General features: G+C 67.2%; 59 protein-coding genes (2 of these 59 cut by a window edge). 38 read left to right on the top strand and 21 right to left on the bottom strand.

Translation table 11 applies throughout. The features are described 5' to 3' along the window. The 14 genes from NHN26_RS05200 to NHN26_RS05135 all read left to right on the top strand — a co-directional run. Positions 1–48 carry the end of a 4Fe4S-binding leucine-rich repeat protein gene (locus NHN26_RS05200; RefSeq protein WP_253088444.1) on the top strand. Its footprint begins 726 nt before the window's first position, so 48 of the gene's 774 nt are visible here — the last part of the coding sequence; its start codon lies beyond the left edge, outside the window; its stop codon occupies positions 46–48. Further along, positions 35–313, top strand: coding sequence for a nitrogen fixation protein NifZ (locus tag NHN26_RS05195; RefSeq protein ID WP_253088443.1), 279 nt, complete (start codon positions 35–37; stop codon positions 311–313). The genes NHN26_RS05200 and NHN26_RS05195 overlap by 14 nt, the downstream gene beginning before the upstream one ends. Then, entirely contained in the window at positions 310–519 is a 210-nt protein-coding gene (gene nifT / locus NHN26_RS05190; RefSeq protein ID WP_253088442.1) for a putative nitrogen fixation protein NifT, read from the top strand. Before NHN26_RS05195 ends, nifT begins: the two co-directional genes overlap by 4 nt. A gap of 5 nt (positions 520–524) precedes the next feature. Beyond that, positions 525–1358 (top strand): SIR2 family NAD-dependent protein deacylase, encoded by an 834-nt coding sequence (locus NHN26_RS05185; RefSeq protein ID WP_253088441.1) that lies wholly within the window; start codon positions 525–527, stop codon positions 1356–1358. A gap of 330 nt (positions 1359–1688) precedes the next feature. Further along, the gene (nifH, locus tag NHN26_RS05180) at positions 1689–2573 is read left to right on the top strand and encodes a nitrogenase iron protein (protein ID WP_253088440.1); all 885 of its coding nucleotides are present in this window, start codon (positions 1689–1691) and stop codon (positions 2571–2573) included. Positions 2574–2639: 66 nt separating this feature from the next. After that, positions 2640–4109, top strand: a complete 1470-nt coding sequence (gene nifD / locus NHN26_RS05175; RefSeq protein WP_253088439.1) for a nitrogenase molybdenum-iron protein alpha chain — start codon at positions 2640–2642, stop codon at positions 4107–4109. Between the two features lie 94 nt (positions 4110–4203). Beyond that, positions 4204–5742 carry a nitrogenase molybdenum-iron protein subunit beta gene (gene nifK / locus NHN26_RS05170; protein WP_253088438.1) on the top strand — a complete coding sequence of 513 codons (1539 nt, stop codon included), beginning with the start codon at positions 4204–4206 and terminating at the stop codon, positions 5740–5742. A 280-nt stretch (positions 5743–6022) separates the two neighbouring features. Then, a complete protein-coding gene (gene nifE / locus NHN26_RS05165; RefSeq protein ID WP_253088437.1) occupies positions 6023–7501 on the top strand; it encodes a nitrogenase iron-molybdenum cofactor biosynthesis protein NifE in 1479 nt (492 codons plus the stop codon). Position 7502: 1 nt separating this feature from the next. Beyond that, positions 7503–8897: a nitrogenase iron-molybdenum cofactor biosynthesis protein NifN gene (gene nifN / locus NHN26_RS05160; RefSeq protein WP_253088436.1), complete on the top strand. Its 1395-nt coding sequence runs from the start codon at positions 7503–7505 to the stop codon at positions 8895–8897. Positions 8898–8910: 13 nt separating this feature from the next. Further along, entirely contained in the window at positions 8911–9351 is a 441-nt protein-coding gene (nifX, locus tag NHN26_RS05155; RefSeq protein WP_253088435.1) for a nitrogen fixation protein NifX, read from the top strand. Continuing rightward, complete coding sequence (locus NHN26_RS05150) at positions 9348–9821, top strand: NifX-associated nitrogen fixation protein (RefSeq protein ID WP_253088434.1); 474 nt, start codon at positions 9348–9350, stop codon at positions 9819–9821. Before nifX ends, NHN26_RS05150 begins: the two co-directional genes overlap by 4 nt. Before the next feature lie 137 nt (positions 9822–9958). Continuing rightward, the gene (locus tag NHN26_RS05145; RefSeq protein WP_253088433.1) at positions 9959–10168 is read left to right on the top strand and encodes a CCE_0567 family metalloprotein; all 210 of its coding nucleotides are present in this window, start codon (positions 9959–9961) and stop codon (positions 10166–10168) included. 3 nt (positions 10169–10171) lie between these two features. Further along, entirely contained in the window at positions 10172–10477 is a 306-nt protein-coding gene (gene fdxB / locus NHN26_RS05140) for a ferredoxin III, nif-specific (protein ID WP_253088432.1), read from the top strand. Between the two features lie 286 nt (positions 10478–10763). Next, a complete protein-coding gene (locus NHN26_RS05135; protein WP_253088431.1) occupies positions 10764–11135 on the top strand; it encodes a 2Fe-2S iron-sulfur cluster-binding protein in 372 nt (123 codons plus the stop codon). On the opposite strand, the gene NHN26_RS05130 is transcribed toward NHN26_RS05135, so the two are convergent. Genes NHN26_RS05130 through NHN26_RS05110 form a run of 5 tightly spaced genes read right to left on the bottom strand, consistent with a single transcriptional unit; the run spans position 11132 to position 14510 of the window. Next, positions 11132–12229, bottom strand: a complete 1098-nt coding sequence (locus NHN26_RS05130; RefSeq protein ID WP_253088430.1) for an FAD:protein FMN transferase — start codon at positions 12227–12229, stop codon at positions 11132–11134. The genes NHN26_RS05135 and NHN26_RS05130 overlap by 4 nt on opposite strands. Beyond that, positions 12226–12702: a SoxR reducing system RseC family protein gene (locus NHN26_RS05125; protein ID WP_253088429.1), complete on the bottom strand. Its 477-nt coding sequence runs from the start codon at positions 12700–12702 to the stop codon at positions 12226–12228. The genes NHN26_RS05130 and NHN26_RS05125 overlap by 4 nt, the downstream gene beginning before the upstream one ends. A 10-nt stretch (positions 12703–12712) precedes the next feature. Continuing rightward, entirely contained in the window at positions 12713–12910 is a 198-nt protein-coding gene (locus NHN26_RS05120) for a 4Fe-4S binding protein (RefSeq protein WP_253088428.1), read from the bottom strand. A gap of 51 nt (positions 12911–12961) precedes the next feature. Continuing rightward, positions 12962–13249, bottom strand: coding sequence for a 2Fe-2S iron-sulfur cluster-binding protein (locus NHN26_RS05115; protein WP_253088427.1), 288 nt, complete (start codon positions 13247–13249; stop codon positions 12962–12964). A 16-nt stretch (positions 13250–13265) separates the two neighbouring features. Further along, positions 13266–14510 carry an FprA family A-type flavoprotein gene (locus NHN26_RS05110; protein WP_253088426.1) on the bottom strand — a complete coding sequence of 415 codons (1245 nt, stop codon included), beginning with the start codon at positions 14508–14510 and terminating at the stop codon, positions 13266–13268. 482 nt (positions 14511–14992) lie between these two features. On the opposite strand from NHN26_RS05110, the gene rsxA reads away from it, so the two are divergent. The 13 genes from rsxA (at position 14993) to rpoN (ending at position 25880) form a co-directional block, all read left to right on the top strand. Next, complete coding sequence (gene rsxA, locus NHN26_RS05105) at positions 14993–15574, top strand: electron transport complex subunit RsxA (protein ID WP_253088425.1); 582 nt, start codon at positions 14993–14995, stop codon at positions 15572–15574. 19 nt (positions 15575–15593) lie between these two features. Next, a complete protein-coding gene (locus NHN26_RS05100; protein ID WP_253088424.1) occupies positions 15594–16169 on the top strand; it encodes an RnfABCDGE type electron transport complex subunit B in 576 nt (191 codons plus the stop codon). Next, positions 16166–17719 carry an electron transport complex subunit RsxC gene (gene rsxC, locus NHN26_RS05095; protein WP_253088423.1) on the top strand — a complete coding sequence of 518 codons (1554 nt, stop codon included), beginning with the start codon at positions 16166–16168 and terminating at the stop codon, positions 17717–17719. Before NHN26_RS05100 ends, rsxC begins: the two co-directional genes overlap by 4 nt. Further along, the gene (locus NHN26_RS05090; protein ID WP_253088422.1) at positions 17716–18789 is read left to right on the top strand and encodes an RnfABCDGE type electron transport complex subunit D; all 1074 of its coding nucleotides are present in this window, start codon (positions 17716–17718) and stop codon (positions 18787–18789) included. The genes rsxC and NHN26_RS05090 overlap by 4 nt, the downstream gene beginning before the upstream one ends. Next, positions 18786–19460, top strand: a complete 675-nt coding sequence (gene rsxG, locus NHN26_RS05085; protein WP_253088421.1) for an electron transport complex subunit RsxG — start codon at positions 18786–18788, stop codon at positions 19458–19460. Before NHN26_RS05090 ends, rsxG begins: the two co-directional genes overlap by 4 nt. Continuing rightward, the gene (locus NHN26_RS05080) at positions 19460–20191 is read left to right on the top strand and encodes an electron transport complex subunit E (RefSeq protein ID WP_253088420.1); all 732 of its coding nucleotides are present in this window, start codon (positions 19460–19462) and stop codon (positions 20189–20191) included. Before rsxG ends, NHN26_RS05080 begins: the two co-directional genes overlap by 1 nt. Next, positions 20188–20442, top strand: coding sequence for an RnfH family protein (locus tag NHN26_RS05075; RefSeq protein WP_253088419.1), 255 nt, complete (start codon positions 20188–20190; stop codon positions 20440–20442). The genes NHN26_RS05080 and NHN26_RS05075 overlap by 4 nt, the downstream gene beginning before the upstream one ends. Before the next feature lie 40 nt (positions 20443–20482). Next, positions 20483–21490 carry an FAD-dependent oxidoreductase gene (locus NHN26_RS05070; protein ID WP_253088418.1) on the top strand — a complete coding sequence of 336 codons (1008 nt, stop codon included), beginning with the start codon at positions 20483–20485 and terminating at the stop codon, positions 21488–21490. Positions 21491–21744: 254 nt separating this feature from the next. After that, positions 21745–22065 carry a HesB/IscA family protein gene (locus tag NHN26_RS05065; RefSeq protein WP_253088417.1) on the top strand — a complete coding sequence of 107 codons (321 nt, stop codon included), beginning with the start codon at positions 21745–21747 and terminating at the stop codon, positions 22063–22065. Between the two features lie 12 nt (positions 22066–22077). Next, positions 22078–22773 carry an iron-sulfur cluster assembly scaffold protein gene (locus NHN26_RS05060; protein ID WP_253088416.1) on the top strand — a complete coding sequence of 232 codons (696 nt, stop codon included), beginning with the start codon at positions 22078–22080 and terminating at the stop codon, positions 22771–22773. A gap of 10 nt (positions 22774–22783) precedes the next feature. Next, on the top strand, positions 22784–23986 hold the full coding sequence (gene nifV / locus NHN26_RS05055; RefSeq protein ID WP_253088415.1) for a homocitrate synthase: 1203 nt from the start codon (positions 22784–22786) through the stop codon (positions 23984–23986). Continuing rightward, positions 23983–24315 (top strand): nitrogenase-stabilizing/protective protein NifW, encoded by a 333-nt coding sequence (nifW, locus tag NHN26_RS05050; protein WP_253088414.1) that lies wholly within the window; start codon positions 23983–23985, stop codon positions 24313–24315. The genes nifV and nifW overlap by 4 nt, the downstream gene beginning before the upstream one ends. 269 nt (positions 24316–24584) lie before the next feature. Beyond that, positions 24585–25880, top strand: a complete 1296-nt coding sequence (gene rpoN, locus NHN26_RS05045; protein ID WP_253088413.1) for an RNA polymerase factor sigma-54 — start codon at positions 24585–24587, stop codon at positions 25878–25880. On the opposite strand, the gene pqqE is transcribed toward rpoN, so the two are convergent. The 7 genes from pqqE to NHN26_RS05010 all read right to left on the bottom strand — a co-directional run bounded on the left by pqqE (position 25877) and on the right by NHN26_RS05010 (position 31457). Further along, positions 25877–26959 (bottom strand): pyrroloquinoline quinone biosynthesis protein PqqE, encoded by a 1083-nt coding sequence (gene pqqE, locus NHN26_RS05040; protein ID WP_253088412.1) that lies wholly within the window; start codon positions 26957–26959, stop codon positions 25877–25879. The genes rpoN and pqqE overlap by 4 nt on opposite strands. Then, positions 26956–27231, bottom strand: coding sequence for a pyrroloquinoline quinone biosynthesis peptide chaperone PqqD (gene pqqD, locus NHN26_RS05035; RefSeq protein ID WP_253088411.1), 276 nt, complete (start codon positions 27229–27231; stop codon positions 26956–26958). Before pqqD ends, pqqE begins: the two co-directional genes overlap by 4 nt. Continuing rightward, a complete protein-coding gene (gene pqqC / locus NHN26_RS05030) occupies positions 27228–27977 on the bottom strand; it encodes a pyrroloquinoline-quinone synthase PqqC (protein WP_253088410.1) in 750 nt (249 codons plus the stop codon). Before pqqC ends, pqqD begins: the two co-directional genes overlap by 4 nt. After that, on the bottom strand, positions 27974–28870 hold the full coding sequence (gene pqqB / locus NHN26_RS05025) for a pyrroloquinoline quinone biosynthesis protein PqqB (RefSeq protein WP_253088409.1): 897 nt from the start codon (positions 28868–28870) through the stop codon (positions 27974–27976). The genes pqqC and pqqB overlap by 4 nt, the downstream gene beginning before the upstream one ends. Positions 28871–28892: 22 nt before the next feature. Continuing rightward, entirely contained in the window at positions 28893–28991 is a 99-nt protein-coding gene (gene pqqA / locus NHN26_RS05020) for a pyrroloquinoline quinone precursor peptide PqqA (protein ID WP_132694328.1), read from the bottom strand. Positions 28992–29102: 111 nt separating this feature from the next. Then, positions 29103–29795, bottom strand: coding sequence for a response regulator transcription factor (locus NHN26_RS05015; RefSeq protein WP_253088408.1), 693 nt, complete (start codon positions 29793–29795; stop codon positions 29103–29105). A gap of 9 nt (positions 29796–29804) precedes the next feature. Beyond that, positions 29805–31457 (bottom strand): sensor histidine kinase, encoded by a 1653-nt coding sequence (locus tag NHN26_RS05010; protein WP_253088407.1) that lies wholly within the window; start codon positions 31455–31457, stop codon positions 29805–29807. A 586-nt stretch (positions 31458–32043) separates the two neighbouring features. Between NHN26_RS05010 and NHN26_RS05005 the strand changes: the two genes are divergently transcribed. From NHN26_RS05005 to NHN26_RS04975, 7 genes are all read left to right on the top strand, one after another. After that, the gene (locus tag NHN26_RS05005) at positions 32044–33636 is read left to right on the top strand and encodes an ABC transporter substrate-binding protein (RefSeq protein WP_290442811.1); all 1593 of its coding nucleotides are present in this window, start codon (positions 32044–32046) and stop codon (positions 33634–33636) included. A gap of 66 nt (positions 33637–33702) precedes the next feature. Further along, complete coding sequence (locus NHN26_RS05000) at positions 33703–34800, top strand: M24 family metallopeptidase (protein WP_253088406.1); 1098 nt, start codon at positions 33703–33705, stop codon at positions 34798–34800. Then, positions 34797–35807 carry an ABC transporter permease subunit gene (locus tag NHN26_RS04995; RefSeq protein ID WP_253088405.1) on the top strand — a complete coding sequence of 337 codons (1011 nt, stop codon included), beginning with the start codon at positions 34797–34799 and terminating at the stop codon, positions 35805–35807. Before NHN26_RS05000 ends, NHN26_RS04995 begins: the two co-directional genes overlap by 4 nt. Next, the gene (locus tag NHN26_RS04990) at positions 35804–36706 is read left to right on the top strand and encodes an ABC transporter permease subunit (RefSeq protein ID WP_253088404.1); all 903 of its coding nucleotides are present in this window, start codon (positions 35804–35806) and stop codon (positions 36704–36706) included. Before NHN26_RS04995 ends, NHN26_RS04990 begins: the two co-directional genes overlap by 4 nt. Before the next feature lie 4 nt (positions 36707–36710). Beyond that, a complete protein-coding gene (locus NHN26_RS04985; protein ID WP_253088403.1) occupies positions 36711–37676 on the top strand; it encodes an ABC transporter ATP-binding protein in 966 nt (321 codons plus the stop codon). After that, on the top strand, positions 37673–38632 hold the full coding sequence (locus NHN26_RS04980; RefSeq protein ID WP_253088402.1) for an ABC transporter ATP-binding protein: 960 nt from the start codon (positions 37673–37675) through the stop codon (positions 38630–38632). The genes NHN26_RS04985 and NHN26_RS04980 overlap by 4 nt, the downstream gene beginning before the upstream one ends. A 77-nt stretch (positions 38633–38709) precedes the next feature. Further along, positions 38710–40518 (top strand): SUMF1/EgtB/PvdO family nonheme iron enzyme, encoded by a 1809-nt coding sequence (locus NHN26_RS04975; protein ID WP_253088401.1) that lies wholly within the window; start codon positions 38710–38712, stop codon positions 40516–40518. Between the two features lie 4 nt (positions 40519–40522). Here the strand turns inward: NHN26_RS04975 and NHN26_RS04970 are convergent, their stop codons facing one another. The 9 genes from NHN26_RS04970 to NHN26_RS04930 all read right to left on the bottom strand — a co-directional run bounded on the left by NHN26_RS04970 (position 40523) and on the right by NHN26_RS04930 (position 50970). Beyond that, positions 40523–41725 carry an OpgC family protein gene (locus tag NHN26_RS04970; RefSeq protein WP_253088400.1) on the bottom strand — a complete coding sequence of 401 codons (1203 nt, stop codon included), beginning with the start codon at positions 41723–41725 and terminating at the stop codon, positions 40523–40525. Further along, on the bottom strand, positions 41712–43484 hold the full coding sequence (gene mdoH, locus NHN26_RS04965; RefSeq protein WP_253088399.1) for a glucans biosynthesis glucosyltransferase MdoH: 1773 nt from the start codon (positions 43482–43484) through the stop codon (positions 41712–41714). The genes NHN26_RS04970 and mdoH overlap by 14 nt, the downstream gene beginning before the upstream one ends. 10 nt (positions 43485–43494) lie before the next feature. Then, positions 43495–43668 (bottom strand): hypothetical protein, encoded by a 174-nt coding sequence (locus tag NHN26_RS04960; protein ID WP_253088398.1) that lies wholly within the window; start codon positions 43666–43668, stop codon positions 43495–43497. Beyond that, positions 43665–45233 carry an OpgD/OpgG family glucan biosynthesis protein gene (locus NHN26_RS04955; protein ID WP_253088397.1) on the bottom strand — a complete coding sequence of 523 codons (1569 nt, stop codon included), beginning with the start codon at positions 45231–45233 and terminating at the stop codon, positions 43665–43667. Before NHN26_RS04955 ends, NHN26_RS04960 begins: the two co-directional genes overlap by 4 nt. A 384-nt stretch (positions 45234–45617) precedes the next feature. Next, complete coding sequence (locus NHN26_RS04950) at positions 45618–46985, bottom strand: FAD-binding oxidoreductase (protein ID WP_253088396.1); 1368 nt, start codon at positions 46983–46985, stop codon at positions 45618–45620. A 62-nt stretch (positions 46986–47047) separates the two neighbouring features. After that, positions 47048–48640 (bottom strand): ATP-dependent DNA ligase, encoded by a 1593-nt coding sequence (locus NHN26_RS04945; protein WP_253088395.1) that lies wholly within the window; start codon positions 48638–48640, stop codon positions 47048–47050. Beyond that, on the bottom strand, positions 48637–49644 hold the full coding sequence (locus NHN26_RS04940; protein WP_435594175.1) for a ligase-associated DNA damage response exonuclease: 1008 nt from the start codon (positions 49642–49644) through the stop codon (positions 48637–48639). The genes NHN26_RS04945 and NHN26_RS04940 overlap by 4 nt, the downstream gene beginning before the upstream one ends. Before the next feature lie 40 nt (positions 49645–49684). Beyond that, on the bottom strand, positions 49685–50665 hold the full coding sequence (locus NHN26_RS04935) for an alpha/beta fold hydrolase (protein ID WP_253088393.1): 981 nt from the start codon (positions 50663–50665) through the stop codon (positions 49685–49687). Positions 50666–50682: 17 nt separating this feature from the next. Then, positions 50683–50970, bottom strand: coding sequence for an SCP2 sterol-binding domain-containing protein (locus NHN26_RS04930; RefSeq protein WP_253088392.1), 288 nt, complete (start codon positions 50968–50970; stop codon positions 50683–50685). 68 nt (positions 50971–51038) lie between these two features. Between NHN26_RS04930 and NHN26_RS04925 the strand changes: the two genes are divergently transcribed. The 4 genes in view from NHN26_RS04925 to fdxA are tightly spaced (at most 51 nt apart) and all read left to right on the top strand, a layout consistent with a single transcriptional unit that may run on beyond the window. Beyond that, positions 51039–51599, top strand: coding sequence for a tetratricopeptide repeat protein (locus NHN26_RS04925; RefSeq protein ID WP_253088391.1), 561 nt, complete (start codon positions 51039–51041; stop codon positions 51597–51599). 21 nt (positions 51600–51620) lie between these two features. Beyond that, a complete protein-coding gene (locus NHN26_RS04920) occupies positions 51621–54407 on the top strand; it encodes a helicase-related protein (protein ID WP_253088390.1) in 2787 nt (928 codons plus the stop codon). A gap of 4 nt (positions 54408–54411) precedes the next feature. Further along, entirely contained in the window at positions 54412–54792 is a 381-nt protein-coding gene (locus NHN26_RS04915) for an RNA-binding S4 domain-containing protein (protein ID WP_253088389.1), read from the top strand. 51 nt (positions 54793–54843) lie between these two features. Further along, positions 54844–55158: the 5' portion of a ferredoxin FdxA gene (gene fdxA, locus NHN26_RS04910; RefSeq protein WP_153749133.1), read on the top strand. Its footprint extends 24 nt past the window's final position; the window shows 315 of its 339 coding nt (coding positions 1–315); it begins with the start codon at positions 54844–54846; the stop codon falls past the right edge of the window.

Raw genomic sequence — 55158 nt, 5'->3', positions numbered from 1 at the left:
CGCCTGAGAGAACTTGCCGCAGAAAGGGACAGCGATGTCGACCGATGACCGAGAGATCGAGATCTACGGCCCACCCGCCTTCGGGCCCGGCGAGAAGGTGCGCTGCCTGAAACATATCCGCAATGACGGCACCGTGCCCGGCCGCGAGATCGGCGAGCGCGTCGTGTCCAAGGGAGAGGTCGGCTATGTGCGCGACATCGGCACCTTTCTCAACCAGTTCTACATCTACGCCGTCGAATTCGTGGACAGCCGCTCGATCGTGGGCATGCGGGTGCACGAGCTGACCAGCCTCGACAAGGAGAGTGCGCCATGAAGATCACCGTTCGCGAAACCCCCAAGGGCATGGAGGTCTATGTCGCCAAGAAGGACCTCGAAGAATTGATCGTCGAGTCCGAAACCCCGGCGATCTGGGGCGGCTGGGCAAAGCTCTCGAATGGCTGGATCTTCGAGATGCCGGCCTTCGACGAGGCGCCGAAGCTGCCGATCACGGTGGACGCGCGCCGGTTGGCGGTGGAGTAGGGGAGATGGGTGCTGAAACCCGCCTTGCGCAGCTTCTCGACGAGGTCGCCGCGGGCACGCGCGTGCCTTATCTCGGCGCGGGCGTTGCGGCGATGTCGGGGGGGGCGCAACCGGCCTCTCCCGCCGCGCTGTGTGCCGCGATCGAGGCAAGGGTCCGCGCCCCGAAACGCGCCGCGGGCAATCTGTGGTCGGTCGCCCAGTTCGTCGAGAGCCGCCGTCTGCGCAAGACGCTGGAGAGCATCGTGCAGGAGGCGTTTTCCGACCGCCCGGCGCCCGGGCCGCTGCATCGCTGGCTGGCGCGGGTGCGCCCACCGATGATCGTGGATGCCTGGTATGACGGCCAGATCCTGGATGCCGCGATGGCGGAGGGGATGGGCAACTGGGGCTGGGTGCAGGGGATCAGCCGCAACGGCGAATGGCGCGAAGTCTGGACCCGGGCCTATGACGCGACCGGGGCGTTTCTGGGCGATGCGCCAGATCCAGCGTGGCAGACGCTGATCTACAAGCCCCACGGGGTGATCCGGCCCGGCCATTCCTTTTTGCTTTCGGACAGCGATTATGTCGAGGTGCTGACCGAGATCGACATCCAGTCGCCGATCCCTGAGGAAGTGCAGGCGCGGCGCACCGGTCGGCCCTTCCTGTTCCTGGGCTGCCGTTTCGACGACCAGATGCTGCGCCTATTCGCCCGCCAGATTGCGAAACGCTCGGGCCGGGGTCATGTGGCCCTGATCGAGGGCGAGTTGACGCGGATGGAGGCGAAGTTCTTCGAGGAACTGGGAATCGAGCGGCTGGACCTGCCGCTTTCCGCGGTGGCCGAGGCGATCGCCACTCCTGCCTGAGCGCCAGCCAGAATGAGCGCCCTTGCATTGCGGCCCCCGTTCGGGGGCCGTTTTCCGTCTCGCGCGAACGATATCGTTGGCCTTCTCCCGGACGGCAACGGTGCAGAACGCTGCACCGATCCCGCCCATGGCCGACGCCGAGATGTGATTGTCGTGCCTTTGTCGGGTTTTACACAGCGCGGCAGTTCGGGGAAGGCGCCTCCAAGGCGTTGTTTTGCAAGCAAACGGAATTTCAAGCGGGCTTGGCACGCTTGCTGCTTCCGAAGGAGCGAGAGCGGCCGCGACGCCTTCTCGCGACACCGGACACAGATAGCTGCAAAGGAAAACCCCATGAGCGCGCTGAGACAGATCGCCTTCTACGGCAAGGGTGGCATCGGAAAATCCACCACCTCCCAGAACACCCTGGCCGCCCTGGTCGAGATGGGCCAGAGAATCCTCATCGTTGGCTGCGACCCCAAGGCCGACTCCACCCGCCTGATCCTGAACACCAAGATGCAGGACACGGTGATCCACATGGCCGCCGAAATGGGTTCGGTCGAGGACCTCGAACTCGAGGACGTGATGAAGGTCGGCTACAAGGGCATCAAGTGCACCGAGGCCGGTGGCCCCGAACCGGGCGTTGGCTGCGCCGGCCGCGGCGTGATCACCGCGATCAACTTTCTCGAGGAGAACGGTGCCTATGACGACGTGGACTATGTGTCCTACGACGTGCTGGGCGACGTGGTCTGCGGCGGCTTCGCCATGCCGATCCGCGAGAACAAGGCGCAGGAAATCTACATCGTGATGTCGGGCGAGATGATGGCGCTTTACGCCGCCAACAACATCGCCAAGGGCATCCTGAAATACGCCAACTCGGGCGGCGTGCGCCTGGGCGGCTTGATCTGCAACGAGCGCCAGACCGACCGCGAGCTGGAACTTGCCGAGGCGCTGGCCGAACGGCTGGGCTGCAAGATGATCCACTTCGTGCCGCGCGACAATATCGTGCAGCATGCCGAACTGCGCCGCGAGACGGTGATCCAGTATGCGCCCGACAGCAAGCAGGCCGAAGAGTACCGCCAGCTGGCGCGCAAGATCCACGAGAACTCGGGCAAGGGCGTGATCCCGACCCCGATCACCATGGAAGAGCTGGAGCAGATGCTGCTCGATTTCGGCATCATGCAGTCCGAGGAAGACCGCCTGGCTGCGATCGCCGAGACCGAAGCGAAGTCGGCGTAAGTCGGCGCCAAGTTCCCCTGGGCCGGCGCTCTGCCGCCGGCCTGCCCTCAACAAGGAGTCTCCGAGATGGCAAAAGATCTGGAAGACGGCGCGGACCACACGAAACTCATCGAAGAGGTTCTCGCTGCCTACCCGAAAAAGGCTCAGAAAAGACGAGCCAAGCACCTGTCCACGGCCGGTCCGGTCGAAGAAGGTGAAACCGAGATCGTGTCGAAATGCGACACGGTGAAGTCGAACGTGAAATCCGTGCCCGGCGTCATGACGATCCGCGGCTGCGCCTATGCCGGGTCGAAAGGCGTGGTCTGGGGACCGATCAAGGACATGGTCCATATCAGCCACGGCCCCGTCGGCTGCGGTCACTATTCCTGGTCCCAGCGTCGGAACTACTACACCGGCACCACCGGCGTGGACAGCTTCGTGACCTTCCAGTTCACGACCGACTTCCAGGAAAAGGATATCGTCTTCGGCGGCGACAAGAAGCTGGAGAAGACGATCGACGAGATCAACGAGCTGTTTCCCCTGTCCAAGGGCATCACGGTGCAGTCGGAATGCCCGATCGGCCTGATCGGCGACGACATCGAGGCGGTGGCGAAGAAGAAGAAGAAAGACATCGCCAAGACCATCGTGCCGGTGCGCTGCGAGGGTTTCCGCGGTGTGTCGCAGAGCCTAGGCCACCATATCGCCAATGATGCGGTCCGCGACTGGGTGCTGACTGGCGAAGGCACTGCGATCGAGGCGACCGACTACGACGTCAACATCATCGGCGATTACAATATCGGCGGCGATGCCTGGTCGAGCCGTATCCTGCTGGAAGAGATCGGCCTGAACGTGGTCGGCTCGTGGTCGGGCGATGCGACGCTGGCCGAGATCGAGAACGCCCCCAAGGCCAAGCTGAACCTCATCCACTGCTACCGGTCGATGAACTACATCTGCCGTTACATGGAAGAGACCCACGGCGTGCCGTGGATGGAATACAACTTCTTCGGACCCAGCCAGATCGCCGCAAGCCTGCGTGCCATCGCCGCCAAGTTCGATCAGACCATCCAGGACAAGGCCGAAGAGGTCATCGCCAGATACCAGCCCCTGGTCGATCAGGTTCTGGCGAAATACAAGCCCCGCCTCGAAGGCAAGAAGGTGATGCTTTATGTCGGCGGCCTGCGCCCGCGTCACGTCGTGACCGCCTATCACGATCTGGGCATGGAGATCGTCGGCACGGGCTACGAGTTCGCCCATGGCGACGACTACAAGCGCACCGGCGAGTACATCAAGGAAGGCACGCTGATCTACGATGACGTCACGGGCTACGAGCTCGAGAAGTTCATCGAGACGATCCGCCCCGATCTGGTGGGGTCCGGCATCAAGGAAAAGTACCCGACGCAGAAGATGGGCATCCCTTTCCGCCAGATGCACAGCTGGGACTATTCCGGCCCCTATCACGGCTATGACGGTTTCGCGATCTTTGCCCGCGACATGGACCTCGCGATCAACAACCCGGTCTGGGGCCTGTTCGACGCGCCCTGGAAGAAATCGGCCTGACGGCTCCGGGCGGGGGCCTGTGGCCCCTGCCTCTCCATCAACCCTTTCGGCTGGCGTCCCGGAATGCGGACGGGCCTGAAAAAGGACCAAAGAGATGCCCCAATCGGTAGACAAGGTGCTTGACCACAACAAGCTGTTCTATGAACCCGAATACAAGCAGATGCTCGAGAACAAGCGGGCCAAGTACGAGAACGCCACGCCCGCACCGCAGGTAACGGAGATCCTGGACTGGACCAAGTCCTGGGACTACCGCGAGAAGAACCTTGCCCGCGAGGCGCTGGTCATCAACCCGGCCAAGGCCTGTCAGCCGCTGGGCGCGGTCTTCGCTGCCGCGGGCTTCGAGGGCACGATGAGCTTCGTGCATGGCTCGCAGGGCTGCGTGGCCTATTACCGCTCGCACCTGTCGCGCCATTTCAAGGAGCCGGCCTCGGCGGTTTCCTCCTCGATGACCGAGGACGCGGCGGTCTTCGGCGGCCTGGTGAACCTGGTGGACGGCCTGGCCAATACCTATGCGCTCTACGAGCCGAAGATGATCGCGGTCTCGACCACCTGCATGGCCGAGGTGATCGGCGACGACCTCAACTCCTTCATCCTGCAAGCGAAGGACAAGGAGAGCGTGCCGCAGGACTTCGACGTGCCCTTCGCCCATACGCCCGCTTTCGTCGGCAGCCATGTTGACGGTTATGACAACATGATGAAGGGCATCCTGGGCCACTTCTGGAAGGACGCGAAGCGCAAGGAAAACGCCTCGGTCAACATCATTCCGGGCTTCGACGGCTACGCGGTCGGCAATATCCGCGAACTGAACCGGATGCTGGACGCGATGGGCGTGAACTACACGGTTCTGTCGGACGTGTCGGATGTCTACGATACCCCGTCGGATGGCGAGTTCCGGATGTATGACGGCGGCACCAAGCTCGACGCGGCGAAGAAGGCCGTGAATGCCAAGGCGACCGTCTCGATGCAGGAATACTGCACCAGGAAGACGCTGGAACTGTGCGAGAAGGTGGGCCAGGACGTTGCTTCGTTCCACTATCCGATGGGCGTCGCCGGCACCGACGAGTTCCTGATGAAGATGTCGGAGCTGTCGGGCAAGGCGATCCCCGACAGCCTGACGCTGGAGCGCGGGCGGCTGGTCGATGCGATGGCCGACAGCCAGGCCTATCTGCACGGCAAGACCTACGCGATCTATGGCGACCCGGACTTCGTCTATTCGATGGCCCGCTTCGTGATGGAAACCGGCGGCGAACCGACCCATTGCCTTGCCACCAATGGCAGCAAGGAGTGGAAGGAGAAGATGGAGGCGCTGCTGGCGTCCTCGCCCTTCGGCAAGGGCTGCCAGGTCTGGGCCGGCAAGGATCTTTGGCACCTGCGCTCGATCATGGCGACCGAGCTCACGGATCTGCTGATCGGCAACAGCTACGGCAAATATCTGGAGCGCGATCTGGGCATTCCGCTGATCCGGCTGACCTTCCCGATCTTCGACCGTCACCACCACCACCGTTTCCCCACCTGGGGCTACCACGGCGGGCTGAACGTGCTGGTGAAGATCCTCGATACCGTGCTCGACAAGCTCGACACCGACACGGGCACCCTGGGCGAGACCGACATTTCCTTCGATCTCACCCGCTAAGAGGCGGCCCCGGCGCACACCCTGTCCCCGCGCCGGGGTACCGTCCCAGTCCCGCCTTCAGGGACTGCGCAGGCGCGGCCGGCTGAGTTTGCCGGTCGCGCCTCGTCTGTTTCGGCTCGGGGCGAACGATCCATGTCGTTTCCCCGACAAATGCCCGACATCGGTCCCGTCGACACACTCGCGCCATTCGTCCAATCCCTTGAAAAGTCGGTGAACCTGTCCGTCGAAAGCGGCTTGGCACGCTTTCTGCTTCCTTTCGTTCATCAAAGCGGAGTCACCGATGTCCGACGCCCTCAAGTCCACCGTTCAGGACGCCTTCCAGGAACCGGCCTGTGCCACCAACCGCGCCAAGTCCGCCGCCGACCGCAAGAAAGGCTGCGCCAAGCCGTTGACGCCGGGGGCCGCGGCCGGGGGCTGTGCCTTCGACGGGGCTATGATCACGTTGCAGCCCATCGTCGACGTGGCCCATCTGGTCCATGCGCCGCTCGCCTGCAGCGGCAATTCCTGGGACAACCGCGGCTCGGCCTCGTCGGGGCCGATGCTCTACAAGACCGGCTTCACCACCGACCTGACCGAGCTCGACATCGTCATGGGCCATGGCGAGAAGAAGCTCTACCGCGCGATCCGCGAGATCGTCGAGAAGCACGCGCCGCCCGCAATCTTCGTCTATGCCACCTGCGTGACCTCGATGACCGGCGACGACATCGTCGCCGTCTGCAAGGCCGCGACCGAGGCGTTCGGCACGCCCGCAATCCCGGTCGACGTGCCGGGGTTTGCGGGCTCCAAGAACCTCGGCTGCAAGCTGGGCGGCGAGATGATGTTCCGCCATGTGATCGGAACGCAGGAACCCGAGCGCACCACCGACACCGACATCAACATCATGGGTGATTACAACCTGTCCGGCGAGCTCTGGCAGATCAAGCCGCTCCTGGACCGGCTGGGCATTCGCATCCTCGGGTCGCTGTCCGCGGATGCGCGCTACAGGCAGGTCGCGCAGATGCACCGGGCGCGCGTCACCATGCTGGTCTGTTCGCACGCGCTGCTGGGGCTGGCGCGGAAGATGGAGGAGAAATACGGCATCCCGTTCTTCGAGGGGTCGTTCTACGGCATCTCTGACACGTCCGAGGCGCTGCGCACGATGTGCCGGATGCTGGTCGAGCGCGGCGCCGCACCCGATCTGCTGGACCGCTGCGAGGCGTTGATCGCAGAGGAGGAGGCAGGGGTCCGCGCCGCGCTCGAACCGCTCAAGCCGCGTGTCGCGGGACGGCGGGTGCTGCTTTACACCGGCGGGCACAAGAGCTGGTCGGTGGTCTCGGCGCTGCAGGAACTTGGGATGGAGGTCGTCGGGACGAGCGTCCGCAAGGCCACCGAAACGGACAAGGCCCGCGTGGTCGAGATCATGGGGACGGATACCCACATGTTCGACAACATGGCCCCGAAAGAGATGTACGCCACGCTCAGGGCCTCGGGGGCCGACGTCCTGATGTCGGGCGCGCGCAGCCAGTTCGTGGCGTTGAAGGCTCGCGTGCCCTGGATCGACGTAAACCAGGAAAAGCATGAACCCTATGCGGGCTACATGGGCATGATCGACCTCGTGCGCGCCATCGACCGTTCGGTGAACAACCCCATGTGGCAGGATGTTCGCCGCCCCGCACCCTGGGACGAAGCCCGCGCCTTTGCCGGTTCCCGCCCGCGGGTCAAGGACCGTTGCCCGGTCTCGGGCATATCCAACGACCCCTCTGATCACGAGGATTGCTGAGATGGCCCGCCTGACCCGCCCGCGCCGCGCGCTTTCGACCAATCCGCTGAAATCCAGCGCCCCGCTGGGCGCTGCCATGGCCTATCTCGGGATCGAGGGTGCGGTGCCGCTGTTCCATGGCGCGCAGGGCTGCACCGCCTTCGCCATGGTCCACATGGTGCGCCATTTCCGCGAGGCGATCCCGCTGCAGACCACTGCGATGAACGAGGTCAGCACGATCCTCGGTGGCGCCGAGCAGATCGAGGAGGCCATCGCGAACCTCAAGAAGAAGGCCGATCCGCGCTTCATCGGAATCGCCTCGACCGCGCTGACCGAAACAAGCGGCGAGGATATCCGGGGCGAGGTGGCCGACATCATGGCCCGCCGCTCCGATTTCGCAAACCTCCGGGTTGTCTATGCAGCGACCCCCGATTTCGAGGGCGCCATGGAGGATGGCTGGGCCAAGGCGGTGCGTGCGATCATCGACACGTTGGTTCCCGAGATCGACCCGATGTGGCGCGACCCCGACCTGCGCCAGGTGAACTTGCTGCCTGCGGCCTATCTGACGCCCGCCGAGATCGAGGAGATCGTCCGGATGATCCGCGCCTTCGGCCTGAAACCGATCGTGCTGCCGGACCTGTCCGCCTCGCTCGACGGGCATCTCGCCGAGGACTGGTCGGGCAAGTCGCTGGGCGGCACGCGACTGGACGACATTCCCGCGATGGCCAGATCCGCGGTCACTTTCGCCATCGGTGAGAGCATGCGCGGGGCCGCGACACTGTTGGCCGAGCGCGGCCACATGCCGGTGCAGGTCTTCCCGTCGCTCACCGGGCTGAAGGCGGTCGACGCCTTCGTTGCCGCGCTGATGCGTGTCGCCGGCACCACCGATGCGCCCCCCGCGATCCGGCGCGACCGCGCCCGGGCGCAGGACGCGATGCTGGATGCGCATTTCCAGACCGGGGGGCTGAAATACGCCATCGCCGCCGATCCCGATCTTGCCTATGCGCTGTCCTCGGCGCTTGCGGCGATGGGGGCCGAGGCGGTCGCCGTCGTGACCACCTCGGCGGCCAACCCGATCGTAGAGCTGATCCCCTGCGAGACCGCGGTCCTCGGCGATCTGGGCGATCTGGAAGAGGGCGCGCGGGATGGCGGCGCGAGGCTTCTGATCTCTCACGCCCATGGCCGCCACGCCGCTGCCGCTCTCGGCCTGCCGCTGATCCGCGCAGGCTTTCCGATCAACGACCGCCTTGGCGCGCAGGATGCCTGCCGCGTCGGCTATCGCGGCACCCGCGCTTTCCTCTTCGAGGTGGCGAATGCCGTGCTTGCCCATCCCCACAACGCCCAGCCGCAGGATTTCGGTGCGGCCCCCATGGAACCGGAGTTCGAACATGACCGCTCGCAGACTGCGCCTCATTGAGCCGGAGACCGGTATGACCAACGAGAAACCCCTGAAGATTGCCATTGCCACCAATGACATGGAACATCTCGACGCGCATTTCGGCTCGGCCAGGAAATTCGCGATCTACGAGGTGACGACACGCACGGCACGGGTGGTCGAGGTGCTGGAATTCGGCGATTTCACCTCCCAGGATGGCCAGCACGACACCATCGACGACCGAATCACCCCCAAGGTCGAGGCGCTGTCGGGCTGTGCATTGCTGTTCGTGCTGGCGATCGGCGGACCCTCGGCCGCCAAGGTCGTGCGCGCAGGGATCCACCCGATAAAGCGCAAGGGGCCCGAACCCATTTCCGACGTCCTGGCCCAGACGCAGAACATGCTGAAAGGCTCGCCCCCGCCGTTCCTGCGCAAGGTTCTGGGCCGCCCGCAAACCGATTTCGCCGCCGACTATGCCGAGGACGTCATCGAATGACCGCAGAGACCGAAACCCTGCCGCGTGGCGGCGAGATGCCCGCGAGCGATTTCCTGAAACAGCTTGTCGCGGTGATCCGCGCCGAGGACAGCTATGGCAGCTGGGATGACAAGACCGATGCCGAACTGCTGGCCGATTTCATCGTGACCCGCGAGGAACGCCGCGACATGCCGATCATGGGCGATCCCGATCCCGACCTTCTTTGGCGGGTAGAGAAATTCTACGACGCGATCGCGCTGCTGCTGGAAAAGCGCACCGGTGCGATGGCCGCGCAGATGTCCAAGATCCATCACGAAGGCTTCGGGCGCATCGTTCTGATCTCGGGCCGGCTGGTGGTGCTGTCGAAACATGTCCGCGACATCCACCGCTTCGGCTTCGAAAGCTATGCCAAGCTGGCCGAGGCGGGCGACAGGATGACCGCGGACGCGGCCGAAATGGTCGCGCGCTTTCCCGAAGCCGTGGGGGCCTGAGCCGATGATCCGCATGCGCGCGCTGCGCCAGCCGCCCCGTTGCGTCCCGCCGTCCCGCTGAGGCCCCTGGCCGGGCGCATCCCGTTCTCCCGCCGGTTCTGCTCCGGCACCGCGAAACCCGATCCGAGGATCACGCCATGACCCTGGAAGAGCTTGAATCCCGCGTGAAGAAACTGTCGATGCGGTCGACAGAGGCCAAGATGAACCTGCACGACCTGGCAGAGGAGTTGCCGACGGATTGGGAGAGGATCCCCGAGGTCGCCCAGCAGGCCCATGAGCTGTTCAGGGAACTCGACGCCGCGCGCGAGGACCTCAAGGCGGCGAAGAAGGCCGCCGAGGAGGCTTGACCCATGCCGATCACCGCCCATACCCGCGCAGGAACGGAATACACGCCGCATTTCCTGATGGAAATCGACATGGAGAAATGCATCGGCTGCGGCCGGTGCTACAAGGTCTGCGCGCGCAAAGTGCTGACGTTGAAAGGCGTGACCGACGAAGAGATGATCGTCGATGTCGATGACGAGGAATACGAGGCCGACATCGAACGCAAGGTGATGGTCGTCGCGGATTCCGGCGATTGCATCGGCTGCGGCGCCTGCGCTCGCGTCTGCCCGTCGGGGTGCCAGACCCACGCGCCCGCCGAGGCCGCTGCCTGATCCCTTCGGGTTTCGCCCCGGCTTTCGCCGGGGCGACCCGCGCGGGGGGCGCTGCCCCCCGCGTCCCCCCCCGGGGTATTTTTCCAAGAAGAAGGGAGCGGCGGGTGTCGCCTGGCCCCTGTCGGCTTTGCGACGCGCTTGCGGAAGGGTGAGGCGAAAAGAAGGTCCGGGATCGTGGCCAAGGGGCGGCTGGCACGGTTCTTGCTTGGCAATGCTCCGGAGACGTGCGCCCGGTTCGAACCACGGAATTCCCGCCCCGAGGGGCGGCAGACAAGGAGTATCTGACATGGCCATCGTGACCTTCACCTCGCCGATGATGCACAAGGACAAGGCGGTCTATGCCGTCGCCGGCGACACCCGGACGATCCTCGCCCTTGCCGAGCAACACCAGATTCCGATCCCCTTCGAATGCCGTGACGGCAATTGCGGCTCCTGCCTGATCGAGGTCGGATACGACGACCCGTCGCAGAGGAAAGGGATCATGCTGACCGAGAAGGAAAAGAGCAAACTCAGGGAGTTGGGCAAGATCACCCCGGAGGAAATCGAGAATGCCGAGGTCAATGACCTGCCGCCGCGCTATCGGCTGGCCTGCCAGTTCATTGCCCGCGACGAGGATGTGACGGTGACCTTTTCGGGCGTGCCGGGGGGCGCCGACTAGCCGTCGCAGCCGGGGGGCCGGCCTTGGGGCGGCAGGGGCATGATCGCGACCGGGCCGGGAAAATCCTGTCCGGCAGGTTCGATCCGGTCCATCATCGCAGGCGTCGCCACGAGCCGGCCGTCTTCGGTGATGATCAGCACCGCCGACACCCCCATCGCCGATGCGACCCGCGCCCAGTCCGTCGGCCCCGCCACAGCAAGCGCGGTGGCCGCGGCATCGGCCCGTGCCCCATCGGTGTCGAGCACCGAGACCGACACGATCTCGCGCACCGGATAGCCGGTGCGCGGGTCGATGATATGGGCGAAGCGCTCGCCTTGATCCTCGAAATAGCGTTCGTAATTGCCGGACGTGTAAAGCACCTCGCCCGATCGCAGCGAAACCGCCGCGACGGCGCCCCAGACGAAGGGATCGCGGATCGCCACGCGCCAGGGCCTTTTGCCATGGGTACCAATCACGTTGACATCGCCGCCCGCGTTCAGCACCGCATTCGCGATGCCCGAGGCGCGCAATTCGGCCGCGGCAAGGTCGAGCGCCACGCCTTTTGCGAATCCGCCCAGGTCGAGCTGCACGGCCGGGTTGGAGGATGACACGACCGTGCCCTCGATCCGCAGGTCGGTCATGCGTGGGCGGGCGTCAAGATGGGCGGCGATATCGCCACGCGTCGGGGGGGCGCCGGTCGGCGCGGTGTCGGCATGAAAGCCCCAGAGCCCGATCAGCCCGCCGATGGCCGGGTCGAACAGCCCGCCGCTATCGCAGGACAGCCGGCGCCCTGTGCGCAGCACTTCGGCAAGCCCCGGATCGACGGTCAGCGCCTCCCCGCGCGCGATCGCGGCGTTGAGATCGCCCAGCGCGCCCGGGCGCCAGGCATGCCAGTCGTCATGGAGCGCTTGCAGCAGGCGGCCAAGGGCGGCGGTTGCGGCCTCGGCCCGTGCGGGGCTTTCGCCGCGGATCTCCATCTCGACCAGCGTGCCGAAGACATAGAGCGTTTCGCGGGTCACGTGGTCGGGTCGGGGGGCGCGCGCCGCGGCGAGAAAAAGCGCCGCGCAAATCGCCACCACCGCAAGGGCGGGGATAAGCGGTCTTGGCCGTGTCATGGACGGGCCCGATCCTCCGCCGGGATCACCTCCTCGATGCGCAGTGCCGACGCGAAACGCCCCCTGCTGTCGGCGCGCCGCGCCGGAAGGAAGGAGAGCGCCAGAACCGGCACGCAGAGAAGAGCGACCCAAAGGTCCGACAGGCCGCCCGCCGAGAACCCCGTGGCCGCAAGGACCAGCGCCGCGGGCGGCAACAGGTAGGCCAGCCCGGCGGCCCCGAGGAAGGCCGTGCCGGGGATCGAGACCACGACCTGATCGCCGGGCGCCACATGCCCGATGCGGGGCAGGGCGATCTCCAGCGGGCCCGCGTCAAGCAGTTCGGCCAGCGCGCCCGCGCCGCAACCGGCGCGGGCCGCGCATGCGGCGCAGCCCGACAGGCGGCTCGCTTCGAGCCGCACCACCGCGCCCTCGACGCCAGCGACCCGAAGGGTCTGACGCAGGGCGCGCGGGTCTTCGGGGTCCTGGTCCGGCATGATCGTTCCCCTAGTCGGCCGGACTGATGCAGCCGTCTTCCATGCAGGCATTCAGGCATTGCGGCATGTCATGATCCGGCTCGCATTCGGTGCATTTGTCGGCCTGGATCATGTAGACGCCCTTGTGGGGAATGATCGCCAAGGTGGGACAGACGGATTCGCAATCGCCGCAGGCGGTGCACATCGTGCTGTCGATCATCATGGCCATGGTCTTGTCCTTTCTTTCGGTTTTCAGATCGTTGCAGGGTATGTTCTGGCCTCAGCCCGGGCGCACCTTGACGGTGCCTTTCAGCACCTGGCACTGGCAGGCCAATCGGTCGTTGCGGCCGGCGAGGTTGTCCTTGAGCACGCGGATCTCCAGCGCGGAGGGTTCGGAGAGGTTCTCCATCCCCTCGACGATGCGCGTGATGCAGGTGCCGCATTCGCCCTCGCGGCAACCATAGGTGATGCCCGAGCCCACCTTTTCCGAGATCTCGATGATCCGGGTGCCCTGCGGCACGTTCACCGTCAGCGCGACGTCTGCGAAGGTCAGCTTTGCCGTGCCCATCGGGCCTCCTTTCCTCTCAACTCCCGAGCAGCGCGCTCAGGTCGATTTCGCGTTCCATCGGACGTCCAGCGAGGTGCGCGGCCAGTCGCCGACCGAAATCGCGGCACTCTTCCAACTCGTCCCCGGTGGGGTGCATCCGGATCTTCAGGCCGCGTTCCGGCACCCGCATCTTCAGCCCCTGCATCCGCGCCTCGACCATGCCGACGGCCTCGCCGGTCCAGCCGTAGGATCCGAAGGCCGCGCCCAGCTTGCCCTTGGTGTCTATGTCGACCAGGCTGGACAGCATGTCCCAGACGATGCGCACCGCGTCGCCATTGATCGTGGGCGTGCCGAAGGCCAGCCCGTCCGCCTCTTCGATCAGGTCGATGAACGGGGCAACGTCGCCGCCCTCGAGGTCGAACAGCGAAACGCGCACATCCTCGCTTTCGGCGGCGCCGTCATGGATCGCGCCGGCCATCTGCGCCGTCGCGCCATAGGCCGAGACGTAGAAGATGAGCAGGGTCTTCTGCGTTCCGGTCTCGCGGGCAAGCCGCTTGGTGATGAGGCGGCGGTAGTGCGTGATGTAGTCGCGCGGATGGGTGCGCAGCACGGGGCCATGGCCCGGTGCGATCATGTCGATCTCCAGCGGTTCGATCATGTCCAGCGCCTCGGCGACGTAACGTTTGAACGGGCGCATGATGTGGTCGAAGTAGTATTCGAACGAGAACCGGAAATCGCCGACCCGGTCGTTGAAAAGCCGCCCGTCGCAATAGTGACAGCCAAGAAGATCGCAGGTGAACAACAGGTTCTGCTCTTCGAGATAGGTGCATTGGGTGTCGGGCCAGTGGACATAGGGCGTGGTCAGGATTTTCAGCGTCCGGTCGCCCAGCGAGACGGTGTCGCCCGTCGTGACCGTCGTCACGGTGTAATCGTCGAACCGGTCCTTCAACAGCGCCCTCAGCACCTGAAGCCCGCGCGGCGAAACGTAGATATGGGCATGTGGCGCGCGGCGCAGCAATTCCGGAACTGCGCCGGTATGGTCGGGCTCCAAGTGGTTGAGCACCAGCGTCGTGATCTCGTCATACCGGGCGACGGCTTCCAGTTTGGTCAGGAAGTCGGTCGTGAATTCCTGCTTGACGGTGTCGATCACCGCGACGCCCGCGCTGCCACGCACCAGATAGGAATTGTAGGTCGTTCCATTCGCCGTTTTCAGGATGATGTCGAAGCTGCGCAGGTCCGGATCCAGGGCGCCGATCCAGGTGACGCGCTCGGCGACTGGCACGGGGCCGTGCGGCGCGCGGTCTGGGTGGAAAACGGTGGGGCCTGCTGACGTCACGAGCGGGTGTCCTTGACTGCCATCTGTATTGAGAATGGAGAAGCAAGAACCGTGCCAAGCCTCGCTTCCTGCGCTGCGGCACGGATCCGCTGGGGGCGGGGCAGGTCGCCAAGGCGAAGCGCGATGCGAATGACGCGCGGAATGCTTCGACTGTCCGACACGCTCACAACATGAATGTCGGCTTTGCGACGTCGCCGACCGTCCGGTCGGGCGCGGGCGCGATGCCTGTGCCATTTCGCAGCACAATCGGCCCGGCACGCAATGCTGACAGGGGTATTGTGCGGGGCCGTTCGTCCGGCCGCGGGCCGTCCTGCCGCGTCGCCGCCGACATGGCACGTTCCTTGCTTCACTTGATCCCAAAAACCCCGATGGCTGTCCTCCGCAGACCCGACATCAGGGGCGCGCGCACCAGGCGAAGGAGCCTAGACATGCCGGAATTCCTTTTGATCCTGCTCGGCACGGCGCTCGTGAACAACGTGGTGCTGGTCAAGTTCCTGGGCCTCTGCCCCTTCATGGGCGTGTCACGCAAGACCGACGCGGCGATCGGCATGGGGCTGGCGACAACCTTCGTGCTGACGCTGGCGGCGGCGGCCAGCTGGGTGATCGAGACGCTGCTTCTGGTGCCGCTGGACCTGGGCTTCCTGCGCATCCTCAGCTTCATCCTTGTCATCGCCGCCATCGTCCAGTTCACCGAAGCCGTGCTGCGCAAGGTCTCGCCCGGGCTATACCGGGCGCTGGGGATCTACCTGCCGCTGATCACCACGAATTGCGCTGTGCTTGGTGTTGCGTTGCTCAACCTCCAGCAAGAGCACGACTTCGCCCAAAGCCTGCTCTACGGCTTTGGCTCGGCATTGGGGTTCACGCTGGTTCTCGCGATCTTTGCGGGCATGCGCGAGAAGCTCGCGCAGATGTCCGTTCCGGATGCCTTTGCCGGCCCGCCCATCGCCTTCATCTCTGCCGGCCTGTTGTCCATGGCGTTCATGGGCTTTGCCGGCCTGGTTCCGAACTGAGCGAAAGGAGAAGGCACAGATGCTCTCCGCCGTCGCCTCGATGTCCGCCATGGGCCTGGGCCTGGGCCTGCTCCTGGGGCTGGCCGCGCGAAAGTTCCATGTCGAGACGCCCCCCATCGTGGACGAGATCGAACGCCTGCTGCCGGGCACCAATTGCGGTCAGTGCGGCTTTCCGGGGTGCCGCGCGGGCGCCGAGGCGCTGGTCGAGGGCACAGCCCCCGTCAGCCTGTGTCCGCCGGGCGGGCGCGAGCTTGCAATGGAACTGGTCCAGATCACCGGCGCCGATCTGGACGCGGGCGGTGCGCGCGATGCGCGGGAAGATGTGCCGCAGATGGTCGCCTTCATCTTCGAGGATCACTGCACCGGCTGCACGAAATGCTTCAAGCGCTGCCCGACCGACGCCATCGTCGGCGCGAACAGGCAGATCCACACCGTGATCACCGATGCCTGCATCGGCTGTGACGCCTGCATCGAGGTCTGCCCGACCGAGGCGATCATCCTCCGCCCCAAGCCCCGGACGATGCGGAACTGGTACTGGGACAAACCGGATCCCGAAGCCGATGGCGGCGATCTGGACATGAGGCGATCCGCATGAGCATCCTTTCCTTTTCCGGCCGTTTCGACCCGGCGCGCCTGTTCTCCTTCAAGGGGGGCATTCACCCCGAGACGTGCAAGTTCCTGTCCGCCGACTGCGCGATCGAGGACATGCCGATCCCGGCGCTGATCCGGGTGCCGCTGCAACAGCATATCGGCGTCGAGGCCGAACCCGTAGTCGCACGCGGCGATCTGGTTCTGAAGGGGCAGCTGATCGGCAAGGCGCGCGGGCCGGTTTCATCCAACATCCACGCGCCGACCTCGGGGCAGGTCATCGCGGTGGGCCATTTCATCGCGCCCCATCCCTCGGGCCTGCCGGTGCCCACGATCACGATCCGCCCCGATGGAGAGGACCGCTGGGGCCCCCGTCTGCCGCGCCTGCACCCCGAAAGCGCCACGCCCGAGCAGATCGCCGCGCAGGTCGCCGAGGCCGGGATCGTCGGCATGGGCGGGGCGACCTTTCCCTCGGCGGTCAAGCTGAACCTGCGGGCGAAATACGACTTGCAGACGCTTGTGATCAACGCCGCCGAATGCGAGCCCTACCTGACCTGCGACGATCGTCTGATGCGCGAGCGTGCCGAGGAAATCGCCGATGGCGCCGGGATCATGGCAAAGGCGCTGGGCGTCAGCGAGATCATCGTCGCCATCGAGGCGAACAAGCCGCAGGCGATCGAGGCGATGCAGCGCCACAAGATCGCGCTGGGCCATATCATGCGGATCAAGACGGTGCCCGCCCAATACCCGATGGGATCGGAAAAGCACCTGGTGAAGACCCTGACCGGAAAGGAAACTCCGGCGCGGGCGCTGACCGCCGAACTGGGCGTCGTCGTGCATAACGCCGCGACCGCGCACGCTGTGCATCTGGCCGTGCGCTATGGCGAGCCGTCGATTTCGCGCGTGGTCACGGTGTCGGGCCGCGCGGTGGCGCGGCCGGCCAATCTGCGCGCGCTGATCGGCACCCCGGTGTCGGACCTGATCGCCCATTGCGGCGGCCTGGTCGAAGACCCCGAGCGGCTGCTGCTGGGCGGGCCGATGATGGGCCAGCCGATCCAGAATCCGCGCGTGCCCATCGTCAAGGGCACCGGCGGCGTTCTCGCACTGAGCGAGCGGGAAACCCGCGAAAGGGACGTGATGCCCTGCATCCGCTGCGGCCTTTGCGTCCAGGTCTGCCCGATGGGGTTGACGCCGTTCGAGTTGAACACCCGGATCGAGGCTGGCGATCTGGAGGGCGCGGCCAAGGTCGGCCTGCTCGACTGCATCAATTGCGGTTGCTGTTCGTTCACCTGCCCGTCGAACCGGCCTCTGGTGCAGACCATCCAGTATGCCAAGGGCAAGCTTGCCGAACGCGACAGCCGCAAGCACCAGCAGGAACAGGCCAAGCGCCTGGCCGAGGCCCGGACCGCGCGCCATGAGGCCATCGCCGAGGCCAAGCGCGCCGCGATGGCCAGGCGCAAGGCGGAGATGGACGCCAACAAGAAGCGCGAGGCCGAGGCGGAGGCGCTTGTGGCCGGTGCGGTCGAGGCGATCAAGAGCAAGGAGGCCGCGAAATGACCGCTCCGATCCTCGTCAGCGGGCCGCATATCCATTCGCGCTTCAACGTCTCGCGCACGATGATGGCGGTGATGGTGTGCCTTAGCCCCGCGACGGGCTTTGGGCTGCTGCATTTCGGCTGGCCCGCGGTCTTCCTGTTCCTCGTGACGATTGTTGCGGCGCTGCTGTTCGAGGTGCTCTGCCTTGCCCTGGCCGGCAAGCCGATCCTGCGCTTTGCCACCGACGGCTCGGCCATTCTGACGGGCTGGATCGTGGCGCTGACCCTGCCGCCCTGGGCGCCCTGGTGGGTGGGCGTGACGGCGGCGGGCCTTGCCATCGTGATCGGCAAGCATGTCTTCGGCGGGCTGGGCCAGAACCTGTTCAACCCGGCCATGGTGGCGCGTGCCATGCTGCTGGTGGCGCTGCCGGTGCAGATGACGGTCTGGGTCGATCCGGTGCTCGGCGGCCCTGGCGGGCTGGGTTTCCAGCAGGCGCTGGCGGTTACCTTCGGCGGCGATATCGGCATCGACGCGGTCAGCAGCGCCTCGGTCCTGAGCCATGTCCAGAGCCAGCTTGATGCCGGGCAGCCGATGCAGGCGATCCTGGCCGAGATCGGCAACATCCATGACCAGTTCTTTGGCTATGTGCCCGGCAGCCTGGGCGAGACCAGCGCCTTTCTGCTGCTGCTGGGCGGCGTCGGGCTGATCCTCATGCGTGTCATCACGGTGGTGATCCCGCTCAGCGTGCTGGGGTCGGTGGCGGTGTTGTCGGGGGCGGCCTGGGGGATCGCGCCGGACAGTTTCCCGCCACCGCAGGTCCACCTTGCATCGGGGTCCCTGATGTTCTGCGCCTTCTTCATCGCCACCGATTACGTGACCTCGCCGGTCACCGGGCTGGGAAAGATGATCTATGGCATCGGGATCGGGGCGCTGATCTTCATCATCCGCAGCTGGGGCGCCTTCCCCGAAGGCGTGGCCTTCGCGGTGCTCCTGATGAACGCCTGCACGCCGCTGATCGACGAATATGTGCGCCCGCGCATCTTCGGACGCACCCGCGCCGGCAAGCCGATCGAGCTGGGAGGAAAGCCATGACCGATACGCCCGCCGCCCCGCCTCCGGCGGATGCGCCGTCGCGCCTCGGCGCGCTGCGCGGCTCGCCCGTCTGGCACGGGCTGATCCTCGGGCTGTTCGCGCTGGTCACGGCGCTGATCCTCTCGGCCTCCGACGAGGTGACCCGCGGCCCCATCGCCGAGCGCGCGAACGAGGATTTGCTGGCCTCGCTGGCCCAGGTGATCCCGACCGCGCTGCATGACAACGACCTTGTCTCCGGAATGCGCCGCGTGACCGACGGGGCAGAGGGCGCCGTTCCGGTCTATGTCGCCACCGAGAGCGGCCAGGTGACCGGCGTGGCCTTCGTGCTGACGGGCTATGGCTATTCCGGCGCGATCCGGGTGCTGATGGGGGTCGCGCCCGATGGCAGGCTTCTGGGCGTGCGGGTTCTGTCGCATACCGAAACGCCCGGGCTGGGCGACAAGATCGAGATCGCCAAGGATGACTGGGTCGACGATTTCACCGGCCGTTCCCTGACCGATCCCGGCCCCGAGGGCTGGAAGGTCCGTAAGGATGGCGGCGTCTTCGACCAGTTCTCGGGTGCCTCGATCACGCCGCGCGCCGTCGTCGGCACCGTCCATCGCGGACTGTCGCTGTTCCAGCGTCACCGATCCGACCTTCTGACCCCAACCGTCGAGAGCGAGGCCAAGTGATGTCCACCAGATACGGCATGATCGCCCGCAACGGGCTTTGGGACAACAACGTGGTCTTCGGCCAGTTGCTGGCGCTGTGCCCGCTTCTGGCCGTGACCGGAACGGCGACCAACGGGCTGGGAATGGGGCTCGCCTCGATGGCGGTCATGGTCGGCTCGGGCTTCGCGGTCTCGGTGCTGCGCAACGTGATCACCCCGGAAATCCGGATCCCCGCCTTCGTTCTGTTGATCGCCTGCCTGGTGACCGTGGTCGACATGGCGCTGAACGCTTGGCTGCATGATTTGCACAAGGTCCTCGGGCTTTTCATCCCGCTGATCGTGACCAATTGCGCGATCCTCGGCCGGGCCGAGGCCTTCGCGTCGCGCCAGAACCCGCTTGCGGCCTCGTTCGACGGGCTGATGATGGGAATCGGGTTCACCGTCGCGCTCGTGCTTCTGGGCGGGGTGCGTGAAATCCTCGGCTCGGGCACTCTGTTTGCCAATGCCTCGCTGCTGCTGGGGCCGCATTTCGGGTTTCTCGAGATCACGGTGATACCTGACTACCAGGGCTTCCTTCTGATGATCCTGCCGCCCGGCGGCTTCATCGTCCTGGGCTTCCTGCTGGCGTTGAAGGCGATGGTCGACAGCCGCAGCCGCAGCGGGCAGGTGCAGGTCGCCAATCCCAATGTCGAGAAAGTCTTTACCGCCGCGGGCGTCCTCGGCCGCGGGGCACGCGCCGGAGAACAACCATGATCGTAAGCGCCACTTTCGCCAAGGCCACCGCCCAGGTCTGGAAGAATATCGACGTGCCCGAGGGGTCCACCGTGCGCGATGTGCTGCTCCGCTCGGGGCTTCTGGACCAGTTCCCCGAGATCGACCTCGAGATCAACAAGGTCGGCATCTTCGGTTCGATCGTCAAACTCGACAAGCCCGTGAAAGAGGGCGACCGGGTCGAGATCTATCGCCCGATCCACCCCGATGCCGAGCTTCTGGAAAAGAGATAGCCCACCCCGACGCCCGTTCGCACGCCAAGGAGACAGGACCATGCAAGACCTCAATCGCCGCCGCTTCTTCGCAGGTCTGCTTGCCGGGACGGCCCTGGCCGGAGCTGCGGGCATCAATGCCAGGGCCAACCGGACGCAGGCCGTGATCGTCGGCGGCGGGCCCGCGGGCGCCGCGGCGGCACTCGCGCTGCGCGAGGCCCATCCGGCCAACCCGGTTTTGCTGGTCGAGCGCGATCCGCGCAGACTGGGGCCTGTCGAGCAGGCCAGCTTTGACCGGCCCTCGGCGGGCCCCGATCTGTCCACGCTGCGCCGTGCAGGCGTCGAGGTGGTGCTGGACGATGTCATGGGGCTGGACTGGCGCGCGGCCCGGCTGAATCTGTTCAGCGGTCGTCGTCTCGCCTTCGACAGCTTGTTGCTGGCGCCGGGCACGGCGGCGCTGGCCGAGCCGATCCCGGGGCTCGACGCTGTGGCGCGCCATCTCTGGCCCGCCGCGTGGGGAAATGCGCGTGAAGCCCGCCGCCTGCGCGCGCAACTTGCCGCCTTGCCCGAGGATGGCCATGTTGTGCTGCGCCTGCCTGCCGAGCTGAGCCATCCCGACGCGGCACTCGGCCGGGCGGTGCAGATCGCCACCCTTCTGGATCGCACGCGCCCCGACAGCCGGTTCACCGTGCTCGAGGCCGGAATGAGCAGCGACCTGTCCCAGCGTTTCCGCCGCAGGCTTGACGCAAAGGGCGTTCGGACCCGATCCGAGTGGCGGACCGGACAGACCGGAGGCAATGTCCTGCGCGTCGACGCCCGGAATGGCATGCTGGAGACGGATGGCGGGCTGCTGCGTGCCGATGTCGTGAATTTCGTCGGGCTTCAGGGGGCGGGCACGATCGCCCGGGCGGCCGGGCTTTCGGATGCCAGCGGATGGTGCCCGGTCGATGCGCGGGGCCGGTCGCTGATCCGCCCCGAGGCCGTGATCCTCGGCGATGCGCGCAAGGACGCGAAGCGGCATGTCGCCGATGCGGTGCTGTCGGGGCGGCGGGTCGCCGCTTTCACCTGAGGAAAGGCACATCGACGGGCATGCACGCCCCGGTTCGGGGGCGGGCGGGGTCCCTCTGTCTCTGTTCCGTGGCGGAATGTCGCGTCTCTGACGCGCCGCACCGGCCTGTCGCAAACCCGCCATTTTCCGTGCCGACATCTCCGACATCCTGGGAAAGTGCGGTGGCAAGTTCCTGCAATTTACGGGTCCCGAGGCGCTTGGCATGCTTTTTGCTAACCCTTTGGCAAAGGTTCCGCGACTTACAGGAGTCCCCGATGATCCAGATCACCGAAGCCGCCAGAGATGCCATGGCCACCGCCATTCAGGGGGCGGGCCAGCCTATCGCCGGTCTACGCCTCATGGTGCAGGCGGGCGGATGTTCCGGGCTGCAATACGCGATGGCGCTGGAACTCAGCCGCGAAGATACCGACGCCGTGGTCGAGGCCGAGGGTGTCACCGTCCTGATCGACCCGGATAGCCAGGGTTATCTGATCGGCACCACCATCGACTTCGTGACCGGGCTCGAAGGATCGGGCTTCGTCTTCGACAACCCCAATGCCACGGCGGGCTGCGGCTGCGGCAAGTCGTTCTGCTGAAAGGGGAAGGCCATGCTCGACTATTCGCCCACGCTGACCGACCATTTCCTGAACCCGCGCAACCGCGGCCCGCTGCACAATGCCAACGCGCTGGGCGAGGCCGGGTCCTTGCGCACCGGCGATGCGCTGCGGCTGATGCTGCGGATCGAGGGCGGGCTGATCGCCGCGGCCCGGTTCGAGACCACCGGCGGCGGCCCCGAGGTCGCTGCGGGCTCGGCGCTGACCGAGCTTCTGACCGGCAAGACCTTGGCCGAGGCGCGCGTCATCACCGCCGATTACATCGAGACGGTTCTGGGCGGCCTGCCTGACGAGGACCGCTCGGCCGCCCGTGTGGCCGCCGAGGCGTTGACGGCCGCGCTCCGCGATTTCGCCCAGCCGCCCGCGTTTCGTGCCGCCCAGGGCGCGCGCAGCAGCGCCCTGCCGCTGGCCATCGCGCCGCTGACGCCCAGCCTGCACAGGCCCGGCGCGAGCGCCCCCGCCGATGAACGCGCCGCCGTCGAGAAGGTGCTGGAAGAAATGCGCCCGACCTTTCGGGCCGATGGCGGCGATGTCGAGCTGGTCGAGATCGCAGGCCCCCGCGTCCGCGTCGCGCTCAAGGGCAACTGCTCGGGTTGCCAACTGGCGGGCCTGACCTTGGGCGGTCTGCAAAAGCGGCTGGCCGAGGCCTTGGGCCGCGCCGTTCTGGTCGTGCCAGCCCCCGCCCGCTGAGGATCGCCGGATGACCCTGCCCATCGCACCCGACAGCCTGCGCCCCGACCCCGCGCCGCTGATCTGCGACACAACGTTGCGCGACGGCGAACAGGCGCCGGGCGTGGCGTTCTCGACGGCCGAGAAACTGGCGATCGCGACCGCGCTCGATGCCGCTGGGGTTGCCGAGATCGAGCTTGGCGTACCGGCGATGGGCATGGCCGAGGTGTCCGCGATGCGCGAGGCGGGCGCGCGGCTGACGCGGGCCTCGGGCGTCGCATGGTGTCGCCTGCGCGAGGGCGACCTTGAACTCGCCGCGCTGACCGGCCTCACGCGGCTGCACCTGACGCTTCCCGCCTCGGACCGCCAGTTGGCGGGCAAGCTGGGACAGGGCCGCGACTGGGCGCTGGCCGAACTGGACCGGTTGGTTCGGCTGGCCAGCGAGGCGGGCTTCGCCGTCTCGGTGGGGGCCGAGGATGCCTCGCGTGCCGATCCCGGTTTCCTCGACGCGATTGCCATGACCGCCGCCAAGGCGGGTGCGATCCGGCTGCGGCTGGCCGATACGCTGGGCCTGATGGATCCCTTTGCCACGCATCGGCTGGTTTCGTTGATGGCCGCGGGACCCTTGCCGTTGGAATTTCACGCCCATGACGATCTGGGCCTTGCCACTGCCAACACGCTGGCCGCGGCCCGGGCCGGGGCGAGCCATCTCTCGGTGACCGTGAACGGGCTGGGCGAACGCGCGGGCAATGCCGCGCTGGAACAGGTCGTGGCCGCGCTCGCGGTGCAGGGCAGGGGAACCGCAGTTGCGCTTGACCGGCTATGCGCACTGTCCGACCTTGTCGCCCGCGCCGCGAACCGGCCCGTTCCACAGTCGCAGCCGATCGTCGGCGCCGATGTGTTCAGCCACGAATCCGGCATTCATGTGGACGGCCTGATGAAGGACCCGTCCACCTACGAGGCCGCCGACCTTGCCCCCGCCCGGTTCGGTCGCGCCCGCGAGATCGTCCTGGGCAAGCATTCGGGGCTGGCCGCGCTGACCGCCGCGCTGGCCGCCGCGGGTCTGCCGTCGGACCTGCGCACGGCGCGCGCCGTGTTGCCGCTCCTGCGCGACTGGGCCACCGCCCAGAAGCGCACCGCGACGCCGGCCGATCTGGCCATTCTCACCGCCCGGGCCGAGGCGCTCAGCCTGTGCCCCGGCCCAACCGACCCAAGGGAAAGGAGCCTGCCATGACCCGTCCCCAGACCCAGAGCGTGCTGGAGCAGATGCACGAACTGTCCTCGGCCGAAGACCTCTTTTCCTTCCTGCTCTTGCCCTATGATCCCGCGGTGTTGAACCGCGCCCGGCTGCATGTGATGAAACGGATGGGCGACTATCTCGCCCGGGTCGATCTTTCGGTGCTGGACGAGGATGGCGTCTTCCTCGAGGCTCGCCGCGCGTTGAAGCAGGCCCATGCCGATTTCGAGAACTCCACGCCCCGCGCTCAGAAGGCACTGAAAATCTACACCCAACCCCGCGGCAACATCGTCCCCATGGACGGAGTTCGGTTGCCGCTGCAATAGGCGGGAGGACGGCTGAACCCGGCACCGGGGCGATACGGGCCGCCAAGCCCGCCCCCCGAGGCCGTTCCAACCATTGCGGTCTGCATCCTGCAGAGGACCGGCCCTGCCGGGATGCGCGGCCGCCCGGCGACCGAAACACGCATGCGCCATACCGTGTCGATCATCACCACCCCACATGAGCGTATCGCGTTGAACCACGCGAAGGTGACGCGATCGCCCAGCACCGCAATTGCCCGCGCGGACTGCGGGAATCATGCTAGGCTTCGCCGATGGAGATGAATGTCGTCCAGCGCCAGACCCAGGGCCTGGCGATGACCGCGAAGATGCAGGCCGCGCTGCGGATCCTGCAGATGAGCCAGTTCGACCTGACTGCCCACCTGGCCGAGGCGGCGCTGGAAAACCCCTGTCTCGAGGTGCGCATGCCCGAAGTGGCACCGTCCGTGCCCTCGGGCCTTGGAGGCCGGACGCAAAACCCCGATTTCGACCCGGTGGCCGCGCTGGCCGAGGGCAAGCCCAGTCTCTACCAGCATGTCGGTCGGCAGATCGCGCAGGCCTTTCCGCATCCATCCGCCCAGCGCGTTGCGCTGGCTTTTGCCGAGGCGCTGGAGCCTACCGGATGGCTGGGCAGCCCGGTCGATCAGGTGGCCCGCGCCGCCGGTGTGCCGCTGGCCGTGGCCGAAACGGTGCTGGCGCGGTTGCAGCAATTCGAGCCCGCCGGGCTTTTCGCCCGCAGCCTGACCGAATGCCTGCGCCTGCAGGCTGCCGACAAGGGACTTCTGACCTGGGAGCTTGGGGTGATCCTCGACAACCTCGCGCTGCTGGCCGAGGGTCGGATCGACGACCTGGCCGAGATGTGCGACGGCACGCCTGACGACGTGCGTGCGGCTCTGGTCACGATCCGCGGACTGGACCCCAAGCCGGGGATGGCCTTCGCCGCCTCCGAAATGCCGGTGCTTCCGCCCGACCTGTACCTGACCCGGGGCGCGGACGGATGGAAGGTGGACCTGAACCGCTCGGTCCTGCCCGGGCTGCGCGTGACGGCCGGACCCGAAAGCGCGGGCGATGCTGCGGCGCGGGCCTGGCTGTCCTCGGCCCGGTCGCGGGCGCGCTGGCTGGTGCGCGCCGTCGAACGGCGGCAGGCAACTCTTCTGCTGACCGCAGGGTTTCTTGTCCGTCACCAGACCGATTTCCTGGCGGCAGGTCCCGAGGCTTTGCGCCCGCTGTCGACCGAAGAAGCGGCCGCCGAACTGGGCCTCCACCCCTCGACCATCAGCCGCGCGGTGGCCCATCGCACCATCCAGACCCCGCGCGGCACGCTGCCTTTGCGCGCCTTCTTCAGCCGAGCCTTCACGCCGGGATCGGGGGCGGACGGGCCGTCCCAGGATGCGCTGATCGCATTGGTGGGCCGGATCGTGGCCGCCGAGGATGCCGCGCGTCCGCTCAGCGATGCCGAGATCGTCCGCCGGGCCGAGGCAGAGGGTGCACGGCTGGCCCGGCGCACGGTCGCAAAGTATCGCGACATGCTGGGGATTCCGTCGTCCTACGACCGCCGCAAGGCGGCCTAGCCCGCGGCCGCCCGTGCGGTGAACGCGGCCTCCCCGGCGGCAAAGGCATCGGCGCGGGCCTGCAACGCGGCGTGGTGGGGCGACTTGATACAGGTCGGATCGGTGGCCGCGGCATCGCCCACCAGCGCCATCGCCTGGCAGCGGCAGCCGCCGAAGTCGATATGCTTGCGCTCGCAGGACGCGCAGGGCTCGGGCATCCAGTCGGTGCCGCGATAGGCGTTGAAGGCGCGGCCCTCGTACCAGATCTCGCGCAACGGCCTGTCCTGCACCCGGTCGAAGGCCAGCCCCGGGATCGTCTGCGCAGCGTGGCAGGGCAGCACCAGCCCGTCGGGCGCCACGTTCAGCCCCGTCGTGCCCCAGCCGCCCATGCAGCGCTTGGGGTAGTCCGAGTGGTAATCGGCGGGCACGTAGTCGATCACCAGCGTGCCTTTCAGCCGGGCGCGGGCCTCGGCCACGATGGCGTCCGCCTCGCGGGCCTGGTCGCGCGTGGGCATCAGCGCGTCGCGGCTGAGCAGCGCCCAGCCGTGGAACTGCACGGTCGCCACCTCGATCCGGCGCGCGCCCATTTCCACCGCCATCTCGATGGCGCGCGGCAACTGGTGCAGGTTCTGCCTGTGCAGGACCGCGTTCAGCGTCAGCGGAAAGCCGATCTCGCCGATCCAGCGGGCCACGTCCATCTTGCGCGCGAAGCCGCCGCGATAGCCGCCGATCCGGTCGGCCATTTCCGCATCGGTGCCCTGCAACGACAGCTGGATATGGTCCAGCCCCGCCGCGTCCAGCTCCTTCAGCCGTTTCTCGGTCAGCCCGATCCCCGAGGTGATCAGGTTGGTGTAAAGCCCCGCCTCGCGCGCCGCAACGACCAGGTCCACCAGGTCGCGGCGCGTCACCGGCTCGCCCCCCGACAGGTGCAGTTGCAGCACGCCCAGATCGGCGGCCTGGCGGAACACGTCCGCCCAGGTCGCCGTGTCCAGTTCCGCGTCGCGCCGGGTCAGCTCCACCGGGTTCGAGCAATAGGGGCAGGACAGCGGGCAGCGGTGGGTCAGTTCCGCCAGCATCGCGATGGGCGGGTTGACGCTCATTTCACCTCCAGGAACCGGCGGTCGATCAGCGTGCCGAGGAATCCGCGGCTGTCCTCGGCGATCTGATCCTCGGGCGCGGCATATGTCGCGGCAAGCCGCGCGGTGATCTGGCCAAAGCTGCGGGCGCCGTCGATCTCCGACAGGATCGCGCGGCCGATCTCGTCCAGCGCCACGGTGCGTTCGGGCGCGAGCAAAACCCAGCGGTCGCGCACGCGGTCGAACTGCATCCGCACGCCACGGGGGATCACGGGAATGTCGTCCGCGCCGATCATGATGCCTTCGCCAGCGCAAGCCCCGTGCCCGGCACCCAGGCGCCCGGCGGGATGCGGGCGGGCTCGACATAGGCGGAATAGAGCGCGTCGAGCTGCGCCCACAAGACATTCGTCTTGAAGATCAGGGCGTTCGCGGCGGCGTCCTGTTTCTCTGCCGTATCGGCATGGTCCAGCACCCAGCCAAGGCCGAAGGCCACATCCTTGGGCGCCTCGGTCAGGCGCTTGCGGAAATAGGAGAGGCTCGTGTCGTCCGCGAAATCGTAGTTCTTCAACAGCCCCTCGATCCGTTCGGCATGGATCTTGGGCGCGAAGAGTTCGGTCAGCGAGGACGCCACCGCCTCCAGCAGGGTCTTGTCGCGGACGAAGCGGACATAGGCGTCGACGGCGAATTTCGTCGCCGGAAGGATGCCCTCTTCGGAGGCCACGTAGTCGGGGTCGAGCCCCACCGCCTCGGCCAGCTTCAGCCAGCGCGCGATGCCGCCCTCGTTCTCGGCGGTGCCGTCGTGATCCTCGATCCGGGACCGCCAGGCGCGGCGCAGTTTCGGATCCTCGACGCGCGACATGAAGGCCGCGTCCTTCATCGGGATGCGCGACTGGTAGTAATAGCGGTTGATGACCCAGGCGCGGACCTGATCGGGCGTGCAGCGCCCGCCATGCAGCAGGTGGTGGAACGGGTGCTTGTCGTGATAGCGCTCGTCCCCGATCCGGCGCAGCCGGGCCTCGAACTCCTCGCGGGTCTGGGTCATGGCGTGATCTCCATTCCGTCCTGTCCGATGATCCACCCGGCGGCCTCGGCCTCGGCCCGTTCGGGGCTGGCGGGGTTCAGCACCGGGTTGGTGTTGTTCATGTGCACATAGATCTTCTTGCCGACGTCGAGCCCGGCAAAAGCCGCGATCGACCCGTCCGGCCCGCTCATCGAGATATGGCCCATCCGCTTGCCGGTCTTTTCCCCCAGCCCTGCCCGCACCATCTCGTCGTCGCGCCAGAGCGTGCCGTCGAAGAACACCAGCGGCGCCCCGTTCAGACGCGCGCGAAGGTCGTCGTTCAGCATCGCGCAGCCGGGGATATACAGCGCCTCGCCGCCGCCGCCGGTCAGGTGGACGCCCACGGTCTGCTCGCCGACCAGATCGGTCTCGACCGTCTCGCCCTCAAGGTAAAGCGGCACCTTGCCGGGCACCGGGAACAGGTCCGCCCACAGGCCCGGTGCCAGCCGGAAGGGAACGCCGAGTGTCACGGTCTTGCGTGTCACGACCTTTTCGTTCAGCGCCGCGAAGATCGGGTTCTGCGCCAGAATCTGGTGGATGCCGGCGGTGGCGAACAAGTCAAAGGGCTGCATCTCGCGCAGCGTCAGCAGGCCAGCGACATGGTCGATATCGCCATTCGTCACGAGAACCGATTTAAGCGGCACCTCGCGCAGGCCGGAGGGGTGCAGCGCCGCGCAGTCCGTGAGTTGGTGCCTGATATCGGGCGAGGCGTTCAGGATCGCCCAGTCCTCGCCGTTGCCCGTGACCGCTAGGGAAGATTGGGTCTGGGCAGGTATCGACCCTTGCCTTGCAAGGCGACAATTCTCGCAGCCGCAATTCCATTGGGGCAATCCACCACCGGCAGCCGCCCCGAGGATATGCGCGCGGAATCCCAACGTGGCCTCCGCGCGCAGCCGATCAAAACAGGCCGCCCTGATCGTCGCCGCTGTCCGGGCCGTACATGTTGATTTCCATGCCGCACTCGATCTCGCGGAGGGTGGGTTTGGTCCAGGCCATGATGAGTTCTCCCTTAAGGTTCCCGTAGGACAGGCGAAGCATTCCCAATGGCGGCCCTCGCGTCAAAAGAATTGTTCTAAGAAATTATAAAAACGGCGCGAATATAGGGGTTTAGCCGTCCAGATCTGCCACCGGCTCCAGCACGAAGCCACGGTTTCGCAGGGTGCGCAGCTCGAATCCGAAGTCCCGCGTGGGGGCCAGCTTGCGGCGGAGGTAGCCGATATAGACATCGACGACGTTCTCGGAACTGGTGCCCTCGCGCGCCCAGAGCCGGTCGAACAGGTCCGCGCGCGACAGGACTTCGCCGCGATGGCTCCACAGAAGGTCCAGAAGCGCGAATTCCCGCTCGGTCAGCGTGACGCTGGCCGCCGGACCGTGGACGGTGCGGGTTGCCGGGTCCAGCCGCGGGGCAGGGGCGGGGCCCGCGCGGCGGGCGCGACGTTCCTGCACCTTGAGACGGGTCACCAGCTCGTCAAAGGCGAAGGGCTTGGCGATGTAGTCATCCGCGCCCGCATCCAGTCCGACGGTGCGGTCCTCGACCTCGGACAGCGCGCTCAGCATCAGGATCGGCGTGCGGATGCCCTCGGCGCGCAACTCGCGCACCAGTTCGATGCCGCTGTCCGGGCCGATCATGACGTCGACGATGGCCGCTCCCGGCCGGTCCTCGCGGAACCTCTTGCGCGCCTCCTCGACGCGATGGGCGCAGATCGTGCGATATCCATGCAACGCAAGCCCCCGGGCCAGAGCCGAGGTGATCTCGGGGTCGTCGTCCACGATCAGGATGCTGTTGGCTGTTTCGGCCATCGCGGGACGTCACTCCTCGATCAGGGGCAGGCGCAACTCGACCAGCGTGCCGGGTTCCGTGCCAAGGCGTTGCGCCTCGGGCACCGGGCTTACCAGCGCGACCTCGCCGCCCATCTCTTCCACAAGCCATTTCACCAGCGCAAGCCCGATGCCGAATCCCCCGACGCGGGAACCGGCCTTGCCGCGGTGAAACCGGGTGAAGACCCGGCCGATCTCGTCCGCAGGCACACCGGGTCCGTTATCCGTGACCCGCAGCACGCCCCAGTCGCCATCGGCGGCGATGGCGACGGCCAGTTGGCCGCCCGGCCCGGCATGGCGCACCGCGTTCCGGACAAGCCCGGCGATCAACTGCCGCAACCAGTCCGGGTCGCCCAGCACCCGCAGCCCGGGCATGCTGTCCAAATTCATGCTCATGCCCGCCGCGGCGATTTCCGGGCGGACATCGGCAACCGCTTCGGTGGCCACGCGGCCGAGATCGCAGGGCTCGTGCGACAGTTCGATCCGCCCGCTTTCCGAGCGCGCCACCCGCAGCATGTCGTCGATCCGGCGCCCCAGCCGCCGTGCGCGGTCGCGGATCGTCTCGAAGCCGACCCGTGTATCGCCAGCCCCGCGCACGCCCAGTTCCGATTCCAGCAGTATGACTGTCAGTGGCGTGCGCAACTCGTGGCCGATATCGGCGAAGAATCGGCGCCGTTCCTCGTCGGTCCGCGCCAGCGCCTCGTTCGCGGCGCGCAATTCCTCGGTGCGTGCCGCGATGGTTTCGTTCAGCCGGGCCCATTCGGCCTCGACCCCGTCGCGCCGGAGGGCGAGGGCACGGGCCGCACGGTTGGTTTCGGCGAAAAGGCGTCCGATCTCGTCGCCGCGATCCTCGGGCAGTGTGACATCGAACTCGCCGCGACCGATCCGCTGTGCCGCCTGCCGGGCGAGGTCGAGCCGATTGAGTTGCGGACGAACAAGGCCGAAATAGAACGCGCCGAACATTCCCGCGGCCAGCGCCGAGATTCCAAGGGCCATCAGCGTCAGCCGTCGGCGCAACTCGCCTATGCCGGAGATGATCTGGTCGCGGATACGCATCTCGTCGGCCACGGCGGCATTCAGCAGCGGTTCAACCGCCTGCGAGAATCCCGCGAGATAGGCGCGCGCCTCGTTCTGGCCGGTCTGCCCCGACAAAAGCCCGTCGCGTGTGGAGGTGAACAGCGCCTCCATTCGGGCAATGGCGATGCTTTGCGTGGCGCGCCGCGACTGCTCGTCCAGCCCCTGGCTGCGGGCCTGTGCGACCGCGGCCCCGAGATCCTCTCGCATCAGCGCGAAGGTGCCTTCCAGCCCCCGGGTCGCGGTTTCCATCCGCGCGGCGCGCTGATCGAGCGACAGGCCGGCCTGCATCGCCTCGGCCGATATCGCGATGAAGGCCGAGATCTGCGTGGACAGCACCGAATAGCGCGCGATGCGCCGCTCTGCGTTCAGCGATTCGGTGATCCGCTGCGAGACCTCGCCCATCCCGTGAAGGGTCAGAGCCCCGGAAAGGATCGCGACCAACCCGATCATCCCGGCGCCGAGCCCCAACCGCCCCTTGAGCGAGGCGAACGGGTTCCAGCCATGGCGCAGCCGCCTAGCGTCCCGCGCTGCCGCCGCCGGTCCGGCGCTGCCGCGTCGATGTTCCAAGTCCGATCCTCCCGGTCCCCTCGGCAATCTTAGGACGGATTGGCGGTCAGCACTGCAATACCAAAGGCGAAATTGACTGCATGGTCAGGGAGCGTCCGGCGCTGCGACCCGACGCGATGGACGCTGTGCTTCCGTGCCGGGCGGGTGTTTGGGAAATGACGTGCAGGAACGGGTTTTCTTCGGCGCGCCAATGGGGTTCACTATGGCGTCGGGAGAGGACTCGAATGACGCCAAAGGCGCGCCCAAGGCCCAGCATGGCCCACACCGCCCCGTTCAACGGGGACAGGGTGTCGGACATGGAGCATCTGCCAGAGACCTGCCATCGGGCCTTTTCCCGCGGGCATGATTCGAGCGGGGTCGCATCGCTGGCCGGGCAGGTTGGAGCGCGATCTGGCAAGTCATCGAGCCAGCCATCACCCGCAACTGCCCCCGACAGGAAAGCCGCCATCAGGCACCCGTCATCCTTCAGGGTCCATGCGTCGGGCCCAGGGCCGGGCCTGGACCCGGCACCCCGTTCACAAGACGCGCGCGAGGCCGCGAGCGGCCGCAAACAGGCACCCACATCAAGATCCAAAGGGAGATCACGATGAAACTGAGAAACCTCATGGCTTCGGCCGGCATGCTGGCGCTGATCGGCGCGGGCGCGTCTGCCCAGACCCTTGTCTATTGCTCCGAAGGTTCGCCCGAAGGCTTCGACCCGGCGCTCTACACGGCGGGCACGACGTTCGATGCCTCCTCGCATCCGGTCTACAACCGGCTGGTGGAATTCGAGACGGGCACCACCAATGTCGTCCCCGGTCTTGCCGAAAGCTACGAAGTGTCCGATGACGGGCTGGAATACACCTTCAAGCTGCGGCAAGGCGTGAAGTTCCATTCCAACGACCGCTTCACGCCGGGTCGCGACTTCAACGCCGATGACGTGATCTTCACCTTCGAGCGGCAGTGGAAGGCGGACAATCCCTATAACCAGGTCTCGGGCGGCACTTGGGAATATTTCAACGGCATGTCGATGCCGGACCTCATCGCGTCGATCGAGAAGGTCGACGACTACACGGTGAAATTCATCCTGAACCGTCCCGAGGCGCCCTTCATCGCAAACATGGCGATGGATTTCGCGTCGATCCTTTCGGCGGAATATGCCGATGCGATGCTGGCCGCGGGCACGCCCGAGATGCTGAACCAGCAGCCCGTCGGCACCGGCCCGTTCCGCTTCGTCGCCTACCAGAAGGACGCGGTGATCCGCTACCAGCGCAATGCCGAGTACTGGGACGCGGGCAAGCCCAAGGTCGAGAACCTGGTCTTTGCCATCACGCCCGATGCATCGGTGCGCTACCAGAAGCTGAAGGCCGGCGAATGCCACGTCATGCCCTTTCCGAACCCCGCCGACGTTCAGGCGATGAAGGATGATCCCGGCATCACCGTGCTGGAGCAGGAAGGGCTGAACGTGGGCTATCTTGCCTATAACAGCAAGATCCCGCCCTTCGACAACCCGAAGGTGCGCAAGGCCCTGAACATGGCGATCGACAAGCAGGCGATCATCGACGTGGTGTTCCAGGGCTCGGGCGAGGCGGCCAAGAATCCGATCCCGCCGACCCTTTGGTCCTACAATGACGCCATCGTGGACGATCCCTACGATCCCGAGGCGGCCAGGGCCATGCTGGCCGAAGAGGGGATCACCGGCCTTTCGATGAAGGTCTGGGCGATGCCGGTTCAGCGGCCCTACAACCCGAATGCGCGGCGCATGGCGGAACTGATCCAGGCGGATTTCGCGGCGATCGGCGTTGGGGTCGAGATCGTGTCCTATGAATGGGGCGAATACCTGGAACGCTCGTCCTCGGTGGACCGCGACGGTGCGGTGCTGCTGGGCTGGACCGGCGACAATGGCGACCCGGACAACTTCCTCGCGGTGCTTCTGGGTTGCGACGGGGTGGGCGGGGCAAACCGTGCGCAATGGTGCTACCAGCCTTTCGAGGACGTGATCCAGAAGGCCAAGATCACCGCCGATGTGGCCGAGCGCACCGCGCTTTACGAAGAGGCGCAGGTCATCTTCAAGGAGCAGGCGCCCTGGGCGACCATCGCGCATTCGGTCGTGTTCATGCCCGTGCGCCCCGAGGTCGAGGGCTACACGGTGCATCCGCTAGGCGGGCACATCTTTACCGATGTGAGCCTGGCCGAGTGACGGCCTGACAAGTCCGGGCGGGGCCTCTTGCAAGGCCCCGCCAGAGTTTATCTGGATGTCAAAGACATGGGGCCGAGACTTTCGGAATATGCCGCGCTTGCGGCAAGGCTTGGGGTGGATGCGGTCGCACTCGTGCCCGGCCCGAATTTTACCCGCGTGACGGGCCACAGCTTTCACAGCAACGAACGCCCGCTTGTCCTGCTTATCCCCGCCGAGGGGGCGCCCGCAGCCGTGGTGCCGAACCTGGAACTGGGCTCCTTTGCCCATCTGGATTTTCCCGGCACGGTCTTCGACTGGCGCGATCAGGACGGATATCAGCCGGCCTTCGACGCGCTGGCCAGCCATATGGCGCTGTCCAGCCTTGCGGTCGAGGGTCAGGTTATGCGCGTCTTCGTCCACCACGCGCTGGCCGCCGCATATCCGGGCCTGCGGATCGTCGATGCCGAGCGCGATATCTCGGGGCTGCGCATCCGCAAGACCGCGGGCGAGATCGCCGCGCTGGAGCGCGCCATCGAGATTTCCGAACGCGCACTGGCCAATGTGCTGGACAACCTGCGCATGGGGCAGACCGAGAAGCAGGTCGAAAGCCTGCTGCTCCAGGCCCTGGTCGCCGAGGGGGCCGAGGATATGGCCTTTCACCCGATCGTGGCCGCGGCCGACAATTCCGCGCTGCCCCATGCCCATGCAAGGCCCGATTACGCGATCCGGCCGGGCGATGCGCTGCTGCTGGATTTCGGCGCGCGCTGGGGCGGGTTCTGCGCCGACATCACCCGCACCGTCTTCGTCGGACATGCGACCGACGAGGCAGAACATGTCTACGACACCGTTCTGCGCGCCAATCTGGCGGGCCATTCGGTCACTCGCCCGGGTGCTACCGCGCATCAGGTGGACGACGCGGTGACATCGGTGCTCGAGGCCTCGCCCTTCGCCGAACGCATCCGCACCAAGACGGGCCACGGGCTGGGCCGCGAGGTGCATGAGGCGCCCTATATCATGCGCGGCAACCATCAGGTGCTGGAACCCGGCATGGTCTTCACCAACGAGCCGGGCCTTTACCGGATCGGCGGCTTCGGCGTGCGGATCGAGGATGACATTCTGGTGACGGAAACAGGCTGCCGGTCATTGACCAGTTTCCGCCGCGAGTTGATAGTGATCGCCCCATGATCCGCTATCTTCTCTCCCGACTGCTGACCTTCCTGCCCACCTTCCTGGGCGTCACGCTGATTTCCTTCGCCTTCATCCGCGTCCTGCCGGGCGATCCGATCATCGTGATGGCGGGCGAACGCGGCCTGACCGAGGAACGCTATGCCGAGCTTTATCGGCAGTTCGGCTTCGACCAGCCGCTGCCGGTGCAGTTCTGGAACTACCTGACGGGCGTGCTTCAGGGCGATCTTGGCACCTCCTACGTCACCAAGCGCCCGGTCTGGGACGAATTCTTCGCGCTGTTTCCCGCCACGCTGGAACTGTCGCTCTGCGCCATCGTCTTTGCCATCGCGATCGGCCTGCCCGCGGGCGTGATCGCCGCGGTCAACCGCGGCAAGCTGTTCGACCGGGCGCTGATGTCCACCGCGCTTGTGGGCTATTCGATGCCGATCTTCTGGTGGGCGCTGCTCCTGATCATCGTCTTCTCGGGCAATCTGGGCTGGACGCCGGTCTCGGGGCGGATGGACCTGATCTATTACTTCCCGCAGGTGACGGGCTTCATGCTGATCGATTCCCTGCTCTCGGGGCAGAACGGCGCCTTCGCCTCGGCCGTCCGCCACCTGATCCTGCCGACCATCGTTCTGGGCACGATCCCGCTGGCGGTGATCGCGCGGCAGACCCGGTCGGCCATGCTCGAGGTGCTGTCCGAGGATTATATCCGCACCGCCCGCGCCAAGGGCCTGTCGCCGCTCCGGGTCAACGGGCTGCACGCGCTGCGCAACGCGATGATCCCGGTCATCACCGTGATCGGCCTGTCGGTCGGCACGCTGCTGGCCGGGGCGATCCTGACCGAGACGATCTTTTCCTGGCCGGGCATCGGCAAGTGGATGGTCGATTCCATCTTCCGCCGCGACTACCCGGTGGTGCAGGGGGGCCTGTTGCTGATCGCGTCGATGGTGATGGTGGTGAACCTGACGGTCGACATCCTTTACGGCCTCATCAACCCCAAGATCAGGGCGCGGAAATGACGGCGGAACCCGACGCCCAGGGCGCGGCCCCCGACCGGCAGGGTCGGCTGGCCGAATTCTGGTACTATTTCCGCGAGAACCGCGGGGCGGTGATCGGGCTTTACGTCTTCGCGGTCTTCGTCTTCGTGGCGCTGTTCGCGCCGCTTCTGGCCCCCTATGACCCGACCGAGCAGTTCCGCCAGTCCACCCTGCTGCCGCCGGCCTGGGCCGAGGGCGGGAGCTGGGCCTTTCCGCTGGGCACCGATCCCCTGGGGCGCGACATGCTTTCGCGGTTGATCCACGGCGCGCGGTTCTCGTTCTTCGTGGGCATCGTGGTGGTGGTGGTCGCGGCCTCGGGCGGCATCCTGCTGGGGCTGATCGCGGGCTTTGCGCCGAAATGGCTGGACACGCTCATCATGCGGCTGATGGACGTGATCCTGGCCTTTCCCTCGCTTCTGCTGGCGCTGGTGCTGGTGGCGATCCTGGGCCCGTCGCTGACCAATGCGATGATCGCCATCGCGCTGGTGCTGCAACCCCATTACGTGCGGCTGACGCGCGCCTCGGTCCTGTCGGAGCGCACGCGCGACTATGTCGTGGCGGCGCGCGTGGCGGGCGCGAAGCTGCCGCGGCTGATGTTCGTGACCGTGCTGCCCAATTGCCTCGCCCCGATCATCGTGCAGGCGGCGCTGTCGTTTTCCACCGCGATCCTCGATGCCGCGGCGCTGGGCTTTCTGGGCATGGGCGCGCAACCCCCCACGCCCGAATGGGGCACCATGCTGGCCGAGGCGCGCGAGTTCATCCTGCGCGCCTGGTGGGTCGTGACCTTCCCCGGCGTGGCGATCCTGGTGACCGTGCTCGCCATCAACCTGATGGGCGACGGGTTGCGCGACGCGCTCGATCCCAAGCTGAAGCGGAGCTGAGGGCATGGCGCTTCTGTCGATCCGCAACCTCACGGTCGAGTTCGCCACCGCCTCGGGCAGCTTCCGCGCGGTGGATGGCGTCGACGTGGCGGTCGAGGCTGGCGACATCCTGGCCATCGTCGGCGAAAGTGGCTCGGGCAAGTCGGTGTCGATGCTGGCGCTGATGGGCCTTCTGCCCTGGACCGCGACGGTCACCGCCGACGAGATGAGCTTTGACGGGCAGGACCTGCGCAAGCTCGCCCCGCGCACCCGGCGCCGGATCATCGGCAAGGACATCGCGATGATCTTTCAGGAGCCGATGTCGTCGCTGAACCCCTGCTTCACTGTGGGCTTCCAGATCAAGGAGGGGCTGAAGAAGCATATGGGGCTGGATGCCCGCGCCCGCGAGGCCCGCGCGCTGGACCTGATGGAGATGGTGGGCATCCCCGATCCCGCCCGCCGCCTGAACGCCTATCCGCACCAGTTGTCGGGCGGGATGAGCCAGCGGGTGATGATCGCCATGGCCATCGCCTGCCGTCCGCGCCTGTTGATCGCCGACGAACCCACCACCGCGCTCGACGTGACGATCCAGGCCCAGATCATCGATCTGCTGACCGAGTTGCAGGCCGAGACCGGCATGGCGCTGATCCTGATCACCCACGACATGGGCGTGGTGGCCGAGACCGCGCGCCGGGTCAGCGTGCAATATGCCGGCCAGAAGGTCGAGGAACAGCCCGTGGGACCGCTGTTCGCCACGCCCCACCACCCCTATACCTCGGCGCTGCTGGCCGCGCTGCCCGAACGCGCCACGACGCGGCTCTTGCCGACCATTCCGGGCGTGGTGCCGGGCCAGTTCGACCGGCCCGGGGGTTGCCTTTTCGCGCCCCGCTGCGCCTTTGCCGACGATCTGTGCCGCACCACGCCGCCGCCCGTCCAGGCGCCCGATCTGGGCCTTGCGCGTTGCCATCACCCGCTGGAGGGCCGGGCATGAGCGATCCCGTCGTCCGGGCCGAGGGCCTGTCGCGGTTCTACGAGGTGGGCGGCGGCCTGTTCGGCAAGCCGCGCGAGATCCGCGCGCTGTCCGAGGTGAGCTTTGCCATCCCGCGCGGCAAGACGCTGGCGGTGGTGGGCGAGTCGGGCTGCGGCAAGTCCACGCTCGCCCGCGTCGTCACGATGATCGAGTCGCCGAGTGCGGGCCGGTTTTCCATCGACGGTGTCGAGATCACGCCCGACCGGTGGGACGCGCACCGCGACGCCGTCCAGATCGTGTTCCAGGACCCTTACGGCTCGCTCAACCCGCGCCAGCGGATCAGCGCGATCCTGTCCGAACCGCTCAAGATCAACCGCCCCGACATGACCCGCGCCGAGCGCGAGGCGAAGGTGCGCGAGGTGATGGGGCTGGTGGGTCTCAGGCCCGAATTCTACGGCCGCTACCCGCACATGTTCTCGGGCGGGCAGCGGCAGCGGATCGCTGTCGCCCGCGCGCTGATGCTGGAGCCGAAGGTTCTGGTGCTCGACGAACCCGTCTCGGCGCTGGACCTCTCGGTGCAGAGCCAGATCCTGAACCTGCTGCTCGACCTGCAGGACCGGCTGGGGTTGACCTATCTCTTCATCTCGCACGACCTGTCGGTGGTGCGCCACGTCTGTGACGAGGTCATGGTGATGTATCTCGGCCGCGCGGTCGAGACCGGCACCAAGGACGCGGTGTTCGGCCAGCCCCGCCACCCCTATACACGCGCGCTGCTGTCCGCGACGCCGGTGGCCGACCCCGCCCGCCGCAAGGAGCGGATCAAGCTGACCGGCGAACTGCCCTCGCCGCTGAACATCCCGCCCGGCTGCGCCTTCGCCGCGCGCTGCTGGAAGGCCGAGGCGCGCTGCCGCGCCGAACGGCCGGAGCTGGAGGGCGACGGGCACAAGGTCGCCTGTTTCTTCCCCGAGGGGGGCTGAGGCCCGGGAACACGGCCTTGGCCAAACGCCCAGCGAATCGCTACCCTTGTGTCAGGGAGACAGCGCAAGCGGGAACCATGCGGATCATTGTCGGGATCGTGATCCTTTTCCTGGCGGCCCTGCCGGGGCTGGCCGAGCGGCGCGTGGCGCTGGTAGTCGGCAACGGGGCCTATGACATGGCGCCCGCGCTTCCGAACCCGGGCAATGACGCCGAAGCGGTCGCCGCGGCGCTGGAGCGGATCGGCTTCGAGGTCGAACGCGGGCTCGACCTAGACGGCGCGGCGATGCGCGCGCGCATCCGTGATTTCGGCCGACAGGCAGAGGGGGCTGATCTGGCGCTGTTCTTCTACGCCGGTCACGGCATCCAGATGGCGGGGCGGAACTACCTGATCCCGACCGATGCGGCGCTGGAACGCGAGGGCGATCTGGACCTTTACGCCCTGCCTCTGGATCTGGTGATCGCCGAGATGGAGCGCAGCGCCAAGACCAGTATCGTGCTGCTGGACGCCTGCCGCGACAACCCGTTCGAGACGCAGCTTTCGCGCGCCATGGGGCAGGCGCGGTCCACGGCGCTTCTGGGCCGGGGGCTGGCGCCGGTCGAGACGGCCGGAGGTTTGTTCGTGGGATTCGCCACCGATCCGGGCCGCGTCGCCTTTGACGGGGCAGGGCGGCACAGTCCATTCACCGAGGCGGTGCTGGATCATGTCGCGACCGCGGGGCTGGAGATCAACGCGATGATGACCCGAGTGCGTGCGGATGTGTTCGAGACGACCGCCGGGCGGCAACGCCCCTGGTCGACCTCATCGCTGCTGCGCGAGGTCTACCTTGCCCCCGCAGCACCCCCGCCGCCCGACGACACGGCGCAGGATATCGCGATGTGGCAGGGTTTGGGCGAAGCGGCCGGGGAAGAGGCATTGCGCGCCTATCTCGACGCCTTCCCGCACGGGCTGTTCGCCGAGGTCGCGCGCGACCGGCTGGGCGCGATCGAACTGGCGGCCCTCCTGCCCGAGCGGAGTGCGCTGACCTCGCCCGATCTGCCCCCGGAACCTGTGCCTGCGCCGGTCGCCGTTGCCCCGACGCGCGAGTGCGAGTTCTGTCCGACCATGGTCCGCGTGCCCGGCGGCGCGACAGTGCTGGGCTCGCCCGACCTGCAGGCTCCCGCCGCCGAGCGGCCCGCCACCCCCCAGACGCTCGCCCCCTTCCTGATGGCCGAGCACGAGGTCTCGGTGGGTCTCTTGCGCCGCTACGAGGCCGAGACCGGCCAGACGATCCCGCGCGGCTGTTATGTCTGGACGGCGGATGGGCGCATGCGAATGGACCGGACGGCCTATTGGGGCGCGCCCGGCTATGACGTGACGGATGGCTCGCCTGCCGCCTGCCTGAACTGGGAGGACGCCATGCGCATCACCGCCTGGTTGAACGAACAGGCGCCGGGCGCGGGCTATCGGCTGCCCTCCGAGGCCGAGTTCGAATTCGCGTTGAAGGCAGGGGGGGACGGCCCCTATCCGTGGGATGGCGGCGCCGAGAACGCCTGCGGCCATGCCAATGCGGCCGATGCCTCGTCGCGGTTTCGCTGGCGCAACACCGCCTGCGACGATGGCGCGCCCGATATCGCCGCGCGCGGGTCGTTTCCGCCGAATGCCTACGGGCTATTCGATCTTGCCGGCAACCTGTGGGAATGGACGGCGGATTGCTGGAACGACAGCCACCGGGGCGCAGCCGCCGATGGCAGCGCACGCACCGAGGGACTGTGTTCCAGCCGCGTTTTGCGCGGCGGATCCTGGGACGATCCGCTGGCCAATCTGCGCGTCACCTACCGCGTGGGCATCCCCGCAGCGCAGCGGCAGGCGAATGTCGGGATGCGCGTCGTCCGGCCAGGGCCCTGAACCGTCATTCGGCCGGAACCGTCACCCCCGCGGAGGCGTGCGGCGCAGCCTCGGGGCGGGATCGCGGCCGGGACGCGGCCTCGCGCAGCGCCGCGATTGCCAGCAAGGCCAGAACCCCCAGCGGCGGCAGCGACCAGCGCAGCCAGACCTCATCGGGATAGCCCTGGAAGATCACCTGGAGAAACAGCGCGATCAGCGTGCCCGAGGCGAAGGTCAACAATCCCTGCCGTCCCAGCAGCCTGAGCGGCGCCAACGCGATACTTCCCGTAAGGCGCGTGACGGCCGGAATGCAGGACAGCACATAGACGAGTGCCAGGATATGCAGAAGGCGGGGCAGGGCCAGATAGGTCTTGTTGTGCGAGATCAGGTGGAACGGCGCCCCGGCCTTGCCAAGCTGCCAAAGCTGGTTGTTCATCCACTGGCCCAGCGGTCCGATCTTCATCCAGCAGATAACGAAGACCAGATAACCCGCCGCCAGCGCGAAAAGGATGGCCGATTTCGGCACCAGCCGCTTGCCCTCGCGCAGGCGCAGCCCGATCAGAAGGCCGGTGAAGAACAATGCCTGCCAGGACAGCGGGTTGAAGAACCAGCCGCCCGGATTGGGATAGTTCGGCAGGTTGAGCCGGTAGAACCCGGCGCAGAACCACAGGACCGCCGCGATCAGCGCCAGTGCAACCGTGCTGCGCAGCCCGATATGGAGGGCCAGCGGCGTGGCCAGCAGCAGCACCGCATAGGCGGGCAGGATGTTGACATAGCCCAGCTGATGCGTCAGCGCCGGAATGCCGATCAGCGCCGCTTCGGTGTTCTGGAAGACCTGCCTCAGGTTGATCTTGGTCAGCAGCTCCGGCAGCCCGAAGGTGGTCGCACCCCAGGCGAAGATCGCGATGGCCCAGGCCGTCAGGAAGATCTGCGTCAGATACAGCGTCCAGGCCCGCCCCCAGACCGGCCGGACCGCCGCCCATAGCCCGTTCTGCGCCAGCGCACCCCGCTCGAAGCGCGCCGAATAGGCCAGCGCCGCCGCGATGCCCGACATCACGAAAAACGCCTCGGCCGCGTCGGAGAAGCCGAAATTCCGGCTGGTGAACTGCTCGTAGGGGTTCCTGGGCGCGTGGTTGATGAAGATCATCACCAGCGCGAGGCCGCGGAATGCGTCGATCCGCGGATCGCGTGGCCGCTTGAGCCGGGGTTCGGGCTCACGCGGCCGCATCGAGTGCCTCCTTCGGCTGCGCGGCGGGCTGGCTCAAGCTCGCCTGCCAGCGGTGGAAGGAGCGGATCACCGGGCTGGGGTCGGTCTCTTCGGGGGTGGTGAAAAGACCGCGGGCAATCGGGTGCGAACTGGCCCAGATCAGAAACGGTGCGGCCAGCATCGGCAGGCAGATCGGCAGCAGCCAGATCGCCAACGACGGGGCGAGCATCTTGACCGCGGCCAGCGCGATCGCGCCCCCGGCAAAGATCCAGAACCCTGCCACCAGGCTCTGGCCAGGGCCCAGACGCCCCTCGCCGCGCTGGTTGGCGGGCCAGCCGCCATCGCGCCCCGCCAGAACCTGCATCACCGCGCGGGACTGATACATCAGCATCACCGGCGCCAGCAGCGAGGACAGCACGATCTCGGCCAGCACCGAGCCTGCGGCCCGTGCCTTTCCGCCAAAGCCTCTTGTCCGGTCGGACAGCGCGGCAGCCCCAAGGATCGAAAGCTTGGGCAGCAGCAAAAGCCCCACGATCCCCAGCGCAAGCGTCACGATTTCCTTGGTTCGGTCCGAGGGGAAGACCGGAAAAAGCTGATAGGGTTCGGGGAAATAGTTCGGCGGCGGCGCCGTGACGGCAGCCGCGATCGAGGCGATGAGGAACGCGCCCCAGAACAACGAGGCGACATAGGCAAAGATGCCCTGGACAAAGACGAACCGGCTCCAGGGGGCAAGGCCAGGGGCCGCCAGAAGGCGTGCATGCTGAAGGTTGCCCTGGCACCAGCGGCGGTCGCGCCGGGCATGGGCAAGGATGTTGTCGGGGCCTTCCTCGAACGACCCCTCGATGGTCTCGTCAAGTTCCACCTTCCATCCCGCCCGCGCCAGCAGCGCCGCCTCGACATAGTCGTGGCTGAGGATGTGCCCACCGAACGGGGGCTGGCCATTCAGCGCGGGCAACCCGCAGCTTTCTGCGAAGGCCTTGACCCGGATGATGGCGTTATGCCCCCAGAACGGCCCTGTCGCGCCCTGCATCCGCGCCAGCCCGCGGGCGAAGACAGGCGCGTGGAAGGCGGCGGAGAACTGCATCGCGCGGCCGAACAGCGAACGCGCGCCGATGATTTTCGGCAATGTCTGCAATAGCCCCAGTTTCGGGTCGGCCTGCATCCGCGCGATCAGATGGCGGATCGTCTCGCCCTCCATCAGGCTGTCGGCGTCGAGGATCACGGCAAACCGGTAGGCTCCGCCCGAGGTGCGGATGAAATCCTCGATATTTCCGGCCTTGCGGCCCCGGTTGTCCATGCGGCGGCGATAGAACAACCGCCCCGCGCCGCCGGTCTCGGCCAGCAGGCGGGCGAAGGCATCCCGCTCGCGCGCCGCGGCCAGGTCGTCGCGGGTGTCCGACAGGATCGCGATGTCCACATTCAGCCCCGCCGCCCGGATCGAGCCGTCCATCGCGGCGATCCGGGCAAAGGTCGTCACCGGGTCCTCGTTGCAGATCGGCACCAGCACCACGGTCGGCGGTTGCGGGAGGGTCAATGGCGGCGGCACGACGCCGCGGCGCCGGTTCGGCAGGCCGACAAAGGCCCCCGCCGCTCCCCAGGCAAGCCAGGCCGTGGTCACGAAGATCAGCGTGGTGCGCACCACATCCCACAGATGCACCCCGTCCTCGGTCGAGGCGGCGGCCAGCAAGGCCGCGGCCGCCCCAGCCGCGAGCACGACAAAGCTGATCGCTGCGGTCCTGAGCGTCAGCGTCCGGAAATCGGGGGCGGGAACACGGGCCATGCCGGGGGACTCAGCCGTGCTGGACCGGACGCAGCAAGAGCCGCGTCAGCCAGGCGATCACGCCCGCACGGTGCGGGGCTTCCAGCACCTGGCGTGGCATCTCTATCGGCGCGAAAGGCGGCGCCCAGTGCATGTCCTCGACCGCGGTCGAGGCCTCGGGCTCGATCAGACGTTCGGCACTCATTCCTTGATCCATTGGTAAAGCCAGGTTTCGCTGAGGTCGCGCCCGAATCCGGTGATGCCCGCGCGCAACTCGACCAGTCCGCCATCGGGCGCGCTGGCCTCGATCACCAGCCGCCAGATATTCGTTCCCGAGACCCGGGACAGCACGGCCTCCACGATCTCGCCGCCGCTGGCATGGGTTTCGGGTTCGAGCCTTGCATCGGCGGGCAGCCCGGACAGGGTGCCGCCTTCGAAGTCGATCACGAACTTGCGGCGGTCATGGACGTTGCGCACACCCGCGACGCCACCCTTGCCGACCCGGGTGCGGACGATGCGCGCGCGTTCCCCGCACCCATCGCCGGGCGGTGTCATGCCCCAGTGCAGCCGGTAGGCAACCTCGAGCGCATCGCCTCTGCGGACCTTGCCCTCGGGCACCCAGAAGGCCACGATATTGTCGTTTCCTTCCAGATCAGACGGGATCTCGACCAGCCGCACAGAGCCCTTGCCCCAGTCGCCCAGCGGCTCGACGACCAACGAGGGGCGCAGCTCGTAATGCGCGCCCGCGTCGAGATAGCTTTCGAAGGCGCGATCGCGCTGGATCAGCCCGAACGAGGCGGGGTTGCGCGCGCCCAGATAGGAACTGGCCAGCCGCGGCGGGTTGTTGAGCGGCCGGATATAAGTCTCGCCGCCACGGGTGTTCAGAACCAGCGCCTCGCTGTCATGCACCCGCGGACGGAAATCGTCAAAGGCGCCGCGGTCGTTGTCGCCCAGCAGATACATCGAGGTCAGCGGCGCAATGCCCAGTTGCGCGACATCCTCGCGCAGGAACAGCCGGGCCGTTACCTCCATCACCGTGGTCTCGCCCGGCACGATCTCGAACCGGTAGGCGCCGGTCACCGAGGGGCTGTCGAGGGCCGCGAACAGCGTGACGGCGGTCGCGCCCTGGGCCGGGCGTTCGATCCAGAACTCGCTGAAGTGCGGGAACTCCTCGGGACCGCCGATGGCGGTATTCACGGCCAGCCCGCGCGCGCTGATCCCGTAGACATTTCCGCGGCCAAGCGCGCGGAAATAGCTGGCGCCCAGGAATGCCACCACCTCGTCGAAGATATCGGCACGGTTCAACGGTGCATGCAGCCGGAAGCCCGCCACCGTGGGCAGCGCCATGTCGGCGGGAACCCGGTCGGCGAGCGTGCCCTCATACTCGAAATCCTCGGCCGAGAAGCCCATCGGCTGCACCACCCCGTCCACCACCTCGTGGACCGCGACCGGCGTCTTGAACAGCCAGCCCGGGTGGAAGGCATGCAGCCGGAAGAACGAGCCCTCGCCCTGCCAGCGGGCATGGTCGGGCCGGAACCGGATCCGGCGATAGGCGTCGTAATCGAGCCCGGCGATCAGGCCCTCATGCTGGGCGGCGGGGATATAGGCGCTTGCGGCGCGCCCGCGCATCCGTTCGGCCAGCAGATCGAACGAGAAGATCTCGGGCTCGGGCAAGGGGGCCATTTCCTGCTGCGCCAGGGCATCACGGGGCAGCAAGGCCGCGGCGGCGACCGAGCAGGAAAGTCCGCCAAGTGCCTGGCGACGCGTCATGTTCGCCACGGCCGACCCTCGTCCCGAGGTGGGAAAACCTTCTGTCATCAGGTACCTCCTGCGCCGCGGCCTGCATCACTGGTTGCCACAAGAAACGCGCCCTGTCCCGGTATGTCGCAATTTCGTCATGCTGCACGGCAGAATCACGCCGTTCCCGCGGGCGTTGTCGGCGGAATTTGGTGAATCCTTCAGCGGCTGCAATGTTACATTCGGCGCAGATGATTGCATTGCCCGCTAAACCCCTGCCTCATAGGCGGAAATCTGCTCAAGACGTGCCGGCGCGGCGATTCCGGAGGCGGTTTGCGATCTCGTCCCCGGCCCGGTTGGCTCGGAGCAATGCTGCGCATGCAAAGCCTTGGCGCCCGGGCCGATCCTGCCCCGCACTCAGCCTTCGGGCGGCAGCATCTTGCCGGGGTTGAGCAGTCCGGCCGGGTCGAACGCGGCCTTGAGCGTGCGCATCCAGTCCAGCGCGGCCCCGTGCTCGGCGGCCATGTATTTCTGCTTGCCGATCCCGATCCCGTGCTCGCCCGAGACCGTGCCGCCCAGCCGCAGCGCGGTTTCGGCCAGCCGCCCCGAGAACTCCAGCGCGCGGGCCATCCCGGCGGCATCGTCGGGATCGACCCGCACGCCGCAATGGAAATTCCCGTCGCCGACATGGCCGACGATGGCGCTGGTCAGGCCCATGGCGCGGGCCAGATCCTGCGCCTCGACCACCGCTTCGGCCAGCTTCGAGATCGGCACGCAGACATCGGTGGCCAGCGTCCGCTTGCCCGGCTCCAGCGCGCCGGTGGCGTGGTGGGCGTTGTGGCGCATCGCCCAGAGCGCGCTGCGGGCCTCTGTCGTGGTGGCGTCCTGCCAGACTGCGACGCCGAACCCGTCCGCGATCTCGCGAAAGGCGGCGGCCTGTTCGGCAACGGCGGCGGGGCTGCCATGAAACTCAAGGAAAAGATGCGGGCTTTCAGGCAGATCGGTGCCGGAGTGAAGGTTGAAGCCGCGCACCATGATTTCATCGACCAGCTCGATCCGGGCCATCGGAATGGCGGACTGGATCACCGCGATCACGCAATCGACGGCCGCTGCCACGCTGGCAAAGCGGCAGGTCGCGGCCAAGATCGCCTCGGGCTGGGGATGCAGGCGCAGCGTCAGTTCCGTGATGATGCCCAGCGTGCCCTCGCTGCCCACCAGAAGATGGGTCAGGTCATACCCGGCGGAGGATTTCTGCGCCCGGCTGCCGGTGCGGATCACCGCGCCATCCGCCATCACCGCCTCGAGCGCGAGGACATTCTCGCGCATCGTGCCATAGCGCACCGTCGTCGTGCCGCTGGCCCGCGTCGCGGCCATGCCCCCCAGCGAGGCATCGGCGCCCGGATCGACCGGAAAGAACAGCCCGGTGGCGCGCAAATCGGCATTCAGGCGGGTGCGCGTCAGGCCGGGCTGGACCACTGCGATCTGGTCTTCGGGATGGATCGCAAGCACCCGGTCCATGCGCGACAGATCCAGACTCAGCCCGCCCCGGATCGGCAGATGCTGGCCCTCCAGCGAACTGCCCGTGCCGAAGGCCGTGATCGGCAGGCCATGCGCGGCGCAGGCGTGCATGATCGCGGCGACCTCGGCGGTGGTTTCGGGGAAGGCCACCGCCTCGGGCAGCGCCGGCGGGAAATGCGCCTCGTTCCGGCCATGCAGCGCGCGCACCGACTCTCCGGTCGATAGCCGCGGGCCAAGGATGTCGGCAATCTCGGCAAGGGCGCCCATTCTCGTCTCCTGTCGCGGGGTGCGGCCCAGATCAACCGCGTCGGTGGGCGGATTGCAAGGGCTCAGCCGTGGCTTTCCAGCAGCGTGCGCAGGTCGTCCAGCGTGTTCGCCTCGGCCGGGGGCTTGTCGCGACGCCAGCGCGCCATGCGCGGAAAGCGCAGCGCGATGCCCGACTTGTGGCGCGGGCTTTTCTGGATACCCTCGAAGGCGATCTCGAAGACATGCTCGGGTTTGACCTGCCGCACCGGACCAAAGCGTTGCAGCGTGTTCCGGCGCACCCAGGCCGTTATCTCGCGGAACTCGGCATCGGTCAGGCCGGAATAGGCCTTGGTGAAGGGCACCAGATCGCCCCCGTCCCAGACCGCGAAGGTGAAATCGGTGTACAGCGTCGCGCGCCGGCCATGTCCCGCCTGAGCATAGATCATCACCGCATCGACCGTCAGCGGGTCGAGCTTCCATTTCCACCAATCGCCCTTTTTCCGCCCCGCCAGATAGGGTGCGGCGGCGCGTTTCAGCATCACGCCCTCGGCCCCCGCGGCGCGGGCGGCGGCGCGGGTTTCGGCCAGCGCCGCCCAGTCGGCAAAGGGCAGAAGCGGCGACAGGCGCAGCGGCGCGCGGTCGGGCAGGCGGGCGAACAACGCCTCCAGCCGGGCGCGGCGCTCGGCCAGCGGGCGGGGGCGAAGGTCGGTGCAGTCCTCCTCGAGCAGGTCATAGGCTTTCAGCACGACCGGCGCCTCGGCCAGCAGCCGTTTCGACAGGCTCTTGCGGGTGATGCGTTTCTGAAGCGCGGCAAAGGGCAAGGGGCGGTCATCGGCCCAGCCAAGGATCTCGCCGTCGATCACGGTGCCCGGGGGCAGGAAATCGCGGGCCTGCGCCAGTTCGGGGAAGCGGTCGGTCATCAGTTCCTCGCCGCGCGACCACAGGAAATGCGTCCCGCCCCGGACGATCAGTTGCCCGCGGATGCCGTCCCACTTGTATTCCGCGCACCAGTCGGCGGGATCGCCCAGCGCCTGCGGGTCCCCCTCGATCTGATAGGCAAGGTAGAAGGGGTAGGGCCGCGACAGCGCGGCCGTCGGGTCGGGCGTTTCGATCAGCGCGGCCCATGTGGTCGTCGCGGGCGTCCAGTCGCCCATCAGCCGATGCGACAGATCGGCCTCGGCGATGCCGGTGGCCCGGGCCAGCGCGCGGGTCATCAGCGTCTGGCTGACACCGACGCGAAACCCCCCGGTGATGAGCTTGTTGAACAGGAACCGTTCCGTTCCGTCGAGGCTGTCCCAGGTGGCCAGGATCCGCGCCTTGCGCGCGGGCTCGTCCATCTGCGCCAGCGCGGTGATTTCGGCCATGTGGTCCGACAGGCTGGCCGTGCTGGTGCCGCTTGCTTGCGGCAAGACCAGCGCGATGGTTTCGGCAAGGTCGCCGACCACCGGGTAACATTCCTCGAACAGCCAGAGCGGCAGCCCCGCCCGTTCCGCCGCCCATTCGCGCAGCCGCGTAGTCGTGACCGCCCGGCGCGGGCGGCGGCCCGACAGAAGCGCCACGGTCCAGAGCCGGTCGTTCTGGGGCGCATCAGTGAAATAGGCGGCCAGCGCCGCGATCTTTGCATTGGTGCGGGTGGTCCGGTCCAGCGCGGTGAACAGGGCGGCGAAGCGTTTCATGGCGCGTCCTCGGCGCTGTCGAGGGTTTCGCCCTCGTAGGCGGTGCGCACGATCTCGGCGTCGTAGCCCTGATCGGCCAGCCAGCGGCGGAACACGCTTGTATATCCATGCGTCACGAAAACCCGCTCCGCGCCGGTTTCGCGGATCGCTTCGTTCAGCCCGGCCCAGTCGGCATGATCGGAGAGCACGAAGCCGCGATCCGCGCCGCGCCTGCGCCGCACGCCGCGCAGCGCCATCCAGCCCGAGGCGAGGCCCATCGCTGCCGCCCCGAAACGCCGCGCCCAGGCCCCGCCCAGCGCCGAGGGCGGCGCCAGAACCAGCGCACCGGCATGGGCCTTGAGGTCGGTTTCGGGCGTGACCGGAATGGTCGGGGGCAGGGCGATCCCCTGCCCGCGCATCACCGCGCAGGTGGCCTCGATCGCGCCATGGGTCAGGATCGGGCCGATCCCGGCATCCACACCCGCCAGAAGCCGCTGCGCCTTGCCCAGCGCATAGGCGCCCAAGAGGCTGAAGCGCCTCTCGGCGGCATTGGCGGTCCACCAGTCGTCGATCCCGGCCAGAACCTGCGCCTGCGGTGCCCAGCTGAAGACCGGCAGCCCGAAGGTGCATTCGCTGACGAAGGCATGCGCCCGGACCGGCTCGAACGGTTCCGACAGGCCATCCGCCTCGGTCTTGTAATCGCCAGAGACGACCCAGACCTCGCCCGCCACCTCGACCCGGATCTGGGCCGAACCGGGCACATGGCCCGCGGGGTGAAAGGACACGATCGCATCGCCGATCCGGCGGGGCTCGCCATAGCCGATGGTGTCCAGCGCGATCCCGCCCAGCCGGTGGCGGATCACCGGCGCGGCCGGGGCGGTGGCCAGATAGCGGCGATGGCCTGGCCGGGCGTGATCGGAATGGCCATGCGTGATCAGCGCGCGGTCCACCGGCGCCCAGGGGTCGATGAAGAAGTTGCCTGCGGGGCAGAAGATGCCGCGCTCGGTGAAGGTCAGGACGGACATGGGAGCCAATATGGGTCAGGCGGCTGGCCGGGCCACCGGCTTACAACTGGCCGATGCGGTCGAGAATGCGCATGGGCGGGCGTGGCGCGGCATGGCGCGTGAAATGCGCCGCCGCCTCGTCGAAGACGCGGGTGCGGGTGGGCGCGTCCTCCATCATCACCTCGTGGCGGGCGCCCTCGATCTCGCGCAGCGTGCCTGCGGGCCAGGCGCCCTTGAGCATGCGGATCGCGTTCGGGCAGACGATGCGTTCGTCGCTTCCCAGATAGGTCAGCGTGGGCACCGGCGGCGGCGGCATCCGCGCCAACAGGCGCGTCTCGCGCAGCGCCTCGTGCAACCAGCCCAGGCTGGGCCCTCCAACCGCCAGTTCGGGCCGTGCGGCCAGTTGGCGCCGCATGTAACCGAACATCTCGGGATCGCCGGTCAACTCGTTGTCATCGAAGTGGCAGGCCAGCACATAGGTGCGGCCCCCCTTGGTCGGTGTGACCCGCCGGTCCAGCCCCAGCGGACGGCTTGCCGCGCTCAGCGCCCAGGCGGCGCGGCGCATCAGCGGCGAAAAGCGGATGCCCCACATAGGCGCCGTAAACACGGCCGAGGCGACATCCAGCCCCTCATGCAGCGCGCGCAGACCGATGCAGCCGCCCATGGAATGGGCCAGCAGGTGAAACGGCCGGGGCAGATCGAGGGCCTGCGCAACATCCAGCATCGCCGCGACATCGCGCTGGTAGGTGTCGAACCGGTCTACATGACCAAGCACCGGATCGTCATGCAGCCGGTCGGCCAGCCCCTGGCCGCGCCAGTCGACGGCTACCGTGGCAAAACCGCGCGCCGCCAGTTCGCCCGCCGCGCGACCGTATTTCTCGACATATTCGGTGCGGCCGGGAAACAGCAGCACCGTGGCCCGCGCCCGCGCCGCCCCCCAGACCGCCACGCGGACGCGGACCCCGTCAGGAGCCAGGGCCCAGAACGCGACGGCGTCCCCGGGGCCTTCGGCGATGTCGTTGTGAAAGGGCGCGCGGTCCATAGTTTCCTTGCGCTCGATCAGGTGAATATATGGGCAAGCTGCATCGCCTTGCCCATGTCGCCCTCGATCCGCAGCTTGCCCGTCATGAAGGCCGTGGTCGGGTTCAGATCGCCCTCCATCATGTCGCGGAACGTGTCGAGCGAGGCGGTCAGTGTCACCTCGGCGGGCGTGTCGGCGGCATGGGCCCCCTCGGAATCGACGATGATCGCGCCCTCGTCCTCGATCACGAACTTGGCGACGCCGTCGAAGCCCCCGTCGATCTTTGCGTTCAGGGTCTCGACTGCCTTTTCTATCACGTCGCTCATGGAAATCCTCCGATCGTGAATGCGGGGGGATATCGCTTTTCCCGCTGGTTGCTCTAATCTCTTTCGTTATGGGCACGCGGTGGAACATTCTCAATCCTCTCGTCACGGCAATTTGCGCAGCATTCTGCCTGTCGGCCGCCGCCTGGGCGGAAGACGACCGGGCGGGAGCGCTGCTGGACGAATTGCAGCGGCCCGATCTGCCGAACTGGAAACAGGTCGAGCGCGAGATCTGGGACGAATGGGCGAAATCCGGCTCGCCTTCGATGGATCTGCTGCTCAAGCGCGGGCGCGAGGCGATCACGGCGGGCGCGTTCGAGACCGCGATTGCGCATCTCACCGCGCTGACCGACCACGCGCCGGACTTCGCCGAAGGCTACAATGCGCGCGCGCTGGCCTATTTCCGGGCCGGGCTTTACGGGCCCGCCATCGCCGATCTGGCGCGCACGCTGGAACTCAACCCGCGCCATTTCGGCGCGCTTTCCGGACTTGGCGCGATTCTCGAGGAGACCGGGCAGCTTGAGGCGGCCCGCGACGCCTATCTGGCAGCCCGCGCTATACATCCCCACGATCCCGACCTAGAAGGAGCCGTCGAGCGGCTGGAGTTGCTGACCTCTGGCCGCACGCTCTGAGGCTGGGCGAAAGGGCAGAAGATGTCAGATCAGGCGAGGGTCGTTGCGGTCCTCGGGCCGACCAATACCGGCAAGACCCATTACGCCATCGAACGCATGCTGGCCCACCGGACCGGCGTGATCGGCCTGCCGCTGCGGCTGCTGGCGCGCGAGGTCTATGACCGGATCGTTGCCCTGCGTGGGCCGTCCGTGGTGGCGCTGGTCACCGGCGAGGAACGGATCGTGCCGGATCGTGCGCAATACTGGGTCTGCACGGTCGAGGCGATGCCGGTGGGCACGGGGGCCGATTTCCTGGCGGTGGACGAGATCCAGCTTTGCGCCGATCCCGAGCGCGGCCATGTCTTCACCGACCGGCTACTGAACGCGCGCGGGCTGCACGAGACGCTGTTCCTGGGCGCCGACACGATGCGCAGCGCCATCGCTGCGCTGATCCCGCGCGCGCAATTCATGCGGCGCGAGCGGTTCTCGGATCTGTCCTATACCGGCTCGAAAAAGATCAGCCGGATGCCGCCGCGGTCCGCCATCGTCGGGTTCTCGGTCGAGAATGTCTATGCCATCGCCGAGTTGATCCGCCGCCAGAAGGGCGGCTGCGCGGTGGTGATGGGCGCGTTGTCGCCGCGTACCCGCAACGCGCAGGTCGAACTCTACCAGAACGGCGATGTGGATTACCTGGTGGCGACGGATGCAATCGGGATGGGGCTGAACCTCGACATCAAACATGTCGCCTTTTCCGCCCTGTCGAAATTCGACGGCCGCCGGATGCGGCCGCTGCATGCCAACGAGCTGGCCCAGATCGCGGGCCGCGCGGGACGGCACACCCAGCCCGGCACCTTCGGCGTGACCGGCGAGGCGCGGCCGCTGGAGGCAGAGGTGGCCGATGCCATCGTCGAGAACCTCTTTGCCCCAGTGCGCAAGCTGGAATGGCGCAATTCCAGGCTGGATTTCGTCAGCCCCGAGCGGCTGATCGCCGCGCTCGAGGCGCGCCCCGCGGGCGAATGGCTGACCCGCGGGCGCGAGGCCGACGATCTGCACGCGCTCAAGACGCTTTCGGCGCTGCCCGATCTGCGCGACCGCCTCGGGGATGCGCGCGACGTGAAACTTCTGTGGGATGTCTGCCGGATACCGGATTTCCGCGGCATTTCCCCGGTCGAGCATACCGGCCTTCTGGAACGCATCTTCGGTTTCCTGCACCAAGGCGGGCGGGTGCCCGACGACTGGCTGGCGCGTCAGGTCAAGCGAATCGACCGGACAGACGGCGACATTGACACGCTTTCGAAACGGTTGGCCTATATCCGGACGTGGACTTATGTCGCGCAGCGATCGGGCTGGGTCGCGGACGAAGGCCATTGGCGGGGCCTCACCCGCGCTGTAGAAGACCGCCTGTCCGACGCGCTGCATGGCGCGCTGACGCAGAGATTTGTTGACCGGCGGACGAGCGTTCTCCTTCGCCGGTTGAAGCAGAAGGAGAGCCTTGTGGCCGAGGTGAACGACAAGGGTGAAGTGACGGTCGAGGGGCAGTTCGTCGGCCGTCTGGAAGGCTTCCGGTTCCGTCAGGATGCCTCGGCCAGCCCGGACGAGGCGCGCATGCTGCGCCAGGCGGCGCTGGCGGCGCTGGGCCCGGAATTCCACCTGCGCGCCGACCGCTTCTACAATTCGCCCGATACCGAGTTCGATTTCACCGAGCAGGGCGGGCTGATGTGGGGCAACCATGCCGTGGGCAAGCTGCTGGCAGGCGCCGATCCGCTGAAACCCATGGTCGAGCCCTTCGTCGATGAAGAGGCCGGCGTCGAGGTGACCGAGAAGGTCCGCCGCCGACTTCAGCATTTCATCGACCGCCGGGTGGCGACCCTGTTCGAGCCGCTCTTGAACCTGCAGCGCGACGAGGCGTTGACCGGGCTGACCCGCGGCTTCGCCTTCCGTCTGGTCGAGGCGATGGGAATCCTGCCGCGCGATGGCGTCGTCCAGGAGGTCAAGGAACTGGACCAGGAAAGCCGCAGCGCGTTGCGCAAGCACGGCATCCGCTTCGGACAGTTCACGATCTTCATGCCGCTTCTGCTGAAACCCGCGCCGACGCGGCTGCGGCTGGTGCTGTGGTCGCTGCATCGGGGGCTGGACGAGTTCCCCGAAAGCCCGCCGCCCGGCCTGGTGACGATCCCCTCGATCGAGGCGGTGCCGGTCGAGCATTACATGCTGGCGGGCTACCGCCCGGCAGGCACGCGGGCGATCCGCATCGACATGCTGGAACGGCTTGCCGATCTGTTGCGCGCCGAGGATACCCGGGGCGGCTTCGAGGCAAAGCCCGACATGCTCTCGATCACCGGCACCACGCTGGAACAGTTCGCCGACCTGATGCGGGGTCTGGGCTACAGCGCCGAGCGCGGCGAACGGCCAAAGGTCAAGCCCGCGCCGACGCCGCAGGAGGAGGGGTCCGCCGAAGGGGGCGCAGCCGCGGCAGAGGCGGTCCCGGCCGAAGCCGAAATGCCCGGCCCCGAGGCACCCGTCTCCGAGACACCGGCCCCCGAGACACCCGCAGCCGAGGCTGCCGCCGGGGCGGGCGCGCCCGAGATCGAGGTCTTTTATACCTTCGCCTGGGCGCCGCGTCGCAAGGCGGGCGGCCAGAAGCCGCGCGGCGGCGAGCGGCCCCATGCCAAGGGCAAGCCGCGCGGCGGCAAGCCCAAGGGCAAGCCGGGCGGTCCGCGCCCTGACAAGCCGCAGAATTTCGAGGCCCGCCCGCCGCGCAAGGAAAAGCCGATCGACCCCGACAACCCCTTCGCCGCCGCGCTGATGGGGCTCAGGGACAAGTCCTGACCGCGTGAGCGACCCCGGCCCCCGCCCGACGATAAGGCTGGACAAGTGGCTCTGGCAGGCGCGGTTCGTCAAGTCGCGCACGCTGGCCGCCGCGCTGGTCTCGGGCGGGCATGTGCGGGTCAATGCCAACCGCACCGACAAGCCGGGCGCCCGCGTGGGGCCCGGCGACACGCTGACATTCCCGCAGGGCCACGAAATCCGCGTGGTGCGCATCCTCGCGCCCGGCGACCGTCGCGGCCCCGCGACCGAGGCGCGCACCCTCTACGAGGACTTGACCCCGATCAAGGAAATACCCCTCGAAAATCCGCGATATGAGGGCAACGGGCGGCCCACGAAAAAGGACCGCCGACAGATCGGGCGCCTGAACAAACCCCCGCTTGAATGATCCGCCCGGGTGTTCTAGTTCCTGCCCAACAAGAAAACCGAGGGCCCGCCCATGACCTATGTCGTCACCGACAACTGCATCGCCTGCAAATACACCGATTGCGTCGAGGTCTGCCCCGTGGACTGCTTCTACGAGGGCGAGAACATGCTTGTGATCCATCCCGACGAGTGCATCGACTGCGGCGTGTGCGAGCCCGAATGCCCCGCGGACGCGATCCGGCCCGATACCGAACCCGATATGGACGAATGGGTCGAGTTCAACCGCAAGTATTCCCAGGTCTGGCCCGTGATCATCACCCGCAAGGACCCGCTGCCCGAGGCCACCGAACGCGACGGTGAGACCGGAAAGCGCGAGAAGTACTTCTCC

Source organism: Rhodovulum tesquicola, from assembly GCF_024128855.1.
Taxonomy (GTDB): Bacteria; Pseudomonadota; Alphaproteobacteria; order Rhodobacterales; family Rhodobacteraceae; genus Rhodovulum; species Rhodovulum tesquicola.
The sequence above is the reverse complement of the archived record's forward strand: the minus strand, read 5'-3'. Positions and strand labels throughout refer to the sequence as shown.

Bases quoted from the DNA above. Each gene is read 5' to 3' on its own strand.
- rpoN (WP_253088413.1), top strand. From the start codon at position 24,585: ATGGAGATGAATGTCGTCCAGCGCCAGACCCAGGGCCTGGCGATGACC.
- rsxC (WP_253088423.1), top strand. From the start codon at position 16,166: ATGAGCATCCTTTCCTTTTCCGGCCGTTTCGACCCGGCGCGCCTGTTC.
- nifE (WP_253088437.1), top strand. From the start codon at position 6,023: ATGTCCGACGCCCTCAAGTCCACCGTTCAGGACGCCTTCCAGGAACCG.
- NHN26_RS04975 (WP_253088401.1), top strand. From the start codon at position 38,710: ATGCGGATCATTGTCGGGATCGTGATCCTTTTCCTGGCGGCCCTGCCG.
- NHN26_RS05125 (WP_253088429.1), bottom strand. From the start codon at position 12,702: ATGCCGGACCAGGACCCCGAAGACCCGCGCGCCCTGCGTCAGACCCTT.
- nifT (WP_253088442.1), top strand. From the start codon at position 310: ATGAAGATCACCGTTCGCGAAACCCCCAAGGGCATGGAGGTCTATGTC.
- NHN26_RS04940 (WP_435594175.1), bottom strand. From the start codon at position 49,644: ATGTCCGTCCTGACCTTCACCGAGCGCGGCATCTTCTGCCCCGCAGGC.
- nifD (WP_253088439.1), top strand. From the start codon at position 2,640: ATGGCAAAAGATCTGGAAGACGGCGCGGACCACACGAAACTCATCGAA.
- NHN26_RS04930 (WP_253088392.1), bottom strand. From the start codon at position 50,970: ATGAGCGACGTGATAGAAAAGGCAGTCGAGACCCTGAACGCAAAGATC.
- pqqE (WP_253088412.1), bottom strand. From the start codon at position 26,959: ATGAGCGTCAACCCGCCCATCGCGATGCTGGCGGAACTGACCCACCGC.
- fdxB (WP_253088432.1), top strand. From the start codon at position 10,172: ATGCCGATCACCGCCCATACCCGCGCAGGAACGGAATACACGCCGCAT.
- NHN26_RS05075 (WP_253088419.1), top strand. From the start codon at position 20,188: ATGATCGTAAGCGCCACTTTCGCCAAGGCCACCGCCCAGGTCTGGAAG.
- NHN26_RS04995 (WP_253088405.1), top strand. From the start codon at position 34,797: ATGATCCGCTATCTTCTCTCCCGACTGCTGACCTTCCTGCCCACCTTC.
- NHN26_RS05065 (WP_253088417.1), top strand. From the start codon at position 21,745: ATGATCCAGATCACCGAAGCCGCCAGAGATGCCATGGCCACCGCCATT.
- NHN26_RS04945 (WP_253088395.1), bottom strand. From the start codon at position 48,640: ATGAAACGCTTCGCCGCCCTGTTCACCGCGCTGGACCGGACCACCCGC.
- NHN26_RS05135 (WP_253088431.1), top strand. From the start codon at position 10,764: ATGGCCATCGTGACCTTCACCTCGCCGATGATGCACAAGGACAAGGCG.
- NHN26_RS04950 (WP_253088396.1), bottom strand. From the start codon at position 46,985: ATGGGCGCCCTTGCCGAGATTGCCGACATCCTTGGCCCGCGGCTATCG.
- pqqC (WP_253088410.1), bottom strand. From the start codon at position 27,977: ATGACCCAGACCCGCGAGGAGTTCGAGGCCCGGCTGCGCCGGATCGGG.
- NHN26_RS04955 (WP_253088397.1), bottom strand. From the start codon at position 45,233: ATGACGCGTCGCCAGGCACTTGGCGGACTTTCCTGCTCGGTCGCCGCC.
- mdoH (WP_253088399.1), bottom strand. From the start codon at position 43,484: ATGGCCCGTGTTCCCGCCCCCGATTTCCGGACGCTGACGCTCAGGACC.
- NHN26_RS05015 (WP_253088408.1), bottom strand. From the start codon at position 29,795: ATGGCCGAAACAGCCAACAGCATCCTGATCGTGGACGACGACCCCGAG.
- NHN26_RS04935 (WP_253088393.1), bottom strand. From the start codon at position 50,665: ATGGACCGCGCGCCCTTTCACAACGACATCGCCGAAGGCCCCGGGGAC.
- NHN26_RS04925 (WP_253088391.1), top strand. From the start codon at position 51,039: ATGGGCACGCGGTGGAACATTCTCAATCCTCTCGTCACGGCAATTTGC.
- NHN26_RS05000 (WP_253088406.1), top strand. From the start codon at position 33,703: ATGGGGCCGAGACTTTCGGAATATGCCGCGCTTGCGGCAAGGCTTGGG.
- NHN26_RS04960 (WP_253088398.1), bottom strand. From the start codon at position 43,668: ATGAGTGCCGAACGTCTGATCGAGCCCGAGGCCTCGACCGCGGTCGAG.
- rsxA (WP_253088425.1), top strand. From the start codon at position 14,993: ATGCCGGAATTCCTTTTGATCCTGCTCGGCACGGCGCTCGTGAACAAC.
- nifX (WP_253088435.1), top strand. From the start codon at position 8,911: ATGACCAACGAGAAACCCCTGAAGATTGCCATTGCCACCAATGACATG.
- NHN26_RS04920 (WP_253088390.1), top strand. From the start codon at position 51,621: ATGTCAGATCAGGCGAGGGTCGTTGCGGTCCTCGGGCCGACCAATACC.
- nifN (WP_253088436.1), top strand. From the start codon at position 7,503: ATGGCCCGCCTGACCCGCCCGCGCCGCGCGCTTTCGACCAATCCGCTG.
- NHN26_RS05130 (WP_253088430.1), bottom strand. From the start codon at position 12,229: ATGACACGGCCAAGACCGCTTATCCCCGCCCTTGCGGTGGTGGCGATT.
- NHN26_RS04985 (WP_253088403.1), top strand. From the start codon at position 36,711: ATGGCGCTTCTGTCGATCCGCAACCTCACGGTCGAGTTCGCCACCGCC.
- NHN26_RS04970 (WP_253088400.1), bottom strand. From the start codon at position 41,725: ATGCGGCCGCGTGAGCCCGAACCCCGGCTCAAGCGGCCACGCGATCCG.
- NHN26_RS04980 (WP_253088402.1), top strand. From the start codon at position 37,673: ATGAGCGATCCCGTCGTCCGGGCCGAGGGCCTGTCGCGGTTCTACGAG.
- NHN26_RS05115 (WP_253088427.1), bottom strand. From the start codon at position 13,249: ATGGGCACGGCAAAGCTGACCTTCGCAGACGTCGCGCTGACGGTGAAC.
- NHN26_RS05070 (WP_253088418.1), top strand. From the start codon at position 20,483: ATGCAAGACCTCAATCGCCGCCGCTTCTTCGCAGGTCTGCTTGCCGGG.
- nifH (WP_253088440.1), top strand. From the start codon at position 1,689: ATGAGCGCGCTGAGACAGATCGCCTTCTACGGCAAGGGTGGCATCGGA.
- NHN26_RS05080 (WP_253088420.1), top strand. From the start codon at position 19,460: ATGTCCACCAGATACGGCATGATCGCCCGCAACGGGCTTTGGGACAAC.
- NHN26_RS05185 (WP_253088441.1), top strand. From the start codon at position 525: ATGGGTGCTGAAACCCGCCTTGCGCAGCTTCTCGACGAGGTCGCCGCG.
- nifK (WP_253088438.1), top strand. From the start codon at position 4,204: ATGCCCCAATCGGTAGACAAGGTGCTTGACCACAACAAGCTGTTCTAT.
- nifW (WP_253088414.1), top strand. From the start codon at position 23,983: ATGACCCGTCCCCAGACCCAGAGCGTGCTGGAGCAGATGCACGAACTG.
- NHN26_RS05120 (WP_253088428.1), bottom strand. From the start codon at position 12,910: ATGGCCATGATGATCGACAGCACGATGTGCACCGCCTGCGGCGATTGC.
- nifV (WP_253088415.1), top strand. From the start codon at position 22,784: ATGACCCTGCCCATCGCACCCGACAGCCTGCGCCCCGACCCCGCGCCG.
- NHN26_RS05005 (WP_290442811.1), top strand. From the start codon at position 32,044: ATGAAACTGAGAAACCTCATGGCTTCGGCCGGCATGCTGGCGCTGATC.
- pqqD (WP_253088411.1), bottom strand. From the start codon at position 27,231: ATGATCGGCGCGGACGACATTCCCGTGATCCCCCGTGGCGTGCGGATG.
- rsxG (WP_253088421.1), top strand. From the start codon at position 18,786: ATGACCGATACGCCCGCCGCCCCGCCTCCGGCGGATGCGCCGTCGCGC.
- NHN26_RS05195 (WP_253088443.1), top strand. From the start codon at position 35: ATGTCGACCGATGACCGAGAGATCGAGATCTACGGCCCACCCGCCTTC.
- NHN26_RS04990 (WP_253088404.1), top strand. From the start codon at position 35,804: ATGACGGCGGAACCCGACGCCCAGGGCGCGGCCCCCGACCGGCAGGGT.
- NHN26_RS05150 (WP_253088434.1), top strand. From the start codon at position 9,348: ATGACCGCAGAGACCGAAACCCTGCCGCGTGGCGGCGAGATGCCCGCG.
- NHN26_RS05060 (WP_253088416.1), top strand. From the start codon at position 22,078: ATGCTCGACTATTCGCCCACGCTGACCGACCATTTCCTGAACCCGCGC.
- NHN26_RS05090 (WP_253088422.1), top strand. From the start codon at position 17,716: ATGACCGCTCCGATCCTCGTCAGCGGGCCGCATATCCATTCGCGCTTC.
- NHN26_RS05100 (WP_253088424.1), top strand. From the start codon at position 15,594: ATGCTCTCCGCCGTCGCCTCGATGTCCGCCATGGGCCTGGGCCTGGGC.
- NHN26_RS05145 (WP_253088433.1), top strand. From the start codon at position 9,959: ATGACCCTGGAAGAGCTTGAATCCCGCGTGAAGAAACTGTCGATGCGG.
- pqqA (WP_132694328.1), bottom strand. From the start codon at position 28,991: ATGGCCTGGACCAAACCCACCCTCCGCGAGATCGAGTGCGGCATGGAA.